This window comes from Gordonia desulfuricans NBRC 100010, from assembly GCF_001485495.1.
In the GTDB taxonomy this organism is placed as follows: domain Bacteria; phylum Actinomycetota; class Actinomycetes; order Mycobacteriales; family Mycobacteriaceae; genus Gordonia; species Gordonia desulfuricans.
Genome location: NZ_BCNF01000041.1, coordinates 1 through 41,431 on the forward strand (window position 1 = coordinate 1; position 41,431 = coordinate 41,431).

33 protein-coding genes and 1 pseudogene are annotated in these 41,431 nt (G+C 68.2%); 29 read left to right on the forward strand and 5 right to left on the reverse strand.

Annotated elements, in window-relative coordinates; all coding sequences use genetic code 11:
• Positions 1–164: 164 nt before the first annotated feature.
• The 12 genes and pseudogenes from murG to GD1_RS07040 all read left to right on the forward strand — a co-directional run.
• A complete protein-coding gene (gene murG / locus GD1_RS06985; protein WP_059036481.1) occupies positions 165–1,403 on the forward strand; it encodes an undecaprenyldiphospho-muramoylpentapeptide beta-N-acetylglucosaminyltransferase in 1,239 nt (412 codons plus the stop codon).
• Positions 1,400–2,926, forward strand: a complete 1,527-nt coding sequence (gene murC / locus GD1_RS06990; RefSeq protein WP_059036482.1) for a UDP-N-acetylmuramate--L-alanine ligase — start codon at positions 1,400–1,402, stop codon at positions 2,924–2,926. Before murG ends, murC begins: the two co-directional genes overlap by 4 nt.
• A complete protein-coding gene (locus tag GD1_RS06995) occupies positions 2,926–3,624 on the forward strand; it encodes a cell division protein FtsQ/DivIB (protein WP_053777364.1) in 699 nt (232 codons plus the stop codon). The genes murC and GD1_RS06995 overlap by 1 nt, the downstream gene beginning before the upstream one ends.
• A gap of 251 nt (positions 3,625–3,875) precedes the next feature.
• On the forward strand, positions 3,876–5,051 hold the full coding sequence (gene ftsZ, locus GD1_RS07000; protein WP_053777363.1) for a cell division protein FtsZ: 1,176 nt from the start codon (positions 3,876–3,878) through the stop codon (positions 5,049–5,051).
• A gap of 1 nt (position 5,052) precedes the next feature.
• Entirely contained in the window at positions 5,053–5,898 is an 846-nt protein-coding gene (gene pgeF, locus GD1_RS07005) for a peptidoglycan editing factor PgeF (RefSeq protein WP_083533931.1), read from the forward strand.
• Complete coding sequence (locus GD1_RS07010; protein WP_059036483.1) at positions 5,895–6,626, forward strand: YggS family pyridoxal phosphate-dependent enzyme; 732 nt, start codon at positions 5,895–5,897, stop codon at positions 6,624–6,626. The genes pgeF and GD1_RS07010 overlap by 4 nt, the downstream gene beginning before the upstream one ends.
• Before the next feature lie 95 nt (positions 6,627–6,721).
• Positions 6,722–7,504 carry a cell division protein SepF gene (locus GD1_RS07015; protein ID WP_020790872.1) on the forward strand — a complete coding sequence of 261 codons (783 nt, stop codon included), beginning with the start codon at positions 6,722–6,724 and terminating at the stop codon, positions 7,502–7,504.
• A 112-nt stretch (positions 7,505–7,616) separates the two neighbouring features.
• The gene (locus GD1_RS07020) at positions 7,617–7,937 is read left to right on the forward strand and encodes a YggT family protein (protein WP_053777361.1); all 321 of its coding nucleotides are present in this window, start codon (positions 7,617–7,619) and stop codon (positions 7,935–7,937) included.
• Positions 7,938–8,291: 354 nt separating this feature from the next.
• On the forward strand, positions 8,292–9,119 hold the full coding sequence (wag31, locus tag GD1_RS07025; protein WP_053777360.1) for a DivIVA-like cell division protein Wag31: 828 nt from the start codon (positions 8,292–8,294) through the stop codon (positions 9,117–9,119).
• 21 nt (positions 9,120–9,140) lie between these two features.
• Positions 9,141–9,983: a hypothetical protein gene (locus tag GD1_RS07030; protein ID WP_059036484.1), complete on the forward strand. Its 843-nt coding sequence runs from the start codon at positions 9,141–9,143 to the stop codon at positions 9,981–9,983.
• A gap of 389 nt (positions 9,984–10,372) precedes the next feature.
• Entirely contained in the window at positions 10,373–13,603 is a 3,231-nt protein-coding gene (gene ileS, locus GD1_RS07035; RefSeq protein ID WP_059036485.1) for an isoleucine--tRNA ligase, read from the forward strand.
• 89 nt (positions 13,604–13,692) lie between these two features.
• A pseudogene (locus GD1_RS07040) lies at positions 13,693–15,069 on the forward strand (cytochrome P450); the annotation flags it as partial.
• Between the two features lie 346 nt (positions 15,070–15,415).
• On the opposite strand, the gene GD1_RS07045 reads toward GD1_RS07040, so the two are convergent.
• Positions 15,416–16,105, reverse strand: a complete 690-nt coding sequence (locus GD1_RS07045; RefSeq protein ID WP_059036494.1) for a TetR/AcrR family transcriptional regulator — start codon at positions 16,103–16,105, stop codon at positions 15,416–15,418.
• Positions 16,106–16,217: 112 nt separating this feature from the next.
• Here GD1_RS07045 and GD1_RS07050 point away from each other — a divergent pair, with 112 nt between their 5' ends.
• A complete protein-coding gene (locus GD1_RS07050) occupies positions 16,218–16,661 on the forward strand; it encodes a nitroreductase family deazaflavin-dependent oxidoreductase (protein WP_059036487.1) in 444 nt (147 codons plus the stop codon).
• A 160-nt stretch (positions 16,662–16,821) separates the two neighbouring features.
• Positions 16,822–18,198 (forward strand): DNA polymerase IV, encoded by a 1,377-nt coding sequence (locus GD1_RS07055; protein WP_059036495.1) that lies wholly within the window; start codon positions 16,822–16,824, stop codon positions 18,196–18,198.
• A gap of 22 nt (positions 18,199–18,220) precedes the next feature.
• Here the strand turns inward: GD1_RS07055 and GD1_RS07060 are convergent, their stop codons facing one another.
• A complete protein-coding gene (locus GD1_RS07060) occupies positions 18,221–19,183 on the reverse strand; it encodes an asparaginase (protein ID WP_059036488.1) in 963 nt (320 codons plus the stop codon).
• Between the two features lie 200 nt (positions 19,184–19,383).
• On the opposite strand from GD1_RS07060, the gene GD1_RS07065 reads away from it, so the two are divergent.
• Positions 19,384–19,947, forward strand: a complete 564-nt coding sequence (locus GD1_RS07065) for a WKL family lipoprotein (RefSeq protein WP_020793243.1) — start codon at positions 19,384–19,386, stop codon at positions 19,945–19,947.
• Positions 19,948–20,067: 120 nt separating this feature from the next.
• Here the strand turns inward: GD1_RS07065 and GD1_RS07070 are convergent, their stop codons facing one another.
• A complete protein-coding gene (locus GD1_RS07070; RefSeq protein WP_174519026.1) occupies positions 20,068–20,970 on the reverse strand; it encodes a hypothetical protein in 903 nt (300 codons plus the stop codon).
• Positions 20,971–21,109: 139 nt separating this feature from the next.
• Here GD1_RS07070 and lspA point away from each other — a divergent pair, with 139 nt between their 5' ends.
• The 4 genes from lspA to GD1_RS07090 all read left to right on the forward strand — a co-directional run bounded on the left by lspA (position 21,110) and on the right by GD1_RS07090 (position 26,793).
• Positions 21,110–21,715, forward strand: a complete 606-nt coding sequence (gene lspA, locus GD1_RS07075; RefSeq protein WP_059036489.1) for a signal peptidase II — start codon at positions 21,110–21,112, stop codon at positions 21,713–21,715.
• On the forward strand, positions 21,708–22,634 hold the full coding sequence (locus GD1_RS07080; RefSeq protein WP_053777396.1) for an RluA family pseudouridine synthase: 927 nt from the start codon (positions 21,708–21,710) through the stop codon (positions 22,632–22,634). Before lspA ends, GD1_RS07080 begins: the two co-directional genes overlap by 8 nt.
• Positions 22,635–22,841: 207 nt before the next feature.
• Positions 22,842–26,381: a DNA polymerase III subunit alpha gene (gene dnaE, locus GD1_RS07085; protein WP_059036490.1), complete on the forward strand. Its 3,540-nt coding sequence runs from the start codon at positions 22,842–22,844 to the stop codon at positions 26,379–26,381.
• 145 nt (positions 26,382–26,526) lie between these two features.
• Positions 26,527–26,793, forward strand: a complete 267-nt coding sequence (locus GD1_RS07090; RefSeq protein WP_053777352.1) for a hypothetical protein — start codon at positions 26,527–26,529, stop codon at positions 26,791–26,793.
• On the opposite strand, the gene GD1_RS07095 is transcribed toward GD1_RS07090, so the two are convergent.
• Positions 26,736–27,707 (reverse strand): SMP-30/gluconolactonase/LRE family protein, encoded by a 972-nt coding sequence (locus GD1_RS07095; protein WP_059036491.1) that lies wholly within the window; start codon positions 27,705–27,707, stop codon positions 26,736–26,738. The two genes, GD1_RS07090 and GD1_RS07095, sit on opposite strands and share 58 nt — an antisense overlap.
• A 164-nt stretch (positions 27,708–27,871) precedes the next feature.
• Between GD1_RS07095 and ilvA the strand changes: the two genes are divergently transcribed.
• A complete protein-coding gene (ilvA, locus tag GD1_RS07100) occupies positions 27,872–29,257 on the forward strand; it encodes a threonine ammonia-lyase IlvA (RefSeq protein ID WP_059036497.1) in 1,386 nt (461 codons plus the stop codon).
• 505 nt (positions 29,258–29,762) lie between these two features.
• On the opposite strand, the gene treZ is transcribed toward ilvA, so the two are convergent.
• On the reverse strand, positions 29,763–31,532 hold the full coding sequence (treZ, locus tag GD1_RS07105) for a malto-oligosyltrehalose trehalohydrolase (protein WP_244882568.1): 1,770 nt from the start codon (positions 31,530–31,532) through the stop codon (positions 29,763–29,765).
• 396 nt (positions 31,533–31,928) lie between these two features.
• On the opposite strand from treZ, the gene GD1_RS07110 reads away from it, so the two are divergent.
• From GD1_RS07110 to GD1_RS07150, 9 genes are read left to right on the forward strand one after another with little or no spacing between them, the layout of a single operon-like run.
• The gene (locus tag GD1_RS07110) at positions 31,929–32,702 is read left to right on the forward strand and encodes an MlaE family ABC transporter permease (RefSeq protein WP_020790610.1); all 774 of its coding nucleotides are present in this window, start codon (positions 31,929–31,931) and stop codon (positions 32,700–32,702) included.
• Between the two features lies 1 nt (position 32,703).
• Positions 32,704–33,570: an MlaE family ABC transporter permease gene (locus GD1_RS07115; RefSeq protein ID WP_020790605.1), complete on the forward strand. Its 867-nt coding sequence runs from the start codon at positions 32,704–32,706 to the stop codon at positions 33,568–33,570.
• Positions 33,571–33,578: 8 nt separating this feature from the next.
• Complete coding sequence (locus GD1_RS07120; RefSeq protein WP_059036493.1) at positions 33,579–34,955, forward strand: MlaD family protein; 1,377 nt, start codon at positions 33,579–33,581, stop codon at positions 34,953–34,955.
• Positions 34,952–35,983, forward strand: a complete 1,032-nt coding sequence (locus GD1_RS07125; protein ID WP_020791733.1) for an MCE family protein — start codon at positions 34,952–34,954, stop codon at positions 35,981–35,983. Before GD1_RS07120 ends, GD1_RS07125 begins: the two co-directional genes overlap by 4 nt.
• Entirely contained in the window at positions 35,980–36,972 is a 993-nt protein-coding gene (locus GD1_RS07130; RefSeq protein WP_020791739.1) for an MCE family protein, read from the forward strand. Before GD1_RS07125 ends, GD1_RS07130 begins: the two co-directional genes overlap by 4 nt.
• Positions 36,966–38,114, forward strand: coding sequence for an MCE family protein (locus GD1_RS07135; RefSeq protein WP_083533935.1), 1,149 nt, complete (start codon positions 36,966–36,968; stop codon positions 38,112–38,114). Before GD1_RS07130 ends, GD1_RS07135 begins: the two co-directional genes overlap by 7 nt.
• A gap of 8 nt (positions 38,115–38,122) precedes the next feature.
• The gene (locus GD1_RS07140; protein WP_307190336.1) at positions 38,123–39,226 is read left to right on the forward strand and encodes an MlaD family protein; all 1,104 of its coding nucleotides are present in this window, start codon (positions 38,123–38,125) and stop codon (positions 39,224–39,226) included.
• Complete coding sequence (locus GD1_RS07145; RefSeq protein WP_053777391.1) at positions 39,223–40,395, forward strand: MlaD family protein; 1,173 nt, start codon at positions 39,223–39,225, stop codon at positions 40,393–40,395. Before GD1_RS07140 ends, GD1_RS07145 begins: the two co-directional genes overlap by 4 nt.
• Positions 40,396–40,414: 19 nt before the next feature.
• On the forward strand, positions 40,415–41,260 hold the full coding sequence (locus GD1_RS07150; protein ID WP_157079396.1) for an Rv0361 family membrane protein: 846 nt from the start codon (positions 40,415–40,417) through the stop codon (positions 41,258–41,260).
• Positions 41,261–41,431: the final 171 nt, after the last annotated feature.

Consider the following 41,431-nt stretch of genomic DNA (forward strand, 5'->3'; position numbering starts at 1 on the left):
GCGCGGTTACCGGCCCGGTTCCCGGGCCGTCCGGGACCCCGGCGGCCAGGACCAACGGCGGTCCGACCCGGGCCGCTCCGGACGGGGCCGGGGTACCGACCCGGGCCGCTCCCGTGGCGGTTGGTGAACGGCCGGCAGGCCGCCGCACAGGTGAGTGATCGACAATGCCGCCCACGGGTGGCGGAGAAAGTGGAGTGCCGGTGAACTCGGCAGCAGGGAAGGCAGAAACCGTGAACTCGGCACCGGGCGACGACACCGACGGCCGGCCGCTGTCGGTGGTGGTCGCAGGCGGCGGAACCGCCGGACACATCGAACCCGCACTGGCCGTCGCCGACGCCGTGCGCCGACTGGCCCCGCATGCGCGGATCACCGCATTGGGCACCACCCGCGGTCTGGAGACCACGCTGGTCCCTGAACGCGGCTACGAGTTGTCGCTGATCCCGCCGGTGCCGCTGCCCCGCAAACCCGGACTCGAACTGGCCCGCACCCCGATGCGGCTGGCCCGCTCGGTGATGGCGACCCGGCGGGTCCTCGCCGCTGTCGACGCCGACGTGGTGATCGGCTTCGGCGGCTACGTGTCCATTCCCGCCTACCTCGCCGCGCAGAGTCATCTGCGCGCCCGCCGCCGGCTGCCGATCGTGATCCACGAGGCCAATGCGAGTGCCGGCATCGCCAACAAGGTCGGTGCCCGCTTCGCCGACGCCGTCCTCGCCGCCGTCGACGGCTCGGGCCTGGAGAACGCCCGGGTCGTGGGCATCCCGGTGCGTGGCCAGATCACCGAACTCGACCGGCCCGCGCTGCGCGCCAAGGCCCGGCACTACTTCGGCCTCGACGAACAGGCCCCGACGCTGCTGGTGTTCGGCGGATCGCAGGGCGCCCAGCAGCTCAACGACGCCGTCGCCGGTGCCGCCGACGCCCTCGGACGTGCCGGGATCGGGGTGCTGCACGCCTACGGCCCCAAGAACTCGATCGCACCGGTGTCCCCGCCGGATGCGCCCCCGTACTGCGGTGTCGGCTACCTCAAGCGGATGGACCTGGCGTATGCGGCCGCCGATCTGGTGATGTGCCGTTCGGGTGCGATGACCGTCGCCGAGGTGTCGGCGACCGGCCTGCCCGCGGTGTACGTCCCGCTGCCGCACGGCAACGGCGAACAGCGGCTCAACGCCCTGCCGGTGGTGGAGGCCGGTGGCGGCGTCCTCGTCGACAACGACGACATCACCAGCGACTGGGTGGCCCGGGAGGTGCCGGCGATGCTCGCCGACACCGAGCGGCTCGCCGCGATGTCGGTGGCCGCCTCGGGCACCGGCCACCGCGACGCGGCGACCGAGGTCGCCCAGACCGCATTGGAGCTCGCCGAGAAGTTCCACGCCGGTCACCGGCGCCGGCGGGGGAGTCGACGATGACCCAGGAGCACGTCGGGGACCTGCCCGAACACCTGCGCCGGGTCCACATGGTGGGCATCGGTGGCGCAGGGATGTCGGGTCTGGCGCGCATCCTGCTGTCGCGCGGCGGCCAGGTGTCGGGCTCGGATGCCAAGTCCGGCCGCGGCATCCTCGCGCTGCGTACCCGCGGGGCCCACATCCAGATCGGGCACTCGCCGTCGGCGCTCGACCAGATCCCGGGCGGGCCGTCGGTGGTGGTCACCACCCACGCCGCGATCCCGAAGACCAACCCCGAACTCGTCGCGGCCCGCTCCCGTGGGATCCCGGTGCTGCTGCGGCCCCGGGTGCTCGCCGAGCTGATGGCCGGATACCGCACGCTGCTGGTCGCCGGCACACACGGAAAGACCTCCACCACGTCGATGGCGGTGGTGGCGCTGCAGCACGGCGGCCTCGACCCGTCGTTCGCGATCGGCGGTGAACTCAACGAGTCCGGCACCAATGCCCACCACGGCAGCGGTGAGGTCTTCGTCGCCGAGGCCGACGAGAGCGACGGTTCGCTGCTCGAATACCGGCCGGACGTGGTGGTGGTGACCAATGTGGAGGCCGATCACCTCGATTTCTTCGGCACCGTCGAGAAGTACGTGGCCGTCTTCGACGACTTCGTCGACCGGATCCGGCCCGGCGGCACCCTGGTGGTGTGCCTCGACGACCCCGGGGCAGCGGCGCTTGCCGCACGCAGCGCCGGACCGCTCGCCGAGCGCGGGGTGGCGGTCCTCGGTTACGGCGCGCCCGAGGCCGAGGTGCCCGCGGGCGTCCGGATGGCCGCGACGCTCGTCGACTGGTCTCCGGTGGCCGGTGGTTCGCACGTGGTGGTGCGGTTCGGTGACCCGCTCGCCGATCCGGCCGATCCGGACTCCACGATCACCCTGAAACTGACCATCCCCGGAATCCACATGGCGCGCAATGCCATCGGTGCGACGATCGGTGCGGTCCGGGCCGGCGGCGAGCTGGCCGAGGTGGTCGCCGGGATCGAGGCCTTCGGCGGGGTGCGCCGCCGGTTCGAGTTCAAGGGCCGCGCCGACGGCGTGGAGGTGTACGACGACTACGCCCACCATCCCACCGAGGTCGCCGCGGTGCTGACCGCCGCACGGGCGATGGTCGAGGCGCGAGACCCGGACGGGGCCGATACCGGACCTCGTGTCATCGCGGTGTTCCAGCCGCATCTGTACTCGCGGACAAAGGAATTCGCCGAGGAGTTCGCGGCATCGCTGAGCCTGGCCGACGAGGTGGTGGTGGCCGACGTCTACGGCGCACGGGAAGAACCGATCCCGGGCGTCAGCGGCGCACTGATCGTCGATCATCTCACGACGCCGGGGCATTTCGCGGCGGATCTGTCCGCACTCGCCGCGCTGCTGGCCGCGGTGGCCCGGCCGGGGGACATCGTGCTCACCCTCGGTGCCGGTGACATCACCATGCAGGGCCCGGAAATCCTTGCTGCGTTGGCCGATCGCGCGTCGGACGAAAGCATCGTCGGGGACATCTGATGAGGCTGGTGCCGCAGCGCCGCCGGACGCGCATCCTGGTGGGCACCGTCACCACGGTGGTCATCGTGGTGGCGCTGGTGCTGGTCGCCTATCTCACCCCGCTGATGTCGGTGCGCAACACCGAGATCACGGGCAACCACACGATTCCCGGGATGACCATCCTCGGTGCGGCCGACGTCGCGCAGGGGACCCCGCTGCTGCAGGTCGACACCGAGGCGGTGGCGCGGCGGGTCGCCGACATCCCGTCGGTGGAATCGGCTCGCGTGCAACGGGGTTATCCGTCGACACTGGAGATCGGCATCGTCGAGCGCACCCCGGTGGCGGTGGTGACCGAGGGCGACAAGCTGCACGTACTCGACCGGTTCGGCGTCGGCTACCTCACCTACAACGCGCAGTCGGCGCCACCGGAGATCAAGAAGCTGCCGGTGTTCCACACGGCCACACCGGGTCCCGCCGACCCCACCACCAAGGCCGCGCTCGGGGTGGTCGCCGGGCTGCCGGTCGACATCAAGGTTCTGGTGAAGACGGTGAACGCGTCGTCGCCGGTGGGAATCGAGTTCGGGCTCACCGGGAATCGCACCGTGGTGTGGGGTGACGACTCGCAGGGGGCGGAGAAAGCGCGCACCCTGGAATACCTGTTGACGCGCAAGGCAACCGAGTACAACGTGTCGAGCCCCAATTTCCCGGCGTACAAATGACGGTGTGCACTTTTCCGGAAATGCTTTCGGCGGCGTCTTCCCACGCTTTCCTGTGCCGTCGCGCGCGTTTTTCGGGTCGCGACGGGCATTTTCGGCAACAGCGTGGACACGACTTGGCGACACGCCGAGGGCGTTGCTGGCCCAGCGGGGTATGGGTGCATAGCTTGAAACCCAACATCAAGTACTTGACATAACTCTATATCTATGGTTGAGGTTTAGGGTTTTTTCGAACGACAAGGAAGGCGAGCGTCATGACGCCACCGCACAACTACCTGGCCGTGATCAAGGTCGTCGGCATCGGCGGCGGCGGCGTCAATGCCGTGAACCGCATGATCGAGCAGGGACTCAAGGGTGTCGAGTTCATCGCGATCAACACCGACGCCCAGGCGTTGCTGATGAGCGATGCCGACGTCAAGCTCGACGTCGGTCGTGACTCGACCCGCGGTCTCGGTGCCGGCGCCGACCCCGAGGTGGGTCGCCGGGCCGCCGAGGACGCCCGCGACGAGATCGAGGAGCTCCTCAAGGGCGCCGACATGGTCTTCGTGACCGCCGGTGAGGGTGGCGGCACCGGCACCGGCGGTGCACCGGTCGTCGCGTCCATCGCCCGCAAGCTCGGCGCGCTGACCGTCGGTGTGGTCACCCGTCCGTTCGCCTTCGAGGGCAAGCGGCGCGGCAACCAGGCCGAGGCCGGCATCACCGCGCTGCGCGAGTCCTGCGACACCCTGATCGTCATCCCCAACGACCGGCTGCTGCAGCTCGGCGACGCCCAGGTGAGCCTGATGGACGCCTTCCGCAGCGCCGACGAGGTGCTCCTCAACGGTGTCCAGGGCATCACCGACCTGATCACCACCCCCGGTCTGATCAACGTCGACTTCGCCGACGTCAAGGGAGTGATGAGCGACGCCGGCAGTGCCCTGATGGGTATCGGTTCGGCCCGCGGCGAGGAGCGCGCCCGCAAGGCCGCCGAGTCGGCCATCAACTCGCCACTGCTCGAGGCGTCCATGGAGGGTGCGCGCGGCGTGCTCATCTCCATCGCCGGCGGCAGCGACCTGGGTCTGTTCGAGATCCACAATGCGGCGACGCAGGTCCAGGAGGCGGCCCACGAGGACGCCAACATCATCTTCGGCACCGTGATCGACGACAACCTCGGCGACGAGGTCCGTGTCACCGTCATCGCGGCCGGCTTCGACGGCGGCAGCCCGCGCAAGCGTGCCGACGCCCCGGCGGCCGCCGCCGGTCCGGGCAAGGTCGGTGCCGGGCAGGCCGGCTCGGTCGCGGCCGCGCCGAAGAACGATCCGCTGTTCGGTGACATGCCGGCCGGCAAGGGCGATCCGTTCGCCGCCGAGGCCGCGCCGGAGCGGCCGCGCCGCAACAGCGTGACCATCGACGACGACGACGTCGACGTCCCGTCGTTCATGAAGCGCTGAGATGACCCGCTCCGAACGCACCCCGGGCGGCACGGAATCGACCACCGGTGCGGACGGGGCGGAACCCGCCGCCCGCACGCGCCGGGTGATCACCACCCGGGCCGGTGGTGTGTCCCGTGCGCCGTACGACTCGTTCAACCTCGGTGATCATGTCGGCGACGATCCGGCCGCGGTGGGGGCCAACCGGTCCCGGCTGGCGAGTCAGATCGGTCTGCCCGACGACTCGGTCATCTGGATGGAACAGATCCACAGCCGTAACGTGACCGTCGTCGACGACACCACGGCGCAGACCGCACCCCGCAAGGACGGGTGGATCACGCTGCCGGCCACCGATGCCCTGGTCACCACCACCCCGGGACTGGCGCTGGCGGTGCTGTCGGCGGACTGTGTGCCGGTGCTGCTCAGCGACGACGAGGCGGGTGTGATCGCCGGGGTGCACGCCGGCCGGGTGGGTGCCCGGATCGGCATCGTGCCTGCGGTCCTGCGCGTCATGATCGGACTCGGTGCCCGACCCGAACGGATCGGTGCCTTCCTGGGACCGGCCGCGAGCGGCGAACGCTACGAGGTGCCCGACGCCATGCAGCGTGACGTCGAGGAACATCTGCCGGGCAGTGCCTGCCGTACCCGTCAGGGGACCGCGGGCCTGGATCTGCGTGCCGGACTCCGGCGGCAACTGCTGGCCGCCGGTGTGGGTGCGGTCGCGGTGGATCCGCGCTGCACCATCACCGACGGCGCGCTGTTCAGCCACCGCAGGCAGGCCCCCACCGGCCGGCTCGCGTCGGTCATCTGGATCGACCCGGAGACCGGCCGGGCCGGAACCGATCCGGAGGGGACGCCGCAACCGTGACCGATGCCCGGACCACCGAGCTCGCGCAACGGCTCGGCGCCGTGCGGGACCGATTGGCCGCTGCGGTCGACGCCGCGGGCCGTGCCCCCGGTGACGTGGAACTGCTGGTGGTGACGAAGTTCTTCCCGGCCGGTGACGTTTCCCGCCTCATCGGGCTGGGGGAGCGGGAGTTCGGCGAATCGCGGGAACCGGAGGCCAGTCGCAAGATCGCCGAGATCGCCGACGAGGTCACCGCCTCCGGTGCCGTCTTCGACATGATCGGGACGGTGCAGACCAAGAAGGCCCGCACGGTCGCGCGCTGGGCCCGTTCGGTGCACTCGGTGGATCGTGACCGACTGGTCGATGCCCTCGCCCGCTCGGCGTCGGCGGCCCTCGAAGCCGGTGAGCGGTCCGACCCGCTCGGCGTGTTCGTGCAGGTCAGCCTGGACGGCGATCCGGAGCGGGGCGGTGTGGTGGAGGAGGCGCTGCCGGTGCTGGCCGAGCAGGTCGCCGGCTCCGCGGGGTTGCGGCTGCGCGGCCTGATGGCCATCACGCCCTTGTCCGGCGAGCCGCAGCACTGGATGGCCGAGCTCGCGCGTATCCGTGCGGGGTTCCTCGAGCGGTATCCGGAGGCGGACGGGCTGTCGGCGGGCATGTCCGGCGATATGGAAGTCGCCGTCGAGTACGGGTCGACATGTGTGCGTGTCGGTACCGCGATCATGGGATCGCGGCCGATACTCTCTCAGTAATCACATTGGTCACAGCAGAACCACCGAGAACAACTCACACACCGGCAACAGCTGCAACACCGCTCTAGAGCGTCGGACGACAGAGAGGCCCGCACATGACCACGATGCAGAAATTCAAGGCGTATTTCGGCATGGTGCCTCCGAGCGAGTACGAGGACGACTACCTCGACGAGCCGGGTCCTGGCCCGGTGCGCGGTGCGGCCGCCCGCGAGCGCGCCTACCGCGACGAGTACTACGGCGACGGCTCGTACCGGGACGGGGATGCCTCGTACCGCGACGGCGGGTACCGCGAGGGGTACGCATCGGAGGGATATGCGCCCGAGGGCTACGCGGAGGCCGGTTACCGCGACGCCGATCAGGGCTATGCCGACGAGCGTCGCTACGGCGGCGGCTCCTACGGACACGAGTACGCCGGTGCTCCCGAGTACACCTACGCCGGTGGTCGTCACGGTGCAGATGCGGGCCCCGAGCGGGTGCGGCCGGTCGCACGCCTCGAGCCGTTGCAGCGTTCGAGCAGTGCCACCCTGCGGGCCGCCTCGGCACCGCGATCGATCAATGCAGAGCATGGGGAGCTGGAACGAGTGTTCGCCGACGGTCCGCTGCACAAGATCACCACCTTGCGTCCGTCCGACTACAGCGAGGCCCGCACCATCGGCGAGCGTTTCCGTGACGGCAACCCGGTGATCATGGACCTGGTCAACATGAGCAACGACGACGCCAAGCGCCTCGTCGACTTCGCCGCAGGGCTGGCCTTCGCCCTGCGCGGCTCGTTCGACAAGGTCGCCACCAAGGTCTTCCTGCTGTCACCGGCCGACATCGACGTCTCGGCCGAGGACCGGCGCAAGATCGCCGAGACCGGCTTCTACAACCAGTCCTGAACGCACCCCGATCCGGGTTCGTTCGTCAGTCCGAACACAGCGCACCCGCGGTCGGCGCCGGTAGTGGGTACCGGTGCCGCCGCGGGTGTCGGCTGTCAGGCACTCTTGAGATGTGGCAATGCTCTTCGAAATCATCTACTACGTCCTGTTCGTGTATTGGCTCCTGCTGCTGGCGCGGCTCGTGGTGGAGTTGGTGCGGACCTTCGCGCGGGACTGGCGTCCCACCGGCATCGTGGTGGTGATCATCGAGATCGTGTTCACGCTGTCCGATCCGCCGATCAAGCTGTTGCGCCGGATCCTCCCGCCCATCCCGCTGGGCCCGGTTCGTCTGGATCTCTCGCTGATGATCGTGATGATCGTCGTGATCATCGCGATGCAGGTGGTCAATTCCTTCCGCGCCGGTGCGGCGGTCTCGGCGCTCGGCCTGATGTGAGAGCCCTCGGTCTGATGTGAGGAGTCCTCCGGCGGGTCGGGGCGCGGGTGAAGAGAAACCCGATCACTGCGAGCCGGAACTCCGATCACCGGGAGTCAAAGGAAGGTGGGTCGGAATCCGCGCACCGATTGACCCGCACAGTGCCGTCGGGATGTCATAGTTGAGTGACCGTTTGATTGCAGGACGACATCGACGGACTGCCGCAAACGGTTCGGATGTGACAGGATGGAACTCCAGTTACGGATTTTGACTGGTATGAATGATCAGTGACAGTCTGTACTGGATGGCGTTCTCGTCACCTGAGATCGACTGCCAACAAGTAGAGAAGCTCGAACGACATTGAGGGGAACCGACATGCGGCTGACACCAGCTGATGTGCACAACGTCGCGTTCAGCAAACCGCCTATCGGTAAGCGCGGCTACAACGAGGACGAGGTCGACCAGTTCCTCGACTTCGTCGAAGCGGAGCTCGCCCGTTTGATCGATGAGAACTCGGATCTGAAGCAGCGGATCGAGGAGCTCGAAGGGGAACTCGCCGCCGCCAAGTCGGGTGCGCAGGCCGGTCCGGCGCCTTCCGAGGACCACACCCAGGTCTTCCCGATCGCGCAGCCCACCGAGCCCGTCGCCCCGCCGGCTGCTCCCGTGGCACCGGCCGTTCCCGACGAGGATGCCCATGTCCGTGCCGCCAAGGTGCTCGGCCTGGCCCAGGAGACCGCCGACCGGCTGACCTCGTCGTCGCGCCAGGAGGCCGACACCCTGCTCACCGATGCCCGCCAGCGTGCGGACTCGATGGTCGCCGAGGCGCAGAGCAAGTCCGAGGCGATGCTGACCGACGCCCGTCAGCGGTCGGAGGCGATCCTCGCCGACGCGCAGACCCGTTCGGAGGCCCAGGTCCGTCAGGCGCAGGAACGCGCCGACGCCCTGCAGAGCGACGCCGAGCGCAAGCATGCCGAGATCATGGGCACCATCAACCAGCAGCGTGGTGTTCTCGAAGGTCGCATCGAGCAGCTCAAGATCTACGAGCGTGAATACCGCACCCGGCTCAAGACCTACCTCGAGTCGCAGCTCGAGGAGCTGCAGCAGCGGGGTAGTGCCGCGCCGGTGGAGAACGGACGTCCTGCGGACCAGTCCTTCTCCACGGATCCGGGCAACGGCGGTTTCAGCAGCTACTCGCAGAGCTGAGCCGTCGAGTAAGCGGATGACGTGCTGATTCTGGCCCTTGCGGCCACCCTCATCGGGTTTGTCCTGCTCGTGGTCGGCCTGGTCACGGGAACCGTGTGGCTGGCTGTCGCCTGCATCGTGGTGTGCCTGGTCGGTCTGATCTTCCTGGTCGCCGACATCGTGCGCTCCTCGCGACGCGGGGCTGACGCTCCTGCCGACTCCGGTGGCGGCTTCGGCTTCGGCCCTGCCGACCATGACGGCGATGTCGACGAGACGAACGATGGTGCCGACGACGGCGCGATCGAACCGGACGCCGGGGAAGACGTCCGGGTCTCACCGGAGCAGGAACGACAAGCGCTGTGGCAGGGCGTCGTCGAACCACAATCGGGACCCAACCCTCAGGTCGCGCCGGAATCGACCGGGGCGACGCAGTCCGCCCCGGTGTCCCGTCCGGTGCAGCCGACCGCCCCACCGGGGGCGCCGGGTGCGCAGAATCCGGCGGGTACGCGACCTGCCCAGACGCCGAACACCGGCGGTGGGTACGCCGACTACCTCCGTTCGGTGGGTGCCGGCGACGTCCCGCGCACGGGACAGCAGCCGGTGTACCGGCCCGGGCCTGCGCCCGGATCGCCGCCGCCACGGCAGCCGATGCCACCGGCGCCCGGTTCGCAGCCCCGGCCCCAAAACGGTCCGGCCCAGAACGGTCCGGCCCAGAACGGTCCGGGTCAAGCCGGTCCGGGCCAGAACAGTCGGGGTCAGGCCGGTCCGGCCCAGAACGGTCCGGGCGGTCAGCCGCCTCGTGCGCCCCAGCGTCCACCGGGGCCGCAGCAGCCGCCGCGCAAGATCGACCCGCTCGATCCGGAGTGGCGACCGCCCACCCAGTAGGGAGTGGTCCGATCCCGGTGGCCATCGCGGCTCGGCCAGAGCCTCGGAGGGTATCGGGGCGACGTCTGCTCCGGGGGCGAAGTGGTGTCGGCGGGTCCGGCATCGTTACACTGGACAACGCGTTGATCCGGCCATCACCGGGGAGCACCCGGAAGAACGGCGTCCACCACCGTGGATGCTCACTAGAACCGGGCGGGTCGGCCCGTCACAGCCGACGATCGCGTCGATCACCCGTTGATCGGCGGAGATCCCGAGAGGCATCGGCCTGCCGATGCAAACGGGGTGGTACCGCGCGCCGAGTGATCGTCGCGTCCCCGTGCCGAACACAGTGGTGACCCGACATCTGGCGAACCCAGCACAGTGGTCACATGGCACGAGGAGTCCCCACGATGAGCGACGAGTCCACCCGCTCCCACCCCGACGCCGGAAGCGGCGCGTCCCGCGCGTACCCGGTGATCGACATGACCGGCGGCGACGGCCACGGTGCACCGTCGTTCCCCGACGTCGAGCAGAAGGTGCTCGCGTACTGGGACGCCGACCAGACCTTCACCGCGTCCATCACCAACCGTGCCGACGCCGAGGAGTTCGTCTTCTACGACGGCCCGCCGTTCGCGAACGGACTGCCGCACTACGGCCACCTCCTGACCGGTTACGTCAAGGATGTGGTACCGCGGTACCAGACCATGCGTGGCAAGCGCGTCGAGCGCCGATTCGGTTGGGACACCCACGGATTGCCTGCCGAGCTGGAGGCGGAGCGGCAGCTCGGTATCACCGACAAGGGTGAGATCGAGAAGATGGGCGTGGAGAAGTTCAACGACTTCTGCCGCGACTCGGTGCTGCGCTACACCGGCGAGTGGCGTGACTACGTCACCCGCCAGGCCCGGTGGGTCGACTTCGACAACGACTACAAGACACTCGACCTCGACTTCATGGAGTCCGTCATGTGGGCGTTCCGGCGGCTCTGGGACAAGGGACTGATCTACCAGGGCTACCGGGTGCTGCCGTACTCCTGGTACGAGCAGACCCCGCTGAGCAACCAGGAGTCCAAGCTCGACGACGCCTACCGGATGCGTCAGGACCCGGCGGTCACCGTCACCATGCCGCTGAGTGCGCCGGCCGACGGCCCGCTGGCCGGTCTCGACGGGGTCAACGCCCTGATCTGGACCACCACGCCGTGGACCCTGCCGTCGAACCTCGCGATCGCGGTCCATCCCGGGGTGACCTACGCCCACGTCCGCACCGAAGAAGGTGTCGGATACCTGCTGGCGCAGGCACTCGTCGGCGCCTACGCCAAGGAACTCGGTGAGGTCACCGAGGTGGCCACCTACGTCGGTGCCGACCTCGCGGGGCTGACCTACACCCCGCCGTTCGACTTCTTCGTCGGGCACCCCAACGCCCACCGGATCCTGACCGCCGACTACGTCACCACCGACAGCGGCACCGGAATCGTCCACCTCGCACCGGCTTTCGGTGAAGAGGACATGGATGTCGCGACCGCCAACGGCATCGAGGTGGTGCAGCCGCTCGACCCGGGTGGCCGGTTCACCTCGCTGGTGCCGCCGTACGAGGGCCTGATGGTCTTCGACGCCAACCCGGTGATCATCAAGGACCTCAAGGCCGCGGGCCGCATCCTGCGCCACGAGACCATCGAGCACTCCTACCCGCACTCGTGGCGGTCGGGGCAGCCGCTGATCTACATGGCGGTGCCGTCGTGGTTCGTGGCGGTCGATCCGATCAAGGACCGGATGATCGAGCTCAACAAGCAGATCACCTGGGCGCCGTCGCACATCCGCGACGGCCAGTTCGGCAAGTGGCTCGAGGGTGCCCGCGACTGGAACATCAGCCGCAACCGGTACTGGGGTGCGCCCATCCCGGTGTGGGTCTCCGACGACCCGGAGTACCCGCGCACCGACGTGTACGGCTCGCTCGACGACCTCGAGCGGGACTTCGGGGTGCGCCCGGACAACCTGCACCGTCCCTACATCGACGAGCTGACCCGGCCGAACCCCGACGACCCGACCGGACGCTCGACGATGCGTCGGGTACCCGAGGTGCTCGACTGCTGGTTCGAGTCCGGCTCGATGCCGTATGCCCAGGTGCACTACCCGTTCGAGAACGCCGACTGGTTCGACGGTGACCCGAACAGCGGTGTGCTGCCGCACAATCCGGGCGACTTCATCGTCGAGTACAACGGGCAGACCCGCGGCTGGTTCTACAACCTGCACGTCCTGGCGACCGCGCTGTTCGACCGGCCCGCGTTCAAGACCGTTGCCGCACACGGCATCGTGCTGGGCAACGACGGCCAGAAGATGAGCAAGTCCAAGCGCAACTACCCGGACGTCAACGAGGTCTTCGACCGCGACGGCAGCGATGCCATGCGGTGGTTCCTGATGGCCTCGCCGATCCTGCGCGGCGGCAACCTGGTGGTCACCGAGCGTGGCATCCGTGAAGGCGTGCGGCAGGCGCTGCTGCCACTGTGGAACGCCTACAGCTTCTTGCAGCTGTACGCGGACAAGCCGGCCACCTGGCGGACCGACTCGACCAATGTGCTCGACCGCTACATCCTGGCCAAGCTGGCCGTCACGCGCGACGAGATGACCGAGGCGCTCGACGTCTACGACATCGCCGGTGCGTGCGAGTCGTTCCGGGAGTTCGTCGAGTCGCTGACCAACTGGTATGTGCGCCGTTCGCGCGCCCGGTTCTGGTCCGGTCAGAACGACGACCCGGATGCCTTCGACACCCTCTACACGGTGCTCGAGGTGTCGGCACGGCTGGCCGCCCCGCTGCTGCCGCTGGCCACCGAGGCGATCTGGCGTGGCCTGACCGGCGGTCGGTCGGTGCACATCACCGACTGGCCTGCGGCGTCGGACCTGCCGGCCGACCCGGATCTGGTGGCGGCGATGGACCAGGTGCAGGCGGTGTGCTCCACCGCGTCGAGTGTGCGCAAGGCCAACCAGCTGCGCGTGCGGCTGCCCCTGCCGGGGCTGACCGTGGCGTCCCCGCGGGCCGAACTGCTGCGTCCCTACACCGACCTCGTCGCCGACGAGATGAACGTGAAGTCGGTGACCCTGTCGACCGACACCGCCGCCTACGGTCGCAACGAACTGGTCGTCAACGCACGTGCGGCCGGTCCGCGTCTGGGCAAGGACGTCCAGCGGGTGATCAAGGCGGTCAAGGCCGGCAACTGGGAGATGCGCACCGCTGCCGACGGTACCGAGGTGGTCAGTGCCGACGGCATCGACCTGCAGGAGGGGGAGTACACCCGCAAGCTGGTCGCCGAGTCACCCGAGTCCACCGCGGAGCTGCCCGGCGGTGGCGGTCTGGTGGTCCTCGACATCACCGTGACCCCGGAGCTCGAGGCCGAGGGCTGGGCCAAGGACCGTGTCCGCGAACTGCAGGATGCCCGTCGCTATCTGGGCCTGGACGTGTCCGACCGGATCGAGGTCCGGATGGTCGTCCCGGCCGAGCGGGTCGAGTGGGCGCGGACCCACGCCGGGCTGATCGCCGGTGAGGTGCTGGCCGTCGACTTCGAGGTGATCTCCGCCGACGCCGCGGCTGTCGGCGCGATCGAACTCGGTGACGGCGTCACCGTCGACATCGCCCGCACCGACCGGCGGTGATCTGCCGGTTCACGCGCTGATTCACCGACGCGGGACCGAGATGGCAGGATGACCGGGTGTAGCTCGACACCCGGTTTCCCCATCCCGGTCCCCGCGTGCCCGTGCTCGGTGACATCTTCGGCGCCGATCGCCGCCGGCCCACCCTCCACGAGATGGAGCTGGCCAAGACCCTCGGACCGATCTACGAGCGCAAACTGCTCGACATCCACCTGACGATCGTCGCGGGTGGCCGGCTGGCCGCCGAATGCAACGACGAGCAGCGGTGGGCGCGGGCCCTGGCCGGTCCGACGTTGAAGTTCCGCGAGATCACCGGTTCCGGACTGTTCACCGCGCGAACCCGGGATCCGTTGTGGGCGCAGGCCCGTCACATCCTCGACCCGGGTTTCGCGCAGGGTGCACTGCGCGTCTATCACGAGGCGATGACGTCGGTGGCCGACGATCTGGTCGCGTCGTGGACGGCGGACACGGTGGTCGACGTCCACCGGGCGATGACCGATGCGACGCTGGAGGTGATCGCTCGCGCCGGGTTCTCGCGCGATCTCGGGCTGTTCTCCGAGGCGGGCCCGCAGCCGGAGGTGGCCGATCTGCTCCAGACCCTGGCCACGGTGCTGTCGTGGGCGTCGGAGTCGTCCAACGACCTCCCCGTCATCGGCCCGATCCGTGGTGCATGGCAACGACGTTCGTTCGCCGGTGGCCTCGACCGGGTGCGCGACTACGTCGACGGGATCGTCGCCGACCGGGTCGCCGGACGCGAACCCGAGCGAGACGACCTGCTCGGGCTGATGCTGAACTCCGCCGACCCGGAGACCGGAGAGATGTTGCCGCACGACAACATTCGCGATCAGGTGCTGACCTTCCTGGTCGCCGGTCACGAGACGACGGCGGCGCTGCTGGAGACGGTGGTGTGGTACCTGGCCCGTCATCCCGACCTCGCCGCCCGGGTGCGGGCCGAGGCCGGGATGCGTGGATTCGACTACGCCGGGGTGGCGGGTATGAAGTTCACGCGGTCGGTGCTCAACGAGGCGCTGCGGCTGTGGCCGGCGGTGCCCGCCTACTTCCGCACCGCACGCGTCGACCAGCAACTGGGTGGCTACGACATCCCGGCGGGCCACACCGTGCTGGTGCATGCGTTGTCGTCGCAGCGCGACACCGACGTCTGGGGAGACGACGCCGCCACCTTCCGGCCGGACCGCTGGGAGGCGAAGGCCTTGCGGGAGTTCCCCGATCGCTTCTTCACACCGTTCGGCACCGGACCGCGAGCGTGCATCGGTCGGGCCTTCGCGATGCAGGAGTCGGCGCTGATGATCTCGCGGCTCGCCGACGCCTTCGACCTGGCCTTCGCCGATCCTGCCGACGATGCGCGTTCGGCCCCGGAGATGCGCGAACGCGGAACACTGCGTCCGGCCCCGTACCGGCTCACCTGCACCGCCCGGACGCCGGTCACCGCCCACGACCGGCCTCGCTGATCAGCTGGTGCAGTGAGCCGTCCGGGTCGGGTGGTGGCCATCTCGGAGGCGATGCGGCAGCCGTCTCGCCGGATCACGACGACGAGCGGTGCCGACTCCGTCCTCGCATGCCGATTTCCGTTGACCGGGCACCAGTTTCCGTCGACTGGGCGCCCGTTTCCGTTGACCGGGCGTCCGTTTCCGTTGACCGGGCGCTACTTTCCGTTGACCGGGCGCCCGTTTCCGTTGACCGGGCACCAGATTCCGTTCACCGGGCACCCGTTCTCGTTGACTGGGCACTGGTTTCCGTTGACCGGGCGCCTGTTCTCATTGACCGGGCGTCGACGACGTCGTGGGTACACACATCTCATCCGAACAGCGTGGTGAGCACCGTCCCCAGTTGAGCGGCGAACAGGGCGTCCGCATCGTCGAGGTCCGGTCCGTACTGGCCGAAGATCTCCAGACTCACCATGCCGACGATGGTCGACCACAAGGTGACCGCGGCGGTCAGTGCCTCGTCGGAGATGGACAGTCCGAACTCCGACCGTGCGCCCCTCATGAAGCCCGCCGGTGGTGCGGTGACGAGCGCGGCGGGACGGAGCGCCCGGGCGGCCTCGGCGTCGGCGATCTCGTGGAGCAGTCGTGCCTGCACGCGGGTGCCCGGTCCGACGGTGCGCTCGGGTGGGGCGGCGTAGCCGGGTACCGGGCTGCCGTACAGGAGCGTCCATCGTGCGGTGTCGCCGACACCCCAGGCGCGGACGGCGGTCGCCCCGGCCACGATGCGGGCCCGGTGGTCGGCGGGGTCGACCTCGTCGATCCGGGCCTCGACCGCATCGGCGAGGTCGGTGTAACCCTCCACCAGCAGCGTGGTGAGCAGTTCGTCGCGACTGGGGACGTATCGATAGACCGCCGACGACACCACGCCCAGATCGCGCGCGATCGCCCGTAGGGACAATCCGGCGGCACCGTGGCTGCGCAGGTGCTCACGGGCGAGACGACGGATCTCGGTCTCCATGGCCTCGCGGTTCTCGGCGCGGGTGGGGGGTCGGCGGGTCATCACACGCATCCTGCCACATCGGAGAGCGGTGCTCTTGAAATCCTCGGACGATCGGTGCATGATCGAAACGAGAGCAGTGCTCTCTAATACCTGGAACCGACGAGGAGATCCCGTGAACACCACCCACTACCGACCGCCCCAGGGGTTCGACACCACCTTCAATCGCCTCGCCCGATGGCTGGTCGACCACGGCGTCAACCTGGCCGGCGCCCAGACCCTGACCGTCACGGGACGAAAGTCCGGTCAACCGCAACGGGTCCCGGTCAACCCGCTGGTCGTCGACGGCACCGAGTACCTCGTGTCACCGCGCGGCAACAGCCAATGGGTGCGCAATGTGCGCGTCGAACCCACCGCCGAACTCCGACGTGGACGACGTGGCCGGTCGGTGCGCCTGGTCGAGGTGGACGTCGCCGACCGCCCGGCCGTGATCGCCGCCTACCTGAAGGCATGGGGGTGGGAGGTCAAGCGATTCCTGCCGGAGGGGATGGGCGCCGACGCGGGCCCCGACGATCTCGCCCGCTACGCACCCCAGATCCCGGTGTTCCGTATCGACTGACCCCCACGATCTGCGACGAACCGGCGAACCGTGCCGCCGGCGCCCCTGCCGGCCCGCGCGAGTCCGCCCGCCACGTCCACCCCGCGGACGGCCCACCTAGGATGTCGTCGTGTCACCCGAAGTCCCCTCCGCACCGACCGAGTCGAGTGCCCGCTGGGTGATGCACCTGGACATGGACGCCTTCTTCGCGTCGGTGGAACAGCTGACCCGGCCGACCCTGACCGGACGGCCGGTCCTCGTCGGCGGTCTCGGTGGCCGTGGGGTGGTGGCCGGCGCCAGTTACGAGGCCCGGGTCTTCGGTGCCCGGTCGGCGATGCCGATGCATCAGGCCCGTCGACTCGTCGGCGCGCAGGCGGTGGTGCTCCCGCCGCGCGGTGCGGTGTATCGCGCGGTGAGTGAGCGGATCTTCGCCCGGGTGCGATCGGTGGTCGGCGTGATCGAGATGCTGTCCTTCGACGAGGCATTCGCCGAACCGGCCGAACTCGTCGGCGCGACCGCCGCCGACGCCGAGGCGTTCGCCGAGGACCTGCGCGGACACATCCGCGACGAAGTGGGCCTCGCCGCGTCGGTGGGTTTCGGTTCCGGTAAGCAGATCGCCAAGATCGCCTCCGGGATGGCCAAACCCGATGGGGTGATGGTCATCCCGCCGAGCCGGGAGCTCGCCTTCCTGCATGGGCTGCCCGTCCGCAAGCTGTGGGGGATCGGGCCAGTGTCGGGGGATCGGCTCGCGCGCATCGGCGTGAACACGATCGGCGAGTTCGCCGCCCTCAGCGATGTCGAGGTGGCCTCCCTGCTCGGTGCCACGGTCGGTCCGGCGTTGCACCGGCTGGCACAGGGGGTCGATGACCGTCCGGTCACCGAACGTGCTGCGGCCAAACAGATCTCGGCCGAGTCGACCTTTCAGCGTGACATCGTCGACCTGGCCGGATTGCGTCCGGCCATCGAGAAGGCCGCCGCCGACGCGCACCGCCGACTCGTCGCCGACGGTCGCGCGGCCCGCACCGTGGTGCTCAAACTCAAGCGATCCGACATGTCGGTCCTGACCCGGAGTTCCACCCTGCCCACGGCGACCGCCGATCTCGATGTGCTTGCGGCGCTGGCACTCCGGATGGCCCTCGATCCGCTCGAGATCGGTCCGGTGCGGCTGGTCGGCGTCGGCTACTCGGGGCTCAGCGCGGTCGAGCAGTATGCCCTGTTCGACGAGGACCCGGACGCCGATGCGGCATCGGCGGTCACGTCCTCACCGACCGCACCCGACACCGCTGCACCCGACGCCACCCGTCCCGACGGCCGCCTGATCGGCGCGCAGCAGGTGGGTGGATCGCCGGAGAACCGGTGGGCCACCGGCGCGGACGTGCGCCATCCCGAACACGGACACGGCTGGGTGCAGGGGAGCGGCCACGGCAGGGTCACCGTTCGCTTCGAGACCCGTTCGACCGGGCCGGGTTTCGCGCGGACCTTCGCCGAGGACGACCCGGATCTGCGGGCCGGTGACCCGCTCGATTCGCTGGATTGGGTGTCGGCGCCGGACGACTAGGACGGTTCGGTGCCCGCGCGGATCAGCGTTCGCGGGGATCGGATGCGGAGAAGAAGTCCGCGACCTCGGCGGCGTCGCATCCGGTGGACAGCAATGCCAGCAACGCGATCCGGGCCTGCGGTGCGCGCAGCCAGCGCGACACCACCGCCCCGGCACGCTCCAGATCGACCGCACCGCCCCCGCCGCCATAGGTTGCGGCCACCGGGCCGAAGGGGACACGGGTGGTGAGCACCACGACCACCCCGCGTTGCCGGGCCAGGCTGACCTCGGCGGTGATGTCGGGATGGGCATTGCCCGATCCGGTCCCGGCCAGGACGATCCCGGCCGCGTTCTGCGCCACCGACGCGGCGATCAGACCCGGCGACACCCCGGGATAGAGCGTGTAGGCATCCACCCGGGCCGGATGCCCCACCGGGACCGGCCCGGTCAGCAACGGTCGCGGCAGCCCGTCGTGGACGGTGTCGAAGGCCTCGGCGCCGGCGGTCTGCGCCTTGAACGCACCCCGGGCGGCGAGGGCGGTGCCGGCCATCATGATCTGCACCCCGCGACCCCGCGATGCCGGATCGGCGGCCAGCCGGATCGCATCGTCGAGATTGGCCGGTCCGTCGGAATGCGGCGAATCCGAGGGGTAGGCCGCACCGGTGAAGATCACCGGACGCCGATCGCCCGCGAACAGATCCGCGAGAAAGGCGGTCTCCTCCATGGTGTCGGTGCCGTGGGTGACCACCACACCGTCGACCCCCGGGTCGGTGAGGGTGTCGGCGATCGCCGTCACGATCCGGAACTGATCCGACGGGGTCAGCGACGACGAGTCCACCGACATCAGGTCCACCGACTCCACGTCGGGCGAATCGGGTGCCTCGGTCCCGTCGGAGAGCAGTTCCGACGCCGACAGCACGGGCACCGCGCCGTCGGCGGTGGTCCGCGAGGCGATCGTCCCGCCGGTCGTGATGACGACGATGCGTTTCGGGGCCGTGGGTGACATGCCTGACAAGATTTCCGGGAACCCGGGGGTCTCGTCAACCGTTTCCGTCCCGTCAACCGCTGCCCGAGGGTGCCCGCGACGTCCATGTGTCCCGCGGTCGTCCCCGGTGCCGTTTGGCATAGTGGTGAGAGTTCCGACCGGCCCCGGTCGCAGCACCTCCGGGTGTGTAGTCAGTTGTGTGAAGACAGTGAGGGAGATCGTTGAAGTTTCCGAAGATCGTAGGCGCGGTCACGTTGGCCGCAGCGGTGATGATGGGTGTCGCAGCCTGTGGTGGTGACAGTTCCGACGACGTCCCGACCGTCCCGCAGACCTCCAGCGCAGCCTCCACGTCGGGTGCGGCCGGAGCTGCCGACGTCACCGACCCCAAGGTCCTGCCGACCGTCGCGCAGCTGAACACCATGCTCGACACCGCGCTCGATCCGGACGTGCCGAACGCGCAGAAGACCCAGCTGGTGCAGGGCTCCCAGAAGGACCCCGACATCTTCGACAAGCTGGTCAAGGCGCGTGAGGACAACCCGGGCGTCACCTACAAGATCCTCGGCCCGGTGATCGCGGACGGTCCCAACAAGGCCACCGTCAAGGTGCAGATCAAGCTGCCCGACAACCCGCCGACCCCGTTCGACGCACAGATCGTCTACGACGGCGGCCGATGGAAGCTGGCGAGCAGCACCGTGTGCCCGCTGGTCACCGGTAACGGCATCGAGAGCGCGATGTGCCCGACCTCGTCGACGACGACCAAGAAGTCGACCTCGGCGACGAACTGACCGCCGTACTCCGGCATCGAAGACCACGACCGGTGGTCATCGGCCCTCACCGGGCCGGTGACCACCGGTTTCGTCGTCTTCGGGAGATGCCCGGCCCGCGTGACGGGAGCCGGGCACCGGTCACCGCCAGGTGAGGGTGAACCCGAGTTTCTGCAGCAGCGACTGGTCGCCGGCACCGACGAGTTCCCGCGCGCCGGTGTAGGTGGCCTGCCCGCCGACCGGCAGCCCGCGCGTGAGGTCCAGGGTGACCTCGCCGGAGCCGGTGTAGGAGTAGCGGGCGATGGTCAGCGTGGCATCGCCGCCGGGGATGGTGAAGATCGAGTTCACCGGGGACTCCTCGGCGGTGAACGCGATGGTCAGCCGGTTGCCGTCCCATGCGGTCAGGCGTGCCTCGACGGTCTGTACGACCGTCGCCGCCGACGCGATGGTCCGTTCGGTGCGCCAGGTGGCGCCCACCCCGATCGCGTCGACCGGCACGGTGATCGCATCGTGCAGGGCCTGGACGAGGGACTGCTCGATCGCACTACGGGCCTCCGACGAGGACGCGTCGGTGGGGGCGAGTCGCAACGACAGCGGCGCCAGCCCGGGACCGAACGAGAGCGCGCCGGTGCTGCCCGCCGCGGCGGCCAGCTGCCGGCGCAGCGTCGGGTCGGGTGAGGTGGGGGTGCCCAGGGTCAGGTCGAGCTCGGTGTCCGAGGTGCAGTCGAATCGCGCGGTGAGCGGCATCTCGACGGTCCGCGTGGTGGCCGCCGACACCGACTCCTCGGTGGAGGAAGTGGTGAGGGTCACCTGTTGCGGGGCGGTCCGGTCCGGGGCGGCCGCGGCCACCCGGCGCGGTTCGGCACCGGCGCCGGTGAGGGTCACCGACGCCGAGGGCAGACCGATCGCGGTCGCGTTCGCGGCGGCGGGCTGCGCCGCACATCCCGTCGTCGGAGCGGCCACCGACGACGCCGTCGGGGTGCTCTCGCCGCCGGACCCGCAGCCGGCGAGCAGCAGCGCGGTGGTCGTCAGGCCGGCCCCGATCGCGGTGGACAGGTGGCGGTGACGCGTCGGACGGTGCGGCGTCGGAGGGGGGACAGAACCGGGGAGATCGGCGGTCACGGGCACAGCGATCAAGCGTATTGCACGCGTCAGGGATGATGGTCACGTGGATGATGCAGCGATGAGTGAGACACCGCAGCCGGCGGGCGCCCGGAAGCGGAGGCCGGTCCTGCTGGTGCTGGCGGCGATCGCCGGGACCGTCGTGGTGCTGGACATACTGACCAAGACCTGGGCGGTCGAGACCATCGTCCCGGGGGACCCGATCCACATCATCGGTGATGTGGTCACCTTGCGGATGGTGCGCAACTCCGGAGCGGCGTTCTCGATGGCGGAGGGCTACACCTGGGTGCTCACCCTGATCGTGCTCGCGGTGATCGCGGTGATCATCCGGTACAGCAGCCGACTCCGCTCGGGGTGGTGGATGCTGGGCCTGGGTCTGGTCCTCGGCGGTGCCCTGGGTAATCTGGTCGACCGCATCTTCCGTTCCCCCGGGGTGCTGCGCGGCCACGTCGTCGACTTCATCTCGGTGGGCTGGTGGCCGGTGTTCAACATCGCCGACTCCGCGGTGGTGTGCGGCGCGATCCTGCTGGTGGTGTTGTCGCTGCTCGGTTTCGACTACGACGGCAGCCGCTCCGGGTGGGCCGCGCGCCACGACCGTGAGCCCGAACCGGCCACCGCGACCGAAGCCCCGAACCCGACCTCGAAGGAGAGTGACCGCGATGCGTGAGTCACGGTCACTGCCGGTGCCCGACGGCGTCGACGGCATGCGCCTGGACGCCGGCGTCGCCCGCATCCTGGGCCTGTCCCGCACGGTGGCCGCGCGCCTGGCCGACGACGGCGACATCACCGTCGACGGCGTGTCGGTGGACAAGTCGCACAAACTCGCCGCCGGGAGCTGGCTGGACGTGCTACTGCCCGCGCCGGCCGAGCCGCTGCGGGTGGAACCGACCCCGGTCGAGGACCTCGAGGTGATCTACCACGACTCCGACATCATCGTCGTCGACAAGCCGGTCGGTGTGGCCGCCCACCCGTCCCTGGGCTGGTCGGGTCCCACCGTGGTCGGGGCGCTCGAGGCGGCCGGCTACCGGATCTCCACCTCGGGTGCCGCCGAACGGCAGGGCATCGTCTCGCGGCTCGACGTCGGCACCTCCGGGGTGATGGTGCTCGCGGTGTCCGAGCGTGCGTATTCGCTGCTCAAGCGTGCTTTCAAATACCGCGAGGTGGACAAGGGCTACCACGCCCTGGTGCAGGGTCATCTCGATCCGCCGGAGGGCACGATCGACGCGCCGATCGGACGGCACCGCGGCAACGACTGGAAGTTCGCGGTGACCGCCAACGGCAAGCCGAGCATCACCCACTACGACACCCTGGAGATGTTCGCGGCGGCCTCGTTGCTCGACATCCACCTCGAGACCGGCCGCACCCACCAGATCCGCGTGCACTTCTCGGCGCTGCACCATCCCTGCTGCGGCGACATGACCTACGGTGCCGACCCGAACCTGGCGAAGCGACTGGGTCTGGAACGGCAGTGGCTGCACGCGCATTCGCTGGGCTTCGCCCATCCCGCCGACGGCCGTCGCGTGGAGTTCGTCAGCCGCTACCCGCGTGATCTGCAGCACGCGCTCGACGTGCTGCGGGAGGGGTAGGCGCAGTTCTGCCGGTCGGTGCGTCCGGCATACCATCCGTCACTCCGGGCACACCCGGGCGCGCCCGCCCGATCCTGTCGTACCGAGCGCCTAGAGTTGATGCAGTTCGTCCCCGACCGGCCGCATCCGTGGTCGCGCCCGGGGCCGTCCGAGATCTCCGTTCGACTTGTTCTATCCGTTCCACACCGTTCGAGGTGAGAGGCGTCCGTGGCCGATTCGTTTGTTCACCTGCACAATCACACCGAGTACTCGATGCTCGACGGCGCCGCCAAGGTGTCGCCGCTGTTCGCCGAGGCCAAACGATTGGGCATGACCGCCATCGGCATGACCGACCACGGCAACATGTTCGGTGCGAGCGAGTTCTACAACACCGCGGTCAAGAACGACATCACCCCGATCATCGGTATCGAGGCCTACATCGCCCCGGAGTCGCGGTTCAACACCAAGCGTGTGCAGTGGGGTACCCGCGACCAGAAGGGCGACGACGTCTCCGGTTCGGGTGCCTACACCCACATGACGATGGTCGCCGCCAACGCGACCGGCCTGCGCAACCTGTTCAAGCTGTCCTCGCTCGCCTCCATCGAGGGCCAGCTGGGCAAGTGGGCCCGGATGGACGCCGATCTGATCGCCCACCACTCCGAGGGCATCATCGCCACCACGGGCTGCCCGTCGGGGGAGGTGCAGACCCGGCTGCGGCTGGGCCACGAGCGCGAGGCCCTCGAGGCCGCCGCCAAGTGGCAGGAGATCTTCGGCCCGGAGAACTTCTACCTCGAGGTGATGGAACACGGCCTGGAGATCGAACGCCGGGTGCGTGACGGCCTGCTCGACATCGGCCGACAGCTCGGCATCAAGCCGCTGGCCACCAACGACTGCCACTACGTCACCCGGGAGCACGCCGCCGCCCACGAGGCGCTGCTGTGTGTGCAGACCGGCAAGACCCTCTCCGATCCCACCCGGTTCAAGTTCGACGGTGACGGCTACTTCCTGAAGTCCGCCGCCGAGATGCGCGAGCTGTGGGACAACGAGATCCCCGGTGCCTGCGATTCCACGCTGGAGATCGCCGAGCGTATCGAGTCCTACGCCGATGTGTTCACCCACCGCGACCGGATGCCGATCTTCCCGGTCCCCGACGGCGAGACCCAGCAGACGTGGTTGCGCAAGGAGGTCGCCGCAGGACTGAACCGGCGATTCCCCGGCGGCCCGCCGGAGAACTACCTCCAGCGCGCCAACTACGAGCTCGACGTCATCATCCAGATGGGTTTCCCGGCATACTTCCTCGTCGTCGGTGACCTCATCCGGCACGCCCTCGAGGTGGGCATCCGGGTCGGTCCGGGTCGTGGTTCGGCGGCCGGTTCGCTGGTCGCATGGGCGTTGGGCATCACCAACATCGACCCGATCCCGCACGGTCTGCTGTTCGAGCGGTTCCTCAACCCCGAGCGTGTGTCGATGCCCGATATCGACATCGACTTCGACGATCGCCGCCGCGGTGAGATGGTGCGCTATGCCACCGAGCGGTGGGGCACCGAGAAGGTCGCCCAGGTCATCACCTTCGGCACCATCAAGACCAAGGCCGCGATCAAGGACTCCGCCCGAGTCCAGTTCGGCCAGCCCGGCTTCGCCATCGCCGACCGCATCACCAAGGCGCTGCCGCCGCCCATCATGGCCAAGGACATCCCGGTCTGGGGGATCACCGATCCCGAGCACGAGCGGTTCGGCGAGGCCGCCGAGGTCCGCACGCTGATCGAGACCGATCCGGACGTCAAGAAGATCTACGACACCGCGCTCGGGCTCGAGGGACTGATCCGCAACGCGGGTGTCCACGCATGTGCGGTGATCATGTCGTCGGAGCCGCTGACCGACGCCATCCCGGTGTGGAAACGTGCCCAGGACGGCGCGATCATCACCGGCTGGGACTATCCGTCGTGTGAGGCCATCGGCCTGCTGAAGATGGACTTCCTGGGTCTGCGCAACCTCACCGTCATCGGTGACGCGCTGGAGAACATCAAGATCAACCGGGGCATCGACCTCGACCTCGACACGCTGCCGCTCGAGGACCCCAAGACCTACGAACTGCTCGCCCGCGGCGACACCCTCGGTGTGTTCCAGCTCGACGGCGCGGCCATGCGTGACCTGCTGAAGATGATGCAGCCCACCGGGTTCGAGGACATCGTCGCCGTGCTCGCGCTGTACCGGCCGGGTCCGATGGGTGTGAACGCGCACACCGACTACGCCAAGCGCAAGAACGGTCTGCAGGACATCCGGCCGATCCACCCCGAGCTCGAAGAGCCGCTCAAGGAGATCCTGGCCGAGACCTACGGTCTGATCGTCTACCAAGAGCAGATCATGCAGATCGCGCAGAAGGTGGCCGGGTACTCGCTCGGACAGGCCGACCTGCTGCGCCGCGCGATGGGCAAGAAGAAGAAGGAGATCCTCGACGAGGCCTATGACGGCTTCGCCGACGGCATGCGCGACAACGGGTTCTCGCAGGCCGCGATCACCGCGCTGTGGGACACCGTCCTCCCGTTCGCCGGATACGCGTTCAACAAGTCGCACGCGGCCGGCTACGGTCTGGTCTCCTTCTGGACCGCCTACCTCAAGGCCAACTTCCCGGCCGAGTACATGGCCGGTCTGCTCACCTCGGTCGGCGACGACAAGGACAAGGCGGCGATCTACCTCGCCGACTGCCGCAAGCTCGGGATCACGGTGCTGCCGCCCGACGTCAACGAGTCGCAGCGCAACTTCGCCGCCGTCGGCCCCGACATCCGCTTCGGTCTGGCGGCGATCCGCAACGTCGGTTCCGGTGTGGTCGGTTCGATCATCGAGGCGCGCTCGGAGAAGGGGAAGTTCACCAGTTTCTCCGACTACCTGAACAAGATCGACGTCACCGCCTGCAACAAGAAGGTCACCGAGTCGCTGATCAAGGCCGGTGCCTTCGACTCGCTCGACCACCCGCGCAAGGGCCTGTTCCTGATCCACACCGAGGCCATCGAATCGGTGATCGGCACCAAGAAGGCCGAGGCCGTCGGGCAGTTCGACCTGTTCGGCGGCGGGGACGACGCCGCCGATCCCGGGCTGGCCGAGGTGTTCGCGGTCAAGGTGCCCGATCAGGAATGGGACACCAAACACAAGCTGACCCTGGAACGGGAGATGCTCGGCCTGTACGTGTCCGGGCATCCGCTGGCCGGTGTGGAGCATGCGATCGCCGCGCTGACCGACACCTCGATCACCCAGCTGCTGGAAGGCAACATCTCCGACGGCGCGCAGATCACCATCGGCGGCATCATCTCCTCGGTCACCCGGCGGGTGAACAAGAAGGGCGAGCCGTGGGCCGCGGTCACCCTCGAGGACATGGTCGGTGGGGTGGAGGTGTACTTCTTCCCGCGGGCGTTCACCGCCTACGGCATGGACATCGCCCCCGACAACATCGTCCTTGTCAAGGCACGCGTGAACATGCGTGACGACTCGATGATGATCAGTGCCAACGATCTCGCGGTACCCGATCTCGCGGCCGCCGGAGCGTCCAAACCGGTGTCGCTGACGCTCCCGGCACGGATGTGTACCCCCGACCGGGTGCAGGCCCTCAAGCAGGTCCTCACCCGTCATCCCGGGACCGCCGACGTCCACGTCAACCTGGTCAGCGACGAGCGGTCGACGCTGCTGCGGCTGACCGAGTCGTTGCGGGTCACACCGAGTTCGGCACTGATGGGCGACCTCAAGGCGCTGCTCGGGCCGAGCTGTCTGACCTGAGCCGGCCGCCCCGGAGGTCGCACCACCTGAACTGGGGTTTCACCACCCCGTCGGACAAGGTTTCGGTACCCCGAACATTTCTCTTCGCAGTGCGGTAGAGTGGTCGGCACGCCAGACGAAACCACCGATGCCCTGGGGGTGCGTGATGACCGCGATGATCGAGCCGACCACCGTCGTCCGTCGATCGGTGCTGCCGACCCGCGAGATCGGCGGTGTCGCGTGGCCGGTCTACAAGCTGCACGCGGTGGTCGCCGCGCTCGTCGTCGCCGTGGTGTCGCTGGCGGTGTTCACCTCGATCGAGGCCACCGCCTGGCTGTCGGGACTGACCCTGCTGCTGGTCTGGTGGGGTGAGCGTTACCGCGCCGGGAAGGCCGCCACTGCATCGCGGTCCCATCCGGCCGGGATCTCGTAGATCCGTCCGTCGAATCCGGCGCGGAACAACCGTCCCGCCGAGAAGCCCGAGCCGCCGCGGCCATAACTCAGCACGCTCGAGGACGCCAGACCCTGTGCGAGCACGCAGTAGCGGCCCGGTCCGGTGATCCGCACGATCCGGCCGTCGGCGTTGAACGGCACCACCGGGCGGTCCCGTGAATCGAGTGTCAGCCCGTCGGGCGCCGCCGTCACATCGGCGCCGCCGAGGGTGAGCAGACTCTGCACCACCCGCGGATTCGCGGTCGAGATCCGGCTGACCCCGGGGTTGACGAACGTCCGCGACACGTACAGGAACCGGTCTCCACGACCGAGTACCGCGCCATTGGCGCTCGGCAGCGTCCCCCACGCCGCATTCACCTGTCCGCCGGGTGACACCCGTCCGATCAGTGTGCCGAAGTCGTTGGTGGCATAGACATCTCCGTTTGCGGCGACATCCATACCGTTGGCGGCCGACAGGCCACCCACCCACGGCCGCAGGTTCCCGGTCCGCACGTTCAGGCGGGCGATCGCCCCGCCGCGGATCACGTCACCGGCCGCGACACGGGCATCGGCACCGTAGCCGACGAGCAGGGTGCCGTCCGGAGCCCACGCCAATGCGCCGGCCCCGCCGGAGGGGACCCGGGCGATCGGGACCGCCGGCGCACCGGGCGCGGCCAGCCGGAACACCCGACCACTGAGCAGATCGGTGGTGTAGGCCGCCCCGGCCGCGTCGACGGTGAGGCCTTCCAGGGCCGCTCCGGGCACCGTGCCGACCAGGCGCGGAGGCGGTGCGGCACCGCACGATGCGGCCGAGGCCGGGGCGCCCCCGACCGCCCCGATCAGGGTGACGGCCAGTGCCCCGATGCCGGTGAGCACGGCGATGCGTAGGGCTGCGGTACGACGGTGAGATGTCATGCGAGGCTCCGAACCGTCATCCGGGGGTGGACCCGGACGGCTGGCACTGTGATGACCGAGACTGTGATATCCGACACTGGGGAGTGTAGGCGCGTGCGTGGCCTGCGGGAAGGTCTCCTTCCGGGCTCGCCCCGGAAGTGGCCGTCTGCGGCGACGGTGAGACCATGGATGTCGTGAATACGCAGCATGCCACCACTACTTCCGTCCCGGGTTCCGCACTGAACGCCGCCGCCATCGACGCGGCCGCCGAGCGGATTGCCCCGGCGGTGGCATGCACCCCCCTCGAGGCGGCGCCGCGAATCAGCCGGGACGTGGGCGCCCAGGTCTACCTCAAGCGGGAGGATCTGCAGTCGGTCCGGTCCTACAAGATCCGCGGCGCGTACAACGTGATGGCGCAGTTGTCGGAGGAAGAATGCGCACGTGGCGTGGTCGCCGCCAGCGCCGGCAACCACGCACAGGGTGTGGCCTTCGCCTGCCGGGTGATGGAGGTGCACGGCCGGATCTATGTGCCGACCACCACCCCGAAGCAGAAGCGGGACCGTATCCGCTGGCACGGCGGTGAATTCGTCGAACTGATCGCTGTCGGCGACACCTATGACGCGGCCGCGGCCGCGGCCCAGGCCGATGTCCTGCGCACCGGTGCCACCTGGATCCACGCCTTCGACGACCCGCGCACGGCGGCCGGACAGGGCACCATCGCCCGCGAGATCGTCGATCAGCTCGGTCGGGTACCCGACGTGGTGATCGCCCCTGTCGGTGGTGGCGGTTGCCTGGCCGGCATGGCCACCTACCTGCGGGCCCTGAGCCCCGAGGTCACCATCGTCGGCGTGGAGCCGACCGGTGCCATCTCACTCGCCGCGGCCCTGGTCTCCGGCAGTCCGATCACCCTCGACGACATCGATCCCTTCGTCGACGGCGCAGCCGTCAAGCGCATCGGTGGCCTCGGTCACGGCGTGATGGCAGGACTGGGCTCGTCGGTCACCGCCCATCCGATCCTGGAGACACTGTCGGCGACTGCGGACACCCGGGTCCTTCCGGACGAGCCGGTGGCCCTGCCCGCCGGCGCCGCACACATCACCCACGTCGACGAGGGCGCCATCTGCACCACGATGCTCGAGCTGTACCAGAACGAGGGCATCATCGCCGAGCCCGCGGGTGCACTCGCCGTCACCGGCCTGTCGCAGCTCAAGCTGCCCGACGACGCGACCGTGGTGTGCCTGGTCTCCGGTGGCAACAACGACGTCTCCCGTTACGGCGAGATCATCGAACGGTCGCTGGTGCATCAGGGGCTCAAGCACTATTTCCTGGTCGACTTCCCGCAGGAGCCCGGCGCCCTGCGACGTTTCCTCAACGAGGTCCTCGGCCCCGACGACGACATCACCCTGTTCGAGTACGTCAAGCGCAACAACCGCGAGACCGGTGCCGCCCTGGTCGGCATCCAGCTCGGCAGTCGTGACGGTCTGCCCGGCCTGCTCGACCGGATGGACCACTCACGCCTCGATTGCGTTCAGCTGAAGTCGGATTCGCCGGAGTACCGCTACCTGACCTGATCCGACCCACCGGGATGTCGGCAATCATTGGTGGTCTGTAGGAAAAGACGAGATCCGAACGGCGGTGACCACTTTGGTGGTTGAGCCGGCTGATCGTCTGTTGAATCAGGTGAGATGCGAACGGCGGTAACCTTTTTGGTGGTTGAGCCGGGACCGAGCCGATAGGCGAGGACCCGTGTCGAAACCCGGTGGGTCGGGTTGCGGGGGTTTCGACTCGACTTGTCGCTGCGCTCCGCGTCGGCTCAGCCGTCGTCGGTTTGGTGAGATGTGTACGGCGGTGATTGCTTTGGTGGTTGAGCCGGCTGATCGTGTGTTGGATCAGGCGAGATGTGAACGGCGGTGATCGTTTTGGTGGGTGAGTAGCCTGATCGTCTGTTGAATCAGGTGAGATGCGAACGGCGGTAACCTTTTTGGTGGTTGAGCCGGGACCGAGCCGATAGGCGAGGACCCGTGTCGAAACCCGGTGAGACGACGATGTCGGCAACCACCGGGAACGGGCCAACGCTCACGCAGTCGGACGTCGGGGACCGATCGCCACCGAATGTCCGCCCAGCCGGAGTCCTCCCGGTGTCACGTCGTACTCGCCCCAGCCGAGCCGTACCGCCGACACCGACACCCCGCCGACGTCGACAGCGTCCTCTCCGAGGTTGCACACCACCGCCCATCGGCCACGGAACATCGCGAACCACCGGGCATCCTCGTCGAACTGCGTCGTGGTGGAACCGAAGTCCACTCCGGCGAACGCCGGTTCGGTCTTGCGCAGGGAGATCAGATCGCGGTAGAACGCGAGCATCGCGGCGTGCTCGGGGAGTTCCCGTTCCGACCAGTCCAGCTTCGATCGCAGGAAGGTCTGCGGATCCTGGGGGTCGGGGATGTCGTCGGCGTCCCAGCCGTGGGCGGCGAACTCGGCCTTGCGTCCTCGGGCAGTGGCCTGCCCGAGCTCGGGCTCAGGGTGGGACGTGAAGTACTGGAACGGGGTTCGCGCCGCCCACTCCTCACCCATGAACAGCATCGGGGTGAAGGGGGAGAGCAGCACCAGGGCGGCCTTGATCGCGATCTGCCCGGCATCGAGGTAGGCGGTCGGCCGGTCGCCGATCGCGCGGTTGCCGATCTGATCGTGATCGCAGGTGTAGGCGAGCAGGGCGGTGGTGGGTAGGGTCGGCGGGATCGGGCGGCCGTGGTGGCGACCGCGGAACGACGAATACGTCCCGTCGTGGAAGAACCCTCCGCGCAACACCTTCGACAACGATTCCAGGCTTCCGAAGTCGGCGTAGTAGCCCTGTCGTTCCCCCGACACCGCGGTGTGGATCACGTGATGGATGTCGTCGTCCCATTGCGCGGTGAGTCCGTAACCGCCGGCCTCGCGCGGGGTGAACAGGCGTGGATCGTTCAGATCGCTCTCGGCGATCAGCGACAGCGGACGGCCCACCTCCGCCGACAGCGCATCCGTCGCCTCGGCCAGGGCCTCGAGCAGATGCACCGCTCGATGGTCGACCAGCGCATGTACCGCGTCCAGACGCAGTGCGTCGACGTGGAATTCGTCGAACCACCGTAGCGCGTTCTCGACGATGAACCGTCGCACTTCGTCGGAATCGGGTCCGTCGAGATTGAGCGATGCCCCCCACCCGGTCGAACCCCCGAGATACGGACCGAACTTCGACAGGTGATTGCCCGACGGTCCGAGATGGTTGTACACCACGTCGAGCACCACACCCAGCCCGCGGACATGGCATGCGTCGACGAAACGGGCGAATGCCTCCGGGCCGCCATAGGTCTCCTGCACGGCATACCAGCCGACCCCGTCATAGCCCCAGTTGTGGGTTCCGTTGAACGCGTTGACCGGAAGCGGTTCGACCAGGTCGACGCCCAGATCCACCAGGTCGTCGAGGTGTGCGATCGCGGCGTCGAATGTGCCGTCGGGAGTGAAGGTTCCGATGTGCAGCTCGTAGATCACCGCACCCCGCACGTCACGGCCGGCCCAGTGCGCGTCGTGCCACACCGCGTCGTCGACGGTGAACAGCGCCGACAGTCCGTGAATCCCTTCGGGCAGTCGCGCCGACCGCGGGTCGGGTACCGGATCGTCGACACCCGCCATCACGAATCCGTACCGCAGTCCCGGGCCGTCGACGACGCCGAGCGCGGCGAGTGCGCCGGGATCGGGTCGATACCAACCGGGTTCGTCGTCGGGGAGCATCGCCACAGTGGATCGTCCGGTCAGGTTCGGGGTGTCGACGACGAGGTGCAAGCGCTGCGCGCTCGGCGCCCAGACACGCACCTCGTCGAGCGTGCGAGGCGGACGGAACGGACGTGTCGGCGCGGTGTCGCAACGAGTCGGGCGTTTCTGCCCCGATTGCTTCTCCGCGATGGTTATCGTGGCGTCACCTGATCGGGTGTGGTCCCTCGCCGGGAGGCGACCATCCTGTGGTTCGCTCATCGTCCTCACCTTAGGTTCGCGATGGGAGAACTGCAGGCCACACCGGGTGTGACCCATGCCATAAGAGACTAAGGCGGTGCGGTATATTACTGGCGACCAGGCCTGCCAGGGGGGCGACGCGATGGTTGAGAGACGCAGGGTTGGGGATTGAGTACTGACGTGGAGGCTCCGGGGGATGGGGCCGCGGCAAAGGGCCGGGGGAAGCCGAACGCGGCGACCACCTGGTTCCGTGAGCACGTGGTCGCCAGCTTCGAGACATTCGGTCGTCAGCTGGCGATGTTCGTCGAGGTCTTCAAGGTCCTGATCGAGGACATCGTCAAACGACGATTCCCGTTCGGCGAGTTCATCCGTCAATGTGCCTTCATGTCGAGCACCTCGGTGTTCCCGACCCTGCTGGTCGCCATCCCGATCGGGGTGATCGTCTCGATCCAGGTCAGCAACATCGCCGGCCAGATCGGCGCGACGTCGTTCTCCGGCGCGGCCACCGGGCTCGGTGTGATCCGCCAGGGCGCCCCGCTGGTCACCTCACTGCTGCTGGCCGGCGCGGTGGGCTCGGCGATCGCCGCCGACCTCGGCTCCCGCACGATCCGCGACGAGATCGACGCGATGAAGGTGATGGGCGTCAACCCGGTGCAGCGCCTCATCTCACCGCGCCTGCTGGCCACCATGGTCGTCAGCTTCCTGCTCTGCGGCTTCGTCTGCTTCGTCGGATTCATCACCGGCTACGTCTTCAACGTCTACTTCCAGGGCGGCACACCAGGCAGTTACACCGGCACCTTCGCGGCGTTCGCCTCGGTGTCGGATCTGTTGTTCGCCCTGATCAAATCGGTGATATTCGGTGCGATCGTGGCCATCGTCGCCTGCGACCGCGGCCTCAACACCCGTGGTGGGCCCGCGGGTGTGGCGAACTCGGTGAACGCCGCCGTCGTCAACTCGGTGCTCCTGCTGTTCACCGTCAACGTGGTCCTGACCCAGCTGTTCGCGATCCTCGTCCCGACGAAGGTGGTGTGAGATGACCGCATCACGCTACGTACCGCCGCTGCTGCGCCCGGTCGAGGCGGCCAAGGGCGTCTACCGCGCCCCACGTGACGGCCTTGCCCAGATGGGTCACCTGATCACCTTCCTGGTGCGGTCGATCGGCGCGGTGCCCATCGCATTCACCCACTACCGCAAGGAAGTCTGGCGTCTGCTCGCCGACGTGGCCTGGGGTAACGGCGCGATCGTCGTGGGTGGCGGCACCGTCGGTGTCATGGTGATCCTCGGGGTCATGGGCGGCGCGACCGTCGGCATCGAGGGGTTCACCGCCCTGCACCTGCTCGGTATGGACCCGGTGACCGGAGCGCTGTCGGCGTTCGCCACCACCCGCGAGATCGCTCCGCTGCTGGCGGCGACGGCGTTCACCGCCCAGTCCGGATGCCGGTTCACCGCCCAGCTCGGGTCCATGCGGATCAGCGAGGAGATCGACGCGCTCGAGTCCATCGCCATCCGCCCGCTGCCGTACCTGGTGACCACCCGGATGTCGGCGGCCGTCCTCGCGATCGTGCCGCTGTACTCGGTGTCGCTGGCCGCGAACTACCTCGCCTGCCAGATCATGTTCCAGCTGCAGAGCGGGCAGGGCAACGGCAACTACCTGAACTACTTCCATTCCTTCCTGGTCTCGCCGGACATGCTGTTCTCCTTCCTCAAGGTGATCGTGTTCGTCCTGCTGACCACCTTCATCCAGTGCTACTACGGGTACTTCGCCTCCGGCGGTCCCGAAGGAGTGGGAGTGGCGGCCGGCCACGCGATCCGGCTGGCGATCATCGTGATCGTCTTCGCGAATCTGATCATGACGCTGGTGTTCTGGGGAACATCACCCGGCATCAAGATCTCGGGTTAGGGGGCGGCATGCAGATCTCCACCGATGGCGCCAACCCGTCGCTGCTGGCCTATGTGCTGCGCGGCCTGGCCTTCGTGATCGCCCTGGCGATCCTGTTCGTGTTGCTGTTCATGCGCTATCAGGGCGTGTTCACCCAGACCGTCTCGGTGGACTCGCAGCTCACCGACGTCGGCGACGGCCTCAACGACGGCGCCGACGTCCGCTACAACGGCCTGATCGTCGGGCAGGTCACCGGCGTGCGACTGGCCGACGGTCAATCCGGCACCGGTGGGCAGGCGTTGCGGCAGGTCGACATGGACATCCTGCCCGGCCAGGCAGACGGTATCCCGGCCAATGTCACCGCCCGCACCGTCCCGTCGAACCTGTTCGGCGTCAACTCCGTCGAGCTGGTCCAGCCGGGCGATCCGGCGCAGCAGCACCTGGAATCGGGGGCCACCATCCCCGCCGACCGCACTCTGGAGACGGTCAAACTGCAGGACGCCCAGAATCAGCTCCGCACCCTGCTCAACGCGGTGCCCCCGGAACAGCTCGCCGCGGTCCTGGGCACCATCGCCGACGCCCTCAACGGTGGCGGTCAGGTGTTCGGCATGTTCGTCGGGGTCCTCGACCAGTACTTCAAGACGATCAACGACCAGTTCCCGCCCGGTGCGCCGTCGGGTTTCGACAACTTCAACAACTCGGTACGCGGACTGGCCCAGTCGTCGCCGCAACTGCTCGACACGCTCGGCCGCAGCGTCATCCCGGCCATGACGATCGCCGAGAACCGGGACTCGCTGACCGCACTGCTGTCGGCGGCGCAGAGCGTCACCGACGAGGTGCAGGCACTGTTCGCCGCCAACGGTGACGCGGGCAAACGCGTCGTCGCCGACGCCAACACGATGCTCGGTGCGGCCGTCTACCACGAGGGTGCGCTGCCACAGGCGCTGACCGCGCTGAATAACCTCGCGGCCAAGGTGCTCACCGTGTTCACCGGTGTCAACGGGCACGCCCAGCTCAACATCGGCGTCAGCTTCAGCGCCTTCCAGCGCTACACCCGGCAGAACTGCCCGGTCTACAACGGCGGCCCCTACGGTCAGCTGCGCGGCCCCGGCTGCGTCGGACCGGGCACCGGAACCGGACCCACCAGCTCCGGACCGCTGCTGGTGTACCCGCAGGACGGGATGCGGCGCAACGCCGCCCGCCCGGCCGGATCGGTCACCACCGGCACCGACAACCAGACCCTGCAGACCGCGCTCAACCGCAAGCCGTCGGCCGCCGACACCCTGATGCTCGGCCCGCTGGTCCAGTCGGTGACACCCACCCAGACCGCGCCCACCCAGACCGCACCCACCCAGACCGCACCCACCCAGACCGCACCCGCCGGGCCGAACGGAGGGGGACGATGAGCGCCGGTCACGCCACGATCCGCAAACCGCTGATCGGGTTCTCCCTGTTCGCCGTCGTGGCGCTGCTGTTGACCTACGTCATCTACTCGACGCTGGAACGGTCGGTGTCGGGCGAGACCACGGGGTTCAGCACCACCTTCTCCGACGCATCCGGCCTCGCCGTCGGCGACGACGTCCGCATGGCCGGGGTGCGGGTGGGTCGCGTCCAGGCGATCGAACTCGACGGCGGCAAGGCCAAGGTGTCGTTCGAGGTGCAGGACAACCAGCCCATGTACACCACCACGCAGGCCGCGATCCGCTACCAGAACCTGATCGGCCAGCGCTACCTCGCGTTGAGCCTCGCCGACGGTGATGCGCAGCCGTTGTCGGCCGGATCGAGTCTGCAACAGCCGTCGGAGGATTCCTTCGACGTCACCAAACTGCTCGCCGGGTTCCAGCCGGTGTTCGACACGCTCACCCCCGAGCAGGTCAACGACCTGTCCAACGGATTGCTGCAGGCCTTCCAGGGTGACACCGTGTCGTTGAGCAACACCGTGGCCCAGGTGGGAAAGATGGCCTCGGACATGGCCGATCGCGATGTGGTGATCGGGGCGATCATCGACAACCTGAGCAGCGTGATGCGTGACCTGTCCCGGCAGGGCGACCAGGTCGGCACGCTCATCGACTCGGTCAAGCAGGTCGTCGAGAGTCTCAACGCACATTCGGCGCAGTTCGGTCAGGCCGTCAGCCAGATCGGCGACACCGCAGCCGGGTTCGCCGACGTGCTCAGCCAGACCCGCGGTGACCTGGCCCAGGCGGCGACCTCGGCCGACCAGGCCACCGCCAAACTGATCGGCAACGGCGCCAAGCTCGACCGGATGGCCATCGACCTGCCGATCTTCCTCGGACATTTCCCGATGGTGCTCGGCGAGGGGGCCTACCTGAACATCTACGCGTGCGATCTCGACATCGCGATCGGTGACGTGTTGTTCCCGCCGGGGATCATCAACAAGATCGGCGGCACCAAGCATTCGGTGGTGTGCCGATGAGGTCACGTCTGCGTCGCAGCTTCGACGGCAACCGCCGACTCTGGTACGGCCTGGTGGGTGCTGTCGTGATCGTCGCGCTGGTGCTCGGCGTCACCGCGCTCGCCGAGGCCGACCTCGGCAAGAAGACCTACACCGCCGATTTCGCGCAGGCCGGCGGCATCCGTCCCGGCGACAAGGTGCGTGTGGCCGGTATCGACGTCGGGAAGGTCGCCGCGACCGAGCTGCAGGGCAACCACGTCCACATGACCATGAAGGTCGACCGCGACGTCGACGTCACCTCCAACGGCTCCGCCGAGATCAAGCTGTCCACCCTGCTCGGGCAGCGGTATGTCGATGTGTCCCTGGGGAACTCACCCGATCCGGCACCCGGCGACGTGATCTCCGAGACCCGGGTGCCCTACGACCTGCAGAAGACCATCGAGAAGGGCACCCCGATCCTCGAGGGCATCGACGACGCCGAGCTGTCGCAGAGTGTGCGAGCACTGAACCGCCAGCTCGCCGGGGCCCCGGCGGTGACCAAACCCACCCTCGACGCGCTGACCCGGATGTCGGACATCATCACCAGCCGTCGCGACCAGATCAACCAGCTGGTGATCGACACCCGTACCGTCACCTCGATCGTCAACGACTCGCAGACCCAGCTCGCGGTGATCGTCGGACAGGGGGCACAGCTCACCCAGAAGATCGTCGCCCGTGAGTCGCTGGTGACCAAGCTGCTCGACGGGATCGCCGCGCTCACCGAGCAGGCGAAGGCCCTCGCGGCCGAGAACGGCAATCAGTTCGCGCCGATCATGGCCAACCTCAACACGATCAGTCAGGGCCTGGAGAAGAACCGTGCGAACCTGCGCAAGCTGCTGGAGATCCTGCCGGTGACCGCACGTCTGACCAACAACATCCTCGGCGACGGACCGTACGCCAACGGATATCTGCCGTGGGGGATCTTCCCCGACAACTGGCTGTGCCTGGCCCGGGTGGTGGACGGATGCTGACCTCGACGACCGAATCGGCGACCACTGCGGGCACCGACGCCGCCGTGCTCCGACGCCGCCGCATCTGGGCCCCCGCGGTCCTGGTGCTGCTGGCCGTCGGTCTGCTGTCGGGATGCTCGCTGATCCCGGCCGGATGGAAAGCCGCGGCCGGACAGGCCATCGAGGTGTCGGTGTTCTTCCCGAACGTGGCAGGCCTGCACACCACCAACGACGTTGCGGTGCTGGGTATGCCGGTGGGGCAGATCACCAAGATCGAGCCGCAGGGCAACCGCGTCAAGGTCACCTTCACCCTCGACAAGGACGTCCCGGTACCCGCCGACGCCACGGCCGCGATCGTCAACACCTCGATCGTCACCACCCGGCACATCGAGCTCACCCCCGCCTACTCCGGTGGGGCACGGCTCGAGGACGGCGCGGTGATGCAGAACGAGGGAATGAGCCCGGTGTCGGTGGGCGACCTGTTCGACGCCGTCGACAACCTCATGGTGTCGTTGTCGGGGGATGCGCCGGGGGAGGGCCCGGTCGCCGACATGATCGACATCACCGCCGGGATCACCGGCGGCAACGGGGAACGGCTGCAGGAGGCCATCAACCAGCTCGGCAGCGCCTCACAGGTGGTGGCAGGCAACGGCGACGGGATCGTCGAGATCGTGAAGTCGGTGCAGTCGCTGACCGCGGCACTGACCGCCAACTACCCCAAGATGAAGGCGTTCTCGTCGTCGCTGAACCAGGTCAGCGAGATGCTGGGCAGGCAGTCACCCGGTCTGGTCGCCACCCTCGCCGACCTCAACCAGACGCTGCTCAACACCTCGGAGTTCCTGCACAACAACAGTTCTGCCATCGGGTCGTCCACCGGACGGCTCGCCGCGCTCGCCGAGAACCTGAGTGACTACTCGAGGCAGGTGGTCGAGACCATCGACGTCGGACCGTTGCTGTTCCAGAACCTGTCGAACTCGGTGTCGGCGGAGCAGGGCGCGTGGCGGGCGCAGGTGCTGCTGGACAAGTCGCTGCTCGACAACCAGCTGCTGTCGCAGTTCTGCCGGACGATCAACCTGCAGAAGAACGGTTGTGAGACCGGGCAACTCGCCGATTTCGGGCCGGACCTGGGTGTGTTCTCCGCACTGTTGGAGCTGAGCAAATGATCGGGGGCATGCGGATGCGCAAGGCGCTGCTGACACTGATCGTCGGGTCGATGCTCGCGGTGTCGGGGTGTGGTGTGGTGCCCGGACTGACCGTCGAGCAGATCCCGTTGCCTGCACCGGGCAACCTGGGGGAGACCATCAAGCTGACCGCGTCGTTCGAGAACGCCCTGAACCTGCCGTCGCGGGCCAAGGTGAAACTGTTCGGCTCCGACGTCGGCGAGGTCACCGAGATCCGGGCGGAGAACTACAAGGCGATCGTGACGATGCGGGTCTCCACCTCGTCGCGGGTACCGGCGGGCACCGGGGCCGAACTGCGGCAGGCGACGCCGCTGGGTGACGTGTTCGTCGCACTGCTGCCACCGAACCGACCGACCGACGGCTACCTGGCCGACGGCGACACGCTGACCGGACCGACCTCGGCGGCGGCCACCGTGGAGGACCTGCTGGTCAGCATGAGCGGGTTCGTCGACAGCGGATCGCTCGGCTCCACCCAGCAGATCATCACCGAACTCAGTGCCGCGGTGTCTGCGGGGCCGGACAGCGGCACCCAGCTCGGTGGCGCGATCGACGGGCTGACCACGGCGATCACCAAGCTCAACCAGAACTCGGCCGAGGTCGACACCGCGATGCGTAACACCCGGGTGCTCACCGGGCAGTTCGCCGACGGGCGGGCGCAGATCATGGCGGCGATCAACAAGCTGGCGCCGGCATTCAACACCATCAACGGCCAGATCCAGCTGATCCTGACCACCCTGGACAAGACCAACCGGGTCACCGCGGCCACCAACGACTTCCTGCGCAACGACAAGCAGAACCTGATCGAGATGATCGGACATCTGGCGTCGCTGCTCGACGAGCTCGACTCCGGGGTCAACACGCTGGGGGCGCTCTCGGACAATCTCGTCGAGCTCACCCCGAAGTGGGTCAAGTCCACCAACTCGAGCGCGGCATCGTTGTCGGCGAAGGTCTACTACCTGAATCCGGGCGCCGGATTCGATTCGGCCAGCAGGCTTCCCGAACTCCAGGATCTGGATGCAGGTGGTCGGTCGTTGCAGCAGACGCTCACCCGGCTGCTCGCACGGCTCACCGGGACACGGGGGTGCTGCGGATGAGTGGGGTGTTCGGATGGATGCGCAAGCACTCGGTGGGATTGGGTAATCTCGCGCTCGTCCTGGTGATGCTGCTGGGGCTGTCCTATCTGACGTTCGGGGCGTTGCGGTGGCAGCCGTTCCAGGGGCATTACCAGCTGACGATCCAGTTCCCGATCTCGGGAGGACTGCAGGACACCTCGCCGGTCACGTTGCGGGGTGCACGGGTCGGCGACGTCGACTCGATCCAGGTGCGTCCGCAGTCGGTGGAGGTGAAGGTCTCCATCGACGACCACGTGAAGATCAACCGCAACACCATCGTCGCGGCCCTCGGGTTGTCGGCGGCCGGTGAGCAGTACGTCGACTTCCAGCCGCCGACCGCCGACGGCCCCTATCTCGCCGACGGCGACACCATCAACGTCAACCAGACGTCGGTGACCACACCGTTCCCGGAGCTGCTGGAGACGACGCTCGGTGTGGTGGACCAGATCCCACCGGAGAAGCTGACGGTGATCGTCGACAACCTCGACATCGCGCTCAACCCCGACAGCGAGACCAACGACCTCAAGGCGCTCTTCGACGCCGGCGGGACGATCTTCGCCGACCTGTACCGGGTGCTGCCGCAGACCACCAAGCTGATCCAGGAGACCGGAACCATCCTGAAGACCACCGCCGACATCCAACCGGATTTCGGTGGCACCGTCACCGCCATGAGCAATGTGGTCAATGCCGCGGTCGCCGCCGACCGGGAACTGCGCACGTTGCTCGGCAAGGGGCCCGCGCAGCTGACCAGCCTGACCGGTTCGCTCAACGAGATACGCGATCCGGTGACCGATGTGCTGGGACAGTTCGTCGACATCGCCCGCCAGGGTGCATTGCGGGCCCCCGCGATCGTGAATCTGCTGCCGTCGATCCGGGACGCATCCATCAAGAGCCTCACCATGTTCCACGACGGTGCGTGGTGGGCGTTCGGCGCGATCTATCCGCGCCCGTACTGCGACTATCCGATCACTCCGACCCGACCGACCAAGATCCTGGAGCTCACCATCCCGACCAATCTGTACTGTGTGACCGAAGACCCCAACCAGCAGGTCCGGGGGTCGGCCAATGCGCCGAGACCGGCGGGGGACGACACTGCCGGACCACCGCCGAACTACGACCCGAATGCGCGCACGGTCCCACTCGACAAGTAGCGGCGAGGAATTCTCTGAGATGACAACTGTGGACGACAAAGACACCGACAGCACCGACACCGCCGACATCGAGAACGTCGACAACGGGACGGAGAACACCGTCGACGTCCCGGACAGCGGTGACGCGGCCACCGGTGACATGCCCGAGAAGAAGGCCGAGAAGGCCGTGCCGCTGTCCAAGAGCGGTCGTGCCCGGGCACGGGCCGGGACGCAGGCAGACGAGCCCGAACCCGCACCGGTGACGAAGAAGGAGGGGCGGGAGTTCTCCATCACGCTGTCGGGTCGCTCGCTGCGGCGCGCGCTCGGTGCCATCGTGGTGATCGCCCTCGTCGTCGCCGTCGCCGTGCTCGGCTGGCTGGTCTACCAAGGAGATCAGAGGCAGTCGGCGTTCGACGATTCGAAGCAGGTGTCGGAGGACTTCGTGACCCGGCTGGTCACCACCATCAATCCGGGAAACACCGACAAGTACAAGGAGATCCTGGGGCCGTTGTCGACGGGTGATCTGCGCAAACGGCTCGAGCAGGACCGCGCGGACACCGAACAGAACAGCCAGGCCCTCGCGATCGAGGCGACATCCAAGATCGTCTCGTCGTCGGTGGAGTCCGTCGACGACGACACCGCCAAGACGACGGTGATGGCCGAGGTCACCGCCAAGAGTGCCAATGTGCCCAACGGCGAGACCCGACTGATGATCTTCATGCTCGACCTGAGCAAGGTCGACGGTCAGTGGTTGGTGTCGGAGTTCAGCGGCCCGCCCGGATCCACCAAGAGCGGCATCGTCGATCCGTCGCAATCGCTGCCCGGTCAAGGACAGTCCGCTGCCCCCACGACGACCCCGGCACCGGAGCCTACGCCGGCCGGCTGAGAGAGCCGCTGTCGCACCATCTGTGGATGGTTGGGGTTTGGAGTGCGGCTCAACCATCAACTGGCGCACTATTCTTGGATGGTTGAGCCGGGACCGAGCCGTTAGGCGAGGACCCGTGTCGAAACCTGGTGACCCGGTGTGGGTGGTTGCTTTCCGACGTCGGCCGGCGGA

Excerpts from the sequence above, each read along its gene's own strand:
- murG (WP_059036481.1), top strand. The coding sequence starts at position 165 with ATGCCGCCCACGGGTGGCGGAGAAAGTGGAGTGCCGGTGAACTCGGCA.
- murC (WP_059036482.1), top strand. The coding sequence starts at position 1,400 with ATGACCCAGGAGCACGTCGGGGACCTGCCCGAACACCTGCGCCGGGTC.
- GD1_RS06995 (WP_053777364.1), top strand. The coding sequence starts at position 2,926 with ATGAGGCTGGTGCCGCAGCGCCGCCGGACGCGCATCCTGGTGGGCACC.
- ftsZ (WP_053777363.1), top strand. The coding sequence starts at position 3,876 with ATGACGCCACCGCACAACTACCTGGCCGTGATCAAGGTCGTCGGCATC.
- pgeF (WP_083533931.1), top strand. The coding sequence starts at position 5,053 with ATGACCCGCTCCGAACGCACCCCGGGCGGCACGGAATCGACCACCGGT.
- GD1_RS07015 (WP_020790872.1), top strand. The coding sequence starts at position 6,722 with ATGACCACGATGCAGAAATTCAAGGCGTATTTCGGCATGGTGCCTCCG.
- wag31 (WP_053777360.1), top strand. The coding sequence starts at position 8,292 with ATGCGGCTGACACCAGCTGATGTGCACAACGTCGCGTTCAGCAAACCG.
- ileS (WP_059036485.1), top strand. The coding sequence starts at position 10,373 with ATGAGCGACGAGTCCACCCGCTCCCACCCCGACGCCGGAAGCGGCGCG.
- GD1_RS07045 (WP_059036494.1), bottom strand. The coding sequence starts at position 16,105 with ATGACCCGCCGACCCCCCACCCGCGCCGAGAACCGCGAGGCCATGGAG.
- GD1_RS07055 (WP_059036495.1), top strand. The coding sequence starts at position 16,822 with ATGCACCTGGACATGGACGCCTTCTTCGCGTCGGTGGAACAGCTGACC.
- GD1_RS07060 (WP_059036488.1), bottom strand. The coding sequence starts at position 19,183 with ATGTCACCCACGGCCCCGAAACGCATCGTCGTCATCACGACCGGCGGG.
- lspA (WP_059036489.1), top strand. The coding sequence starts at position 21,110 with ATGAGTGAGACACCGCAGCCGGCGGGCGCCCGGAAGCGGAGGCCGGTC.
- GD1_RS07080 (WP_053777396.1), top strand. The coding sequence starts at position 21,708 with ATGCGTGAGTCACGGTCACTGCCGGTGCCCGACGGCGTCGACGGCATG.
- GD1_RS07090 (WP_053777352.1), top strand. The coding sequence starts at position 26,527 with ATGACCGCGATGATCGAGCCGACCACCGTCGTCCGTCGATCGGTGCTG.
- GD1_RS07095 (WP_059036491.1), bottom strand. The coding sequence starts at position 27,707 with ATGACATCTCACCGTCGTACCGCAGCCCTACGCATCGCCGTGCTCACC.
- ilvA (WP_059036497.1), top strand. The coding sequence starts at position 27,872 with ATGGATGTCGTGAATACGCAGCATGCCACCACTACTTCCGTCCCGGGT.
- GD1_RS07115 (WP_020790605.1), top strand. The coding sequence starts at position 32,704 with ATGACCGCATCACGCTACGTACCGCCGCTGCTGCGCCCGGTCGAGGCG.
- GD1_RS07120 (WP_059036493.1), top strand. The coding sequence starts at position 33,579 with ATGCAGATCTCCACCGATGGCGCCAACCCGTCGCTGCTGGCCTATGTG.
- GD1_RS07125 (WP_020791733.1), top strand. The coding sequence starts at position 34,952 with ATGAGCGCCGGTCACGCCACGATCCGCAAACCGCTGATCGGGTTCTCC.
- GD1_RS07130 (WP_020791739.1), top strand. The coding sequence starts at position 35,980 with ATGAGGTCACGTCTGCGTCGCAGCTTCGACGGCAACCGCCGACTCTGG.
- GD1_RS07135 (WP_083533935.1), top strand. The coding sequence starts at position 36,966 with ATGCTGACCTCGACGACCGAATCGGCGACCACTGCGGGCACCGACGCC.
- GD1_RS07140 (WP_307190336.1), top strand. The coding sequence starts at position 38,123 with ATGCGGATGCGCAAGGCGCTGCTGACACTGATCGTCGGGTCGATGCTC.
- GD1_RS07145 (WP_053777391.1), top strand. The coding sequence starts at position 39,223 with ATGAGTGGGGTGTTCGGATGGATGCGCAAGCACTCGGTGGGATTGGGT.
- GD1_RS07150 (WP_157079396.1), top strand. The coding sequence starts at position 40,415 with ATGACAACTGTGGACGACAAAGACACCGACAGCACCGACACCGCCGAC.